This window comes from Hahella sp. NS-SX17, from assembly GCF_057367735.1.
This window is the reverse complement of record NZ_CM170632.1, coordinates 4,208,760-4,266,430: the sequence shown is the minus strand read 5'-3', so window position 1 is coordinate 4,266,430 and position 57,671 is coordinate 4,208,760. Positions and strand designations below refer to the sequence as shown.

Here is a 57,671-nt window from a genome sequence, read left to right as displayed (position 1 = left end):
GTTGCGGGGCGCCTGGAACAGGGCGGAGGAAACCCGTTTGGGCGTGGCCTGGGGCAGACGTTTGCGGTCGATCTTGCCGTTGCTGTTGAGGGGCAGCTCCGACAGGAGCATATAACTGGTGGGCGCCATGTACTCCGGTAGCTTGCTGCGGGCCAGCTTGCGCAGTTCTTCAAACAGGCTGGCGGGATCATCCGGCGTGCGGCGCAGCACCAGAAACGCGGCCAGGTATTCCCCGCCGTCGTCCGCGTACTGCTTGCACACCACCGCCTGATTAACCAGTGTATGCCCGGTGAGCAGGGATTCGATTTCCCCCGGCTCGATGCGGAAACCCCGCAGTTTGATCTGAAAATCGCTGCGCCCCAGATAATCGATAGCGCCGTTTGCGCGGCGCCTCACCAGGTCGCCGGTTCTGTAGACGCGGCCGTTGCACAGCGGGTGCGTCATCTGGACAAAGCGCTCCGCGTTAAGCTCCGGTCGACCCAGATAACCCCGGGTGACGCCGGCGCCGCCGATGCACAGCTCGCCGGCGACCCCCGCCGGCGCTGGCTCGCCAAAGGCGTCGATCACATACAGCTGGTAGTTGGCCAGCGGCGCGCCGATGGGAAGCGTGGCCAGTTCCGCATCCGCGCCGGTGACCCGGTGAATGGAGGACCACACAGTGGCCTCCGTCGGGCCGTAAAAATTCCATACCGGCAGGCCGAATTTTAATATCGGCGAAACCAAGCGGCCAGGAAACGCCTCGCCGCCGCAGCAGAAGGCGCGCAACTGATAGGGAAATGCGCCGTCCTCCCGGGTCGCCGCCAGCAGTTTCTCCATATTGCTGGGGGTCAGGTTCAGCAGGGTGGCGTTTTCCCTGCGCAGCAACCGGGCCAGAGCGTGAGGGTTATGACGTTCTTCTTCAGTGGTCACCAGCAGGGTGCCGCCGTACAGCAGACAGCCCCAGATTTCCCACACGGAAAAGTCGAAAGCGTAGGAGTGGAACAGCGTCCATACGTCGTCCGCTGAAAATTCCACGATGGGCTGCAGCGCAGCCAGCATGTTGAGCACGTTACGGTGCTCGATAGGCGTGGCTTTAGGCGCGCCGGTGGAGCCGGAGGTGAAAATGGCGTAGGCGAGATGCTCGGGCCGCGCCGGGTTGGACGGCGTCGGCATGCCGCAGCGGCAGGGCTGGCGGCTCACATCGTCGTCCTCATGGAGGTGGCGCAGAGGATTGCTGCATTCGGGATCATTACGTAACAGGCGGTCCAGACGCACCAGGGTGCAGCCTTCCGGCAGATCCAGCGCCAGATCCGAGTGGGTGACCACCAGCGCCGCGCCGGCGCTGGCGAGCATATCGGCGATGCGGTCGCGAGGATTGGCCGGATCAATGGGCAGATAGGCGGCGCCCGACTTCAGCACGCCCGCCAGCGCCGCGATCATATCCACGCTGCGCCCCATATAGACCGCCACCAGCGTGTCCGGGGCGACGCCAAGATGCTGCAACTGCAACGCCAGCAGGGTGGCGCGCCGGTCCAGCTCCAGATAGCTGATGCGCTGGTCGCCGCAGACCACGGCGGCTTTATGAGGATGCGCCAGCGTCGCTTCCCGCAACAGGTCGGTCATGCGCCGGTCGCTGGGCAACGCTTTTGTGGTTGCGGCGGCGTCGTTCCATTGCTGGGTTTCCGCCGCGCTTAACATGGGCAGACGCAGCGGCGGCGTAGTCAGGCCTTTCGGCAGCTCCGCCAGCAGCTTGCGATAGTGTCCGATCATGCGCCGGATCGAAGCGGCTTCGAACAGACTGCTGTTGTACACGAACTGTCCTTGCAGCTCGCCGTCCACTTCCCACAGATGCGCTTCCAGGTCTACGCTGACGTTGCGCCGTTTCAGCGCCAGGGGATCGATCAGCAGGCCGCGCAGGCTCAGCTCCGGGTGCGGCGTATGCCGTGGCGAGTTCTGCAGGGCGAAAATCACCTGCACCAGCGGATTATGGGAGAGATCCCGCTCCGGCCGCAGCGCTTCAACCAGTTTTTCGAAGGGAAGCTCCTGACGCTCCATGGCGCCCGCGCAGAAATCCCGCACCTGATCCAGGTATTCAGAAGTGGTGGCGCAGGCTCCGGGACGCAGCCGCAGGGGCAGGGTGTTGGCGAAATAGCCGAGCAGTCCTTCCACTTCGCGGCGGTTGCGGTTGGCCACCGGGGAGCCGATCAGCAGGTCGTCCTGACCGCTGTGGCGCGCCGTCAATACGCCAAAGGCCGCCAGCGTGGCCATGTACAGCGTCAGATTGTGACGGCGGCACAGGTCTTTCAGCGGTTGCAGCAAGGTGGCGGGAATCGTGAAATGCTCCACGTCGCCATGAAAGTTCTGCACCGGCGGACGCGGATAATCCAGAGGCAGCTCCAGACGCAGGGGCGCGCCCAGCAGTCGCGGCAGCCACCAGTCCAGTTCCGGCGGGCTGGCGTCGCGGGCGTAGTGTCGCTGTTGCCACGCCGCGTAATCGCCATATTGAATGGGGAGCGCCGGCAAGGCGGGCGGTCGGTTCTGGGAAATGGCGTTATACAGGGCGGAGATTTCCTCCACCATGACGCCGATGGACCAGCCGTCGGTGACGATATGATGCAGGGTGATGAGCAGCACATGGTCCTGCGCGCTTTTACGCAGCAACTGCATGCGCAGCATCGGCCCCTGCTTCAGGTTAAAGGGTTCGAAGGCCGCCGCCGCCGCCAGTTCCTGGATGCGTCGATCCTGCTCCGCCGCCGGCAGGGCGGACAGGTCCAACTCCGTCAGCTCCACGCAAGGCAGCGGCTCCACAAATACCGCTTCGCTGTCCGGGAAGCGTGTGCGCAGCACTTCGTGTCGCACCATGAGGGCGCGCAGGCTCTTGCGCAGCGCATCGACGTCCAGCGGCCCCTGCAAGCGCATCGCGGTGGGCATGTTATAGCCCTGGCCGCCGCCTTCAAGCTGATCGAGGAACCACAGGCGTTGTTGACCGAATGACAGAGGCGGCGGCTGTTCGCGCCCGGCGGGCGCCACGGTGTCGCTTTCGGCGGCGCTCTGTCGTTGCAAAAAGCGGATGACTTCGTCCTTGCGGGACTTCAGTTCGTCAATCAGTCCGGCGACAGCTGGATCTTGCAGCAGCTCGGCGGGCGCGTTCAGTTTCAACGCGCCCTGATCCAGTCGCAAGCGCACGTCGCTTGCCGCCAGTTGGGCGAGAAAAGTATGAATGCCTGACTCCATAGTCACCCAACACTCCCTTTGTCAGTCGTTGTCTTTATAGTTCTATTTCAACCCTCGCCGGCGCCTCCGCTGATGGCGCCTGACCGCTTTCGGCGCTGTCCCCGTCCGTTTTGTCACGGGTCAGCGCGGCCAGCTCCCGCACCGACGGATACTGGAAAAAATCCGCCAGGGACAGGTCCGCGCCACAACGTTCGCGAATACGGGAAATCGCTTGCGTTGCGATCAGGGAATCGCCGCCGAGGTCAAAAAAATTGTCCTTTACATTAATGATCGGTACAGCCAGAAGTTCGCCCAGAATGTCGCACAGCATAAGCTCCGCGTGATCGCCGGGCGCAGGGTCACCGCTACTGCCGGGAGGTACTGAATGTGGCTGAGAACAGGCCCCGGCGTCATGACCGGGAGCGTTTCTCCGGGGATGGTAAAGTCGGTAGAACCGAGACTTCAGCGATAGTGTGGATATCGCAACCTGGTGCTCGTCTTCCATCTGTAGCAAGGCATCCGATAACTGCAATGCATGCTCAAGCGCCAAAAACCCTTCCTTTGAATCTATAGCATTGGCGGCCAATGTGGATTTGTCAAAAAATTCCTGCGCAATTTTTGCGTTCGCGCCCATGCCCAGGCCGCTGACGCTATGGGGACGCCAAGCATCCCAGTTAAGCGACAGCCATTTTGCGCCTTTGTTTGCGTTACGGTGGGCGGCGCATTGCGCGACCTCCAGATCCATGACCAGATTGGCGGCGGCGTAAGCCCCCATTTGATAGCCCCCCAACAGGGCCGCCAGGGAGGACATGCAGACCACCCGACGCACCGGACGTTGCGTGACCAATCCGGCCAGGGCGCGCACGCCCTCGACTTTGGCCTGGATCATGGTTTCCCAGGTCTGCGCCAGATCGGCGTTGATGGCTTGCTCCTGGGCCTGGGACATGTCGGCGGCGGCGTGAATAAGCGCGTCGATGGCGCCGTAACGGCCGCACAGTTCATCCAGCATGGCATCCATGGCGCCAGTGTCGGTAACGTCCGCCGCGCTGACGCTGACCGACGCGCCGGCTTCCTGTAAGGTGATCAGGGCGGCGATGGCGTGGCGTTGTCTATCCGGCGTTGAAGGGTTTTGCAGACATTGCGGCCACTGCTCCGGTAACGGCAGGGGCGTGCGCGAAACTAATCTGATATGTCGCGCGCCGCGCTGCGCCAGGCCCGTGGCGAGGGCGAGCCCGATCTTGCCGAGTCCGCCGGTGATCAGATAAACGCCGTTGGCGACAGGTTCCCTGGCGGCGGACGTAGCCGCTTTCGATTCACCATCGATCCGACAGGGCCGCCATTCGCAACGCCAGCCATGACGTCCGCGCAGGGCGACAATGGGCGGTCCGGCGTTAAAGTCCGCCTCCTGATCTGGATGGGCCAAAGCCAGTATCGCCGGGACCTGGCGCGCCAGTGTGGCGACCGCGGAGGCGTCTTCCATATCAAGCAACAGCGTGCGCAGCGCAGGAAACTCCTGCCTTGCGCTCAGCAGCGGACCCAATAGCGCCCCCCGGGCGGGACGCAAGGATTCCGAGCCCAGCACCGACTGGGTTCCGGTGGTCGCCACGGCGACAAATACGTCAGATCGCAATGCGCCCAATTGCTGTAATAAGGCGCTCAGCAGAGACAGGTCCTGAGAGGCGGTCTCATACTCCGCGCTGTTTGAAGCCTGTTTATTCAGGTTACGGGCGAACAGCACATGGTTCGGCAACAGGTCATTCTCCGCCAGCAGAGCGAACAACTTGGCGGGATCTTTGGCGGCGTCGGCGGGCAGGGCGATGGTCTGGCGCTGATCGGGATGTTCGGGGTGGGGCGTCAGCGCGGTGACGGCGGTGTCCGTGACGGAGACCAGCGTGTGTGGTTGATGCTCAGACAGCCCCTGAACCAATGCGTCGATACTGGCGCGGGTATCGGTCAGCAACAGCCATTTGCCGCCGCTGGCGTTGCCCTTCTCTGTCCCGCTTAAACGGCTCCAGGAACGGGTGTAGAACCAATCTTCCAGAGCCTGGCGCTCCTCTGAGAAGGCGTCGCCGGTGAGCTTGGGCGGATCGATCCAGTAGCGACGGCGGTCGAAAGGATACGTGGGCGTGGGGATGAATTGCCCGTCCAGGTTTGCATACAGGCCAGGGCGGTTGATGGCGAATCCTTTGCTCCACAGACGGCCGACGCACTCCAGGGCGCTTTTGCGGGAATCCTGGCCGGGGCCGGCGCCGAAGGTGGCGATGGCTTCCCTAGACGTCTCCCCGTGTTGCGGCAGGGCGCCGGCGAATGCGGTCAAGGCGCGGCCCGGGCCCACTTCCAGCAGGGTATCCACATGGGTGTCCGCGCACAGGGTCTGCAACCCCTGATAGAACTGCACCGGGCGTCGCAGATGCTGACGCCAGTAGTCCGCGCTGACGGCCTCTTCGGCGCTGAGACGCGCGCCGCTCAGGTTGGAGTAAACCGGCAGTCGCGGCGGCTGCAGCGTCATGGCGTCGAGCAGTTCGGCGAAGGCGTCCAGCATGGGCTCCATCATCGACGTGTGAAACGCATGGGAAGCCTGCAAGCGGCGATAGCCGATCTGCGCTTCCTCCAGCGCGGCGGCGAAATCCTCCATGGGGCCGGGCGGACCGGCGAATACATTGGCTTGCGGGCCATTGGCCACGGCCAGGGACACGCCCGCGCCGGCGTAGGCTTCCGCCTGCTGGCGGGGAATGCGCACGGCGATCATGGTTCCGGCGGGCATGCTTTGCATCAGGCGGCCTCTTTCCGCCACCAGACGCACACCGTCTTCCGGGCTGAACACGCCCGCCACACAGGCGGCCACGTATTCCCCCAGGCTGTGTCCGATCACCGCCTGCGGGGTCAGGCCCCAGCTTTGCAACAGCATGGCCATGGCGTAATCGACGATAAACAGCGCCGGCTGCGCCAGCGCGGTTTGTTTCAGGTCTTTGTCTCCCTGTTCCGCGTCTGCGCCGCGGGGACGGGTCAGCAACGGCCGCAGCTTCTGCGCAACAAGAGGCGGCGCGGCTTGCAGGCATTGATCCAACGCCTGGCGGTAAACCGGCTCGCACTGATACAGCTCCGCGCCCATGCCCGCATATTGCGCCCCTTGTCCGGGAAACATGAAGGCCGCCGTCGGCGTGTTGTCCTGCACCCGTCGCCAGCTCAGGTCGTTGGGAAAACGCAGTTGCGCGATGGCTTCCGTGGGCGTCGCCACCGTCAGGGCCGCGCGATAGGGCAAGGCTTTTTTGCTCAGGGCCAGGGTGTAGGCGAGGTCGCAGAGCGAAATCTGAGGCCGCTCGTCCAGATGCTGCGCCAGACGCTCCGCCACCTGATCCGCCGATTGTTCGCCAGCGGCGGACAGCAACAGTAATTGGCAGGGGGCCGATTCGTCTACCTGACGCGACGCGCTGCGAGGCGCGCGGGTTGTGAGAGGGGCTTCCTCCAGAATGGCGTGCACGTTGGAGCCGCCCATGCCGAAGGCGCTGACCGCCGCCAGTCGGGGCCTGTCTTCCCGGGGCCAGGATTCGGTTTCGCTGCAGACCCGGAAGGGCGTGCGCAGCCAGTCGATCTGGGGATTGGGTTGCTGGCAATGCAGGCTGGGAGGCAAGGTCTCGTAATGCAGGCACAGCACGGTCTTGATCAGGCCGGCGACGCCGGCGGCGGCGTCCAGGTGCCCGATATTGGTTTTCACCGAGCCGATGGCGCAACGGCGACTGCTTCCCGGCGCAATGTCGAAAGCCCGCGCCAGCGCTTCGATCTCAATGGGATCGCCCAGATGGGTGCCGGTGCCGTGGGCCTCCACGTACTGGATCGAACGAGGGTCGATATTGGCGGTGAGCTGCGCCTCCCGGATGACTTCCGCCTGTCCCTGCACGCTGGGGGCGGTGAAGCCCACCTTGCGGCGACCGTCGTTATTGGCTGCGGTGGCGCGAATCACCGCCAGCACGCGGTCGTCGTTCTCCAGGGCGTCGTCAAGGCGTTTCAGCGCCACCAGTCCCGCGCCGCTGCCGATGGCGGTTCCGTCCGCTTCGGCGTCGAACGCCCGGCATTGGCCCTTCGGCGACAGAATCATACCGCTTTGGCTGCGAAAACCGCCGTGTTGCGGCAGTTGCACTGAGGCGCCGCCGGCCAGGGCCAGATCGCAGTCCCCCGCCAGCAGACTCTGGCAGGCCAGATGCACCGCCATCAGGGAGGTGGAGCAGGCGGTCTGCACCCCCACTGCGGGGCCGGTGAGGCCCAACTTATAGGCGATGCGGGTGCTGAGAAAATCCTTGTCGTTGAGCAGCATGGCCTGATACAGGTCCGACACCCTGCGCGTGTCCGTATTCGGCAGCACATGGCGATAGAAATAGTTGGGCATGCCGCAACCGGCGAATACGCCAATGGGGCCGGCGAACTCATCCGGATTGCAACAGGCGCGCTCCAGGGCTTCCCAGGCGCACTCCAACAACAATCGGTGCTGCGGATCGAGCAATTGCGACTCTCTGGGGTTCATGTCGAACAGGGCGGCGTCGAACCCGCTCACGTCTCCCAGCGCCGCCACCCGGCGCACGTAGTCCGGGCGCTGGTATTCGCTTTTTGGCGCGCCAGCGGCGTCCAGTTCCGCATCCGTCAGTTCAGCGACGCTTTCCACGCCCGTTACCAGGTTGCGCCAGAACGCCTCCGGCGAGTCTGCGCCGGGAAAGCGGCAGGCCATGCCGACGATGGCGATAGCGCTGTCGGTTCCGGCTTCGTGGTTATCTTCAAAGCTGTTCATTGGAACGCAGACTCCTTTGCGCTGCTTTGGCGTTACGACGGCCCGCCAGTCGGTTGTTTTTGCGACGGGGCGTCTGGGACAGCGCATCTTCCTCCGGTGCGGCGCTGAGCAGGCGCGCGGTGGCGGCCACGGTGGGGTTGGCGAACAGGTCCACCATCGCCACCGGTCGCCCGAAGGCGGCGCTCAATTGACGCTGCACCTGGGCCAGCAACAAGGAGTGGCCGCCAAGGTCGAAGAAATTGTCGTCCCGTCCTACGCGAGTCAGGTTGAGGCAGTGTCGCCAGATATCCGCCACCCGACGCTCCACTTCCGACACCGGCGCGCCTCCGTCCATGGCGGCGACGCCTTCCGGTTCCGGCAGGGCGCGGCGATCCAGTTTGCCGCTGGCGTTCATGGGCAGACGCGGCAACGCCAGGATATAGGCGGGGACCATGTATTCAGGGAGCCGGTCTCGTAAATGGGATTGCAAATCCTGGACGCTGGGCGGCGGGTCCGCATCCTGGCGATACACCACATAGGCCGCCAGTTGCTGGCGTTGTGGGAACAGGGCGACGGCGCATTCCGCGATGGCCTCATGGGCGGCCAGCTGACTTTCGATATCGCCTAGCTCCACCCGGTGTCCGCGGATTTTCACCTGTGCGTCCCGACGCCCCAGATAGTGCAACTGGCCGTCGTCGAGCCAGCGGCCCAGGTCGCCGGTGCGATAGGCGCGGGAGGCGTTTAGTTCGGGCAGGTCGACAAATTTTTCCGTCTGCAATTCCGGGCGCTTGAGATAGCCGCGGCTGACGCCGGCGCCGGCGACCACGATTTCTCCCACGGCCCCTGTCGGCAAAGGCTGCCCCCAGGGGTCAAGCACAAACAGACTAGCGCCGCGCAGAGGCTGGCCCAGCGGCGCGATGGCGGTTTCCGGCAGGGCGTTGCGTGGCAGGGCGCAGGCGCTGACGTCGACGCAGCATTCCGTTGGTCCGTACACATTGATGAGTGTGCTGTGTTGGTTGGCGTCATAAAAGGCGCGCACCAGCTCCATTGGCAGGGCTTCTCCGCCCACCAGCAGGCTGTCCAGCGTCAGACGACTGGCCTGATCCGCGCCGGTGAGCATGCCCAGCAAACTGGGGGTGCAATCTGCGCAGCGCACTTGCTCGGCGGACAGTAAGTCGGCGAGGCGGGCGGGATCGCGACGACTGTCGTCCTCCACGATCAGCAGCCGATGTCCCAGCAGCAAGGCGGCGAAAATCTGCTGTACGGAGGCGTCGAACACAGTATTGGCGCACAGGGCGACGGCGATGGGCTGATCGTAGCGATGATAGAGCTGATCCCACAGGGCGTTGACCAGATTGATGACGCTGTGATGCTCCACCAGCGTTCCTTTGGGCGCTCCGGTGGAGCCGGAGGTATAAATCAGGTAGGCGAGGCTGTCCGGCCCGAGGGCGACCTGAGGCTCTTCGCTCGTGGCGGTGACGTCCTCCACGCACAGCCATTGCGCGGCGACCAGCCCTTCCAGGGCGGCCAGGGTCGGCAGGATGGCGCGATCGGTGACCAGGGCGGCGACGCCGGCGTCCTCAAGCTGCGCGCTCAAGCGGGCGGGCGGATGCGCCGGGTCCAGGGGCAGGTAACCGCAGCCGCTTTTGAGAATTCCGAGCAGGCCGACGATGAGATCCACGCTGCGGGACATGCAAAGTCCGACGGCGGCGCCGGTGGGCGTCCCTTGCTCGCGCAGGCACGCGGCGACGCCGTTGGCGCGGCGATTGAGTTCGTCGTAACTGAGTTGGCTGGTTCCGTCCGAGACGGCGATTCGTTCGGGATTCGCCCGCGCCATGTCGAGAAATCCGCTGACCAGATCCGGCGCAGAGAGTCTGGCTTCCGCGAGTGTATGCTGACAGGCGTTTTGCTGCAGCTGACGGCGCTCGTCCTGATCATACCAGGGCAAGTCGGCCAACGGCCGGGAAAGCTGGCCGGCCGCACTGAGCGCGGACAGAATGTGACGGTAGCGCCGGATCAGGCGGGCGACGCTGGCGCTGCTCCAGCGATTGGCGTCGTATTTCAGGAAGCCCTGCAGGCCATTGGCGCTGTCGGCGATTTCCAGGGACAGCTCAAACTGGCCTTCCTGCTGCGGCATGGGATAGGGCGACAGTTGCAGATCGCCCCAGGTGACGCGCAGGGTATCGTCGGCGGCCAGAAACAGGTCCAGGGTGGCGTTGTCGGTTTGCGGCTTCTGCATAATGAAGGTGGTATTCACCAGGGACCGCCCCATGCCGTTACGCTGCAGGCCAAGCCGCTCCACCAGTAATGGCAAGGGATAGTCGCCGTGAGCCAGGGCGTCGAGCAGAGTCTCCTGTTGACTGCGCAGGTAGGCGTCCAGGCTCTGTTCCGGATCGAAGCGGCTGCCGACAGGGGCGAGATTCACAAAGTCGCCCACCAGGGGCTGGAATTCCGGACGACTGCGTCCATGCACCGGCGTCGCCACAATAAGACGCTGCTGACCGCACAGGCGATGCAGCAGCAACTGGTACGCCGCCAGCATCAGGCTGAACAGCGTGGCTCCCCGTTGTTTCGCCAGGGCGCGCAATGCGGCGCCCAGTTCCGGGGCGAGCTGGAAATGGATGGATTCGCCAACCGCTTTCTGCGCTGTTCCACTGCGGGGAATATCTGCTGGAAGATTCAGTTCAAAGTCGGCGTCCGCCAGAGCGTCGCGCCAGTAACGCCAGAGTTGTTCGCCTCGGGCGGTGTCCAGCATGGCGTTTTGCCAGCGCACAAAATCCACCTGGGAGTGAGTCAACGCCGGCAGCGCGGCCTGTTCCGGAGCGACGCCTGCGCGGCGCGCCTCATACAGCGCCTTGAGTTCATCCAGGATCACCCACAGCGACCATCCGTCGCAGACCGCGTGATGGGCGGTCAGCAGCAGTACGTTGTCCTGCGCGGTGACGAACGCCCAGGCCCGCAACAAGGGCGCGCGGGACAGTTCGAACGGCGCTTGATAAGCGCGTCGCACTTCCTGATACAGCGCGTCCGCATCAAGGTCATGGGCGTCCACGACCTGCAGGGGAATGGCGATATCGTCGCGGGCCTGCTGGCGCGGTTTGCTGTCCACCTGAATCGCCGTGCGCAGCGCCGGATGGCGGCGGGCGATCTGGTTCAGGGCGGCCTGCAGGAAGGCGTGATCCTGTTCTCCCGCAAAGCCGGCGCGCAGACGCGCGGCGAAAGAGACGTGATAGGCGGGGCTGGTCGGGTCCAGTTGATGCAGAAACCATTGCGCCTGCTGGTTGTAGGACAGCTCCCAGGGCGCGCCGCAATCCAGGGGCGCGGGCAGGGTTTCCGTCGCAACGGAGGCGTCATGGTCCCCTCCATGCTCGGTAAGCTTGTCCGCGATGCTCTTTGTCAGGTCGCCCAGGCCATTGCTTTTCAGGATATCGACAATGCTGACGCTGGCGCCGAGATTTTTCTCGATGCGGTTGCGCAGCTCCACCGCCATCAGCGAATCCAGCCCGTATTGCGTTAAAGGCGCGGCAGGATCGAGGTTGTCCGGGCTCAGACGCAACACGGCGGCGGCCTGGGCGCTCAACCAGCGCAGCAGCGTCGCCTGGCGTTGTTCCTGAGGCTGATCGAGCCAGTCGAGGGGCGCTGGGCTTTCCTCTGCTGCGCTACCGGCGGGCGCCTCAGTGTGTTCAGGCCTGAGTCCTTGTAAGTACAGGCTGCCGTCGGCGTAAGTCGCCAAACCGGGATCTTCCGGAGTGACGCCGATGACCGCCAGATTCGCCGCCAGCAGTGTCGGCGTCAGCGCCACGCAGGCGTCTGGCGTCAGTCCTGCGCCAGTGTACGGTGTCAGATCTGTGGCGGGAGCGTCCTTGTCCCGCTGCGCCCTCGCCATTAAGCCGATCTCGCGGAATGCGCCCCATTGTACGGACAGCGCCCGTTCTCCCTGCGCGCGCCGTTGCGCGGCCAGTCCATCCAGCCAGGCGTTGGCGGCGGCGTAGACCGCCAGACGAGGAGATGGCAGCACTGCGGAAGTGGAAGAAAACAGCAGCAGAAAATCCAGAGAGCCGACGGGGAAGCAGCGATGTAGCGATTCGCCGCCCCCGACTTTTGCGGCGGTTTCCTGGCGCAGCGTCCCTCGATCCAGCGTCTCGACGGCCATGGCGTGAGCGACGCCGGCGGCGTGTAATACGCCGCGAATGGCGGGTTGCTGTTGTTGATATTGTTGCAGCCAGGAGGCGCAGGCTGCGTTATCACTGATATCTATGGCGGCGATGGTGACTTGCGCCCCCAGAGCTTCGATCTCCCGAAGCGCGGCGACGCGGCGTCCGTCACGGGAGTCTGGAGACAGTTGCGCCCAGTCGCAGCGCGGCGGCAGACCATTGCGTCCCATCAGCACCAGCCGTCGCGCCCCTTGCTCCGCCAGCCAGCGCGCCCAGCGCAGTCCCAAATCTCCCAGTCCGCCGGTGATCAGATAACTGGCGTCGGCGCGCAGGGTAAAAGTCTGATTTTTGGAAGTGGTGAGATCGGTGCGACCTAATGTTGCGCGATAGATGGCGCCTTGGCGAATTGCGAACTGAGCGTCTGCGCCGCTGTCCTGATCCAGTATGGTCTCCAGCAACAGGCGCTGGTCTTTAGCGGACGCCTCCGGGTCCAGGTCCACCATGCCGCCCCAATGATTGGCCTTCTCTACCGCTAATGCGCGGCCGAAGCCCCATAGCGCCGCGGCGTAGGGACAGACAGCGGGGTCCGTTTCCGTCACCGCGTAGGCGCGACGGGTCAGCAGCCAAAGCCGTGGCGCGTCCTCGTCGTCTTCCTGTGCGGCGGCCAGGGCTTCAAGAATGGCCTCAAGCTGCTCCACCAGGTTGTCCAGCAACTCGTCCGGTTCGGCGGCGTCTTCTGGAACCTCCGGCGCGATGCAGAGCAGGGCGGAGCCGTAGCGACGCAGCGCCAATTGTGCGGATTTATTGGCGAAAACTGCATCAGCTTCAGAATCTGTTTGATGATCTTCCGTGAGCGTTTTCTCTGGCGTTGCAGGGATCTCAGTCTGTTCCCAGGTCAGCTTGAAGGCGAATCCCTGGCCGGGTTCGGGGCTGCGGTCTGCTGTAGCGGCGTCGAGGAAACGGAAGCGTAAGCCTTCCACCTCCGCCAGCAGGTCGCCGTGGTTGTCGAAAATGGACAGCGAGCCCCTTAGCAAGTGGTCCGAGAGCGCATTGTGCGGCGTCAGACGGGCGCGCACCCAGTAGCTATATTTGCCGAAATTGCGCAAAAATCGCAAATTTTGTACCGAATGTCCGACAAATGCGCCTTTTTCGTCGCCGCCCAGCGCCGCCAGGGTCTGCGCGCAAGCGTCCAGGACGGCGGGATGTGTGCGGCAGGCGTCGAGCTGCGCGGCGGTTTCTTCTGGCGCCTGAATCAGAGCCCAGGCTTCCTGTTGTGATGACCAGAGGCGTTGAATGCCCTGAAACTGGCCGGACCAGTCGTTGCCCCGCTGACGCCATTGCGCGTAGAACTGCTCTCCGGACAGGCTGTTTTCATAGTGCGCCAAAACGGCTTCGGTGGGGAGCGGGGTTTGCGGTTCCTGATCCGCCGCCGCGTCCTGACGGCTGACTTCGCAACTGGCGTAGAGTCGCCAGGGCGCCGCATTCTCGTCACGATCCTCACGGCGGGCGAAGATTTTCACCTGCGCTGAGCCAGCGCCCGTTTGAATAAACTGAGACTGTAGCCGCCAGTGGTCCAGATCGTCGATGACTAAAGGAACATGGAATTGCATGTTGCGGCAGTGCGCGCCGGCGTTCGGCCAGTGTCGTCCCGCAGCGGACAGGGCCATGTCGATGTAGGCCGCGCCGGGAAACACGACGGCGCCGCTGACTTTGTGGCCCGTCAGATAAGCGTGTATCCCGGCGTCAAGGCGCTGGTCGAACAGAGCGCCTGTCGGGTCCGCCAGAGAGGTGGCGCGGCCCAGCAGGGGATGGCCGTCGGCGACCCGATCTGCGCCTTTGCGTGGTGCGCTGTAATTTTGCGGCCAGTAACGATGGCGCTGGAAGGGATAGCTGGGCGGCGCGGCGTCCCGCAGACGGCGGCGTCCCGGCAGCGTGCGCCAGTCCGGCGCGCCGCCATGGCAATACAGGCGACCCAGTGCGTTGAGCACAGACGCCTGCTCGTCTTCGCCATAACGAATGCTATGTATCCAGGCGGCTTTGCTGTCCGGCAGACAACGTTTGCCCATGCCGCACAGGCTGGCGCCGGGGCCGATTTCCAGAAACAGATCCACATGGCGGTCGGCGGCGGTGAGCATGCTCTTGCGGAATTCCACCGGATTCATGGTGTGCCGCAGCCAGTAATCGTGTTCGAAATCCTCCGCTTCGATAAAGTCGCCGGTGACGTTGGACAGCAGGGGAAATTGCAGATGTCCCAGCGGCGTCGACTCCGTCACCTTGCGCAGGTCGGGCAGAATGGGGGCCATCATTGGCGAATGGAAAGCGTGGGAAACCTGCACCGACTGGCAGCGAATGTCCTGCTGGGACAAGAGCGGGCGTATCTGCGCCATGGCTTCGCCGCGACCGCTGATGACGGTGAGGTCGGGTCCATTGTCCGCCGCTATAGCCAGGGCGACGCCGGAATCCTGCAGCAGGGCTTCAACTTTGTCTCGGGGCGCGAACACAGCCAGCATCTCGCCGGCGGGGAGGGACTGCATCAGTTCGCCGCGCCGCAACACCAGTTTCATGCCCTGTTCCAGGCTGAACAGACCGGCGGCGTGAGCGGCGGCGTATTCGCCCAGGCTATGCCCCAGCGCCAGTTGCGGTTGCACGCCCCAGGACATCCACAGCCGCGTCAGCGCCGCTTCGCAGGCGAACAGGGCGGGCTGGGTGTAGCGGGTCTGGTGGATGCCGGAGTCTGGGTCGGGATTGAACATCAGCGTCAGCAGCGATTGCCCCAGCAACGGCGCGGCCACCGCTTCGCAACGGTCCAGGGTGTCCCGCACTACGGTTTCAGTTTCATAAAGACGCCGCATCATGCCGGGATATTGGGCGCCCTGACCGGAGAACAGGAACACCACCACCGGAGCGTGTCGGGCCACGCCAAGACTCAGATTCTGCGCTTCCTGGCCTTGAAACGCCTTGAGCGTTCCGGCGGCGTCCTGCGCGTTTTGTGCGCTGAGGGCCAGGCGATAGGGCAAGGCCTCCCGGGCGCTGTTCAGAGTATGGCAATAGTCCGCCCAGCCAGCGCCGTTCGCCAGTTGGGCGTTGGCGCGCAAGGTCGTCAGGCGCTCGCCGTGACGGTGCGCCAGCGCCTGTAGCGCCTGGGCGTCGGCGGCGGATAGCGTTAACAGTCGATAAGGCGCGTCATCCCCTTGCGGGATGGTGGCTGTAGCCACGGCGTCGGAAGCGGACTCGGCCGGCGCATCCACGATGCCTTGCAGCACGACGTGGGCGTTGGAGCCGCTGAAACCGAAAGAGCTGACGCCGGCCAACAGTTCGCCTTCCCAGGGCTCGCTGCGCTGGGGTATGCGGAACAGGCGCTCGTCGATATCAATCAGAGGATTACGTTGGCGCAGATGCAGACTGCCGGGAATCACCCGGTGCTTGAGCGCCAGGGCGGTCTTGATCAGTCCGGCCACGCCCGCCGCCGCTTCCAGATGGCCGATGTTGGTTTTGATGGAGCCGATGCTGCAGGGGTGGTCCGCGTCGCGATTTTCTTCCAGCACATCCCGCAGGCTGTTCACCTCGATGGGATCGCCCAGGGCGGTGCCGGTGCCGTGGGCCTCCACATAGCGGATGCGGCAGGGCTGCACTTCCGCCTTGAACAGGGCGGAGCGGATGACGTCCTGCTGCGCCTGTCCATTGGGCGCGGTGAGGCCGTTGCTGTGTCCGTCCTGGTTCACGCTGGAGCCGCGGATCAGCGCGTAGATTTCATCGCCGTCCCGGCGGGCGTCCGCCAGACGTTTCAGAATCACGACCCCGCAGCCTTCGCCGCGCACGTATCCGTCCGCCTCGGCGTCGAAGGTTTTGCAGCGACCGGTCGGCGACATCATGCGTCCCTGGGATAAAGAAATGGAGCCCTCGGGAAGCAGAATCAGATTGACGCCCCCCGCCAGCGCCAGACTGGACTCGTTGCGGCGCAGGGATTCGCAGGCCTGATGAATCGCCACCAGGGAGGATGAGCAGGCGGTGTCGATGGTCATGGCGGGGCCGCGCAAGTCCCACAAATAAGCAATGCGTCCGGACGCCACACTGGCGGCGGCGCCGGTGCCGGTGTGCATACGAATAGCGTTGCGGTCGGCGTAGCTGATGCGTTGAAACTCGGTATTGCAGACCCCCATGAAGACGCTGGCGTCGCTTCCGGCCAGGGAGCTGACGGCAATACCGGCGTCTTCCAGCGCCTCCCAGCAGACCTCCAGCAGCAGGCGCTGCTGCGGGTCCATGGTTTCCGCTTCCCGGGGGGCGATGCCGAAGAATTGCGGGTCGAACTGGTCGATGTCATCCAGAAAGCCGCCCCAGCGGGTGTTCATGCGCCCATCGACGCCGGCTTCCTGATGATAATAGGCGTCGCTGCTCCAGCGCTCCGCAGGCGTCTCGCGAATCGCGTCCACGCCCTCGTTTAATAAACGCCACAGCGCCTGCGGATTGTCGGCGCCGGGGAAGCGGCAGCCCAGACCGACAATGGCGATGGGGTCGTTGCTTTCAAACGGGGTGGCTTCCACATCCACCAGGCGCGCGGTTTTGCGTTTTACTTTCGGGGCGGCGTCACTCGTTTTAGCGCTGGGCGCGCCGCTGGCCAACGGCGCGATGAACGCGGCCAGCCGCGCGATATTGGGGTGCTGGAAGAACAGAGTGGGAGGGGTGGGGACGCCGACATAACGTTCCAGTTCCCCACTCAAAGCGACCACATGGCGGGAGGCCAGCCCGAAGCTGGCGAAATCCGCGTGGAGGTCGATGTCGGCGGCGGGCGGGGCGGTGATCGCCGCCAATTGCCGCGCCAGCCATTCTGAGATGTTTTTGGCGCTGAGTTTCGCGCTCTGTTTCAGGTTATCCGTCGCGACAAAGGACGCGGCGACATGAGTGGGCGCCGGGGAGGAGGATGGCGTGGCCGCCTGCGTGGTTGCATCGTTCTGGACGCCGGCGCGCCATTGATAGATCGGTTGCAGCGAGCCATCCAGCCAGGCTTTGCGATTGGCCTGGCGCTGGATTTTGCCGCTGGTGGTCTTGTAAGCCTGCAACGGCTTTAATAGAGCGATGGCGTGCACCGGCAGTTCATGCTCCTGGAACACCGCCTGGCGTATGGCGCGGCACACAGCGTCGCTGTCTAACTGGCGCAAGGCGGTGCGTTTAATCTCCTGCACAATGACCAGTCGCTCCGCTCCGTCGATGTCCACGGAGAAGGCGGCGCCGTTGTCGGCGGTCAGGTCCGGGTGACAGGCGAAAACGGTCTTCTCTATGTCCTGGGGGTAATAGTTGACGCCATCGATAATAAGCAGGTCTTTGCGGCGGCCGGTGATGAATAGCTGCGCGCCATGAATGAATCCCAGGTCGCCTGTGCGCAGATAGGGGCCGCAATATCTGCCTTGCGGGTCGGTGAGATAAGCGTCGAAGATTTCTGCAGTGGCGTCTGGTCGTCCCCAGTAGCCGCTGGCGACGGAAGGTCCACGCACCCAGATTTCGCCGACCCTGTCCGGCAGACAGGGCGTCAGCGTCGCGGTATCGACAATCAGGCTTTTGGTGTCCATGTCGACTCGGCCTGATCCCACCAGGGGCGCGGAGCCTGGCGCGCCGTCGGCGACCACTCTTACTTCGCCCCGGGACAGCGCGTCCCGTTCCACATGCAGCACCGTGGGCGGCTCCGTTATAGGCGTGATGGAGACTTTGACGGTGGCTTCCGCCAGTCCGTAGCTGGGCGACTGGGCTTGATAATCAAAGCCGCAATCGCTGAAGGCGTCGGCGAAATCCCGCAGGGTTTCATGGCGCACCGGCTCCGCCGCGTTGCAGGCGGCTTGCCAGCAGGATAAGTCCAGATCCTGCTTTTGTTCGGCGCTGATTTTATCGATACAGAGCTGGTACGCAAAATTAGGCGCAGCGCTGTGAGTGGCGCGACAGTCGGAGATCGCCTGCAGCCAGCGCACCGGGTTGCGGATGAACGTCGCCGGCGCCATCAGGTAGCAGATTGAGCCTGCGTACAAGGGTGTCAGAATGGCGTAGATCAACCCCAGGTCATGAAAGTGCGGCAGCCAGCTGACCAGAATGGAATCGTCGTCATGGCCGAAGCAGCGATGCAGTTCGTCCAGATTCAGAATCAGATTGCGATGACTCACCATGACGCCTTTGGGGGCGGAGGTAGAGCCGGAGGTGTATTGCAGAAACGCGATGTCATCCCCGTGCAGAGACACCGGCTCGCTGTCTGCGTCCCTGTTTTTCCCTGAGTCCGATCCGTTCAACAGGCCCGTGTCCACCGTGAGCCAGACGGCGTCCCGCAAACGTGTGTCGCCAGCGTCCGCATCGGCGATGGCGGCGACCACTGTATCATTAGCCAGGATGACGCGGGCGTCGGCGTCATCGAGAGTGCTGTCGAGCCGTTCTGCGCTGCGGCTGTTTTTCGGCGGAGGCATAGGGATCGCCGTGACGCCTGCATACAGACAGCCAAAGAAGGCGGCCAGGAACTCCAGACCGGGGTGAAACAGCAGCAACGCTCTGTCGCCAGGCTGGGCGTGGCGTCCTAGCAACATCGCCACGCGTCGCGCCTGGCGGTCCAATTCGGCGTAGGTGAGGGGGAAACGGGCGTTGCGATCTTCGGTCAGGTAAATGAAGGCGGTCGCGTCTCCCTGAGTGATGGCGTGAGACTGCAACGCACGACTGATGTCAATGTAAAAGGGACGGCGGGTAGCGTCTGTAACGCGGCGAGTAGTGTCTGTAACCATGGTTCGATGTCGTAATTTATTATTTTCAACCGACGCATGGCGCTCGCCTCCCTACCGCATAGAGGTCCACGGCCATTACGCCACGGGACGACTTCAGGCTACTTCCGGTAAAGCCTTCTAATATTTCTTCAGTAACGACGGCGTCATTGCTTGGCGTGTTAACGCCATCTGAATGAAAAAATATTGGAAAACACGACCATGAAGCCCGCTGAGGGAATCACGGCGAGGTCTTGGCGAGATGCTTGTCCGCCTGGGCGAATACAACGATCAGGCCAACGATGGGGGAGAATATAAAGGATATAAAAAAGTTAAAGGTAAAGCCGAACTTTTTATTTTTGCCAAGGAACGCCACAAGTAAGCATACAAGCAGATATAACAGGACGTGAAGCATAATTATTCTGATCCTTTTCCATGCCTTTCTCTCTCCCCGGCGGAGAGACGATTCAATCCTAAGTAACGGCTATAGCATGTAGGGCTAACTCCAGCTGCTGACAAATGGTAGACCCAAATTATGACGATATCAATTAAGCAACTAAAAATAATGCCGGAGGCTTCGCAATGGGCTTGGCGGACTGTTTGCGCCTTTGTTTTCGAGAGGTCGTCGAGAAAAAAATAAGGGCGGCGTGAAAGCCTTGTATGACAAGGGGTTTGCAGAATTGAAATAGAGCTTCAACGGCGCTGAAACAGGGCGCGAATGGACAAAAAAAGTACTTGCGGGCCCCTGGGTATTGAACTAGTCTCATTACGGACACTTCGGAGGTCCAGGACTTCTTTTTGTATATGTTGTTTGTTTTATTGCAAGCGCTTTAAGTGGCGTGAAAATGAAATAGTAACGATATATATAACCGCCCGTGAATTTGTACTTGATGTTTTACGGACGTATATACCCTGCGTAAGTCTAATAATCATCAATATGGGAACATCAGTATGGCTGCAACAGCAACTACAGCAACTAAAGAAGACACAACAGAAACGGAAGTGGATGTAGAAGAGCGTTTGGCGGGCGTGCGCGCGATGACCAGGAAATACGTGCTGGGGTCTATGGGCATAGGGCTGGTGCCGATTCCTGTGGTTGACTTCGCCGGCTTGACGGCGCTGCAGTTGAAAATGCTGCACAAAATGTCAAAGATCTATAACATCAGATTCACTCAAGACCTCGGCAAGTCCCTGATTGGTTCGCTGGTCGGCTCCGCCGCGCCCGTTCCTATCGGTATGAGCCTGGCCAGCCTGACCAAGGTGATTCCTGTCATCGGCACCGTGCTGGGCTCCACCAGCGTGGCGATTATCGCGGGCGCGTCCACCTATGCGCTGGCGCGGGTGTTCATCCAGCACTTTGAGTCCGGCGGCAACTTCCTGAACTTCGACCCTGAGGCCGTACGCGCGTTCTACGCGGAAGAGCTGGAGAAGGGCAAAGCCTACGCGGAAAATCTGGGTAAAGACGACAAGACCGCCAAAACAGCCAGCGCCAAGGCGTAAGCCCGACGCTTATCGTTTAGCCGAACAGACGCGTTCAACCTGATCGTATATCCCGGCGCGTGTTCGCGCGCCGCGGACACGTCTGCGCGCGCCCACGCGCAGGCCCCCTGGCCCCTGGTTAACTCTGGACTGGAGCAAAGAAAAACAATGGCAAGATTCTCCGGCGTCGCCTCTCTGTCTGTCTTTTTTCCTGTTCTCGCCCTGATGTTTACGTCCATCGCCGCCGCTGACGACGAGTCCACGTCCGCGGCGGCTTCGCCTGCAACCGCCTCCGCTCAAGATAAAACGAAGTCGCCTTTGCGGGAATGGCTGAACATGCCGGACGAACTGTCCGTCGGCGCCTCCGCTAGCATCACCTCCAGCAAAGGGCAGACGGATTATGACAGCCGCACCTATGTGGTGGAGGCCAGTTGGACCGCGTCCAAGAACATCATCTCAACCTATAACCAGATCCAACGCAGCGAAACCGGTTCGCAAGTGCTGTCGGATAAAAAAAGCAGCGATAATTTCTGGCAATACAATTTTTCCCAGCGCTATTACCTGCTGGCGGGCTATCGTTATTCCAACGATGAAATACAGCTGGTGGACAGAGAACACGAAGTGTTTCTGGCGCCGGGATTCTATCCCTATCGCACCCAGACCTGCAGGTTGAGCACGGCGGCGGGTGTGGTTTATCTGTCTCAGGATTACTCGGAAACCGCCATTCTGGCGGGTGAGGACGAGCACGAAGAAAGCTGGCGCTACGGCGCTTACGAGGCTTTCGACTGCGCGCTGCTGGGAGGGGCTCTGAATCTGTCCCAGAGCGTGATTTACTCGCAGAACGAGGACGATAGCGATGATTATCGCTATCGTTCCATGATCAGCGCCGCCGTTCCCATGGCGTATGGGCTTTCCGTCAGCGTCAGTTACAACGTGAGCTACGATAACCAGCCCAAATTTGGCGTGGACAAGAAACAGGCGGATGTCACCACGGCATTGTCATACAAGTTCTAAGTCATACAGGTTCTGATGCCAATAGCGGCGCAGCCCGCCAGGGTCGCTGCGGGAACGGGCTTGCGCAGGTGCTGTCGTCGTAACAGATAGGCGCTGCTTAGCCGTCCGTCGAGCGCGTCAGCGGCTCCCAGGCGTCGATGCCTCGCTGTAGCGCCTTTAACTGCTCTCTGACCCGTTCCAGCGCATCACTTCCCAACAGCAAATGAGCCGGCGGCTGCTCAGCGTCTATCAGGCTTAGCATCGCCGTCGCCGCTTTTGCCGGGTTTCCCAGCTGCTTGCCGTTTTTCTCCATGCGGGCTTTTCGAATGGGATCAAAGGAGACGTCGTAGTCCGCGATTGAGCGCGGGGTGCGCGCCATTGAACGGCCGGCCCAATCCGTCCGAAACGATCCCGGCGCCACGGAAGTGACAAAGATATTGAATGGCTGCAGTTCTTTTCCCAGCGCCTCCGAAACGCCGACCATCGCAAACTTGCTGCCACAGTAGTCAGTAATGCCGGGCATCGTAATATAACCCCCCATGGAGGTGATATTCAGTATCCGACCCTGGCGACGTTGACGCATAAAGGGCAGCACCGCCTTGATCATGGCGACGCCGCCAAACAGGTTCACTTCAAACTGGCGACGGATTTCAGCCATGGAGGACTCTTCCAGCAGCCCCTCATGGCCATAGCCGGCGTTATTGACCAGGACGTCAATCGGGCCCACGGTCGATTCAATTTCCGCCACCGTTGCGTCAATAGATTCCCATTCCGTCACGTCAAGCATGCGCCCGAATGCGCGGCTTGCGTGCAGCGCTTCAAACGCCAACAGATCGTCTGACTGACGTACGGTTCCCACTACTGTATGGCCCGCCTTCAGCGCCTGTTGCGCCAGGGCTCGCCCAAATCCGCTGCTGACGCCGGTTATCAATAGGGTTTTTGAGGATGACATGGTTAAGCTCCTTAGACTCTTTGTTAGCGTGGAGTGTCATATTAATGAGTCAGTAAGATCGAAATGAGGCCTTAAACTATGAAATCATTGCCTATTCTTATGAATGGTTACTAAATCATGGCGAAGTGGAAAAGCGCTAAATGAATCAGGACGACGTCTACGAGAACCCTCAGACTTTGCAACAACAGATCGTGGAGCGCCTTCAGGCCCTGGCGCCTGACGGGGGTTACAATCTGACGCGGCTGCCTGATGTGCGTTTGCTGCGCTCCAATCGGCCTTTGTCTCGCACGCCAGTTCTTTATGATCCGGGCGTTGTGGTGGTCTGTCAGGGATGCAAACGGGGCTACTTCGGCGATCAATGCTATCTCTACGACGCGCAGCACTATCTGGCGGTGTCAGTGCCGGTGCCGTTCACCATGGAAACGGACGCTTCTCTGGAGCATCCACTGCTGGCCATCTATATCCATCTTGATTTCAAGGTCGCAGCGGAACTGATGCTGCAAATTGAACATCATGGCCCGGCGGAAGGCGGCGTAAGCGCCCCGGAAAGCATGGTCTCCAGCCCAATGAGCCACGCTTTGAAAGCATCAGTCTTGCGATTTCTGGAGGCGCTCAGTCGCCCCCTTGAGGCCGCGGTTCTGGGACCAGCGCTGCTTAGGGAACTTTACTTTCACTTCCTGACGGGAGAGCAGGGCGGCGTTATTCGTTCAGCGTTGGCGATGCAGGGACAATTTGGAAAAATCAGTCGGGTGCTAAAAAGCATTCATGGCGGCTATGCGCAGCCGCTCAATCTGACGCAGCTTGCCGCCGAAGCAGGTATGAGCGCGCCGACATTTCACAGCCACTTCAAGAACATGACGCGCCAATCCCCCATGCAATACGTTAAATCCGTGCGTCTGCATCAGGCCCGAATGCTGATGGTGCGCCACGGGATGACCGCAGCAGCGGCGAGTTACGCGGTGGGCTACGAAAGCCCCTCGCAATTTAATCGCGAGTTCAAGCGACTGTTCGGCCTGCCGCCGGCAGAAGAAATAAAACGAATGAAAGCCCATTTTGCCATTCCCCCCGCTCATCAGTCAGCGGAATACGTGTCGTCTCATTAGGCATAGGGCTGCGGTTATTACGCCCTTGTCAAACTTCACCGGACAGGTTCCTAAGAGAATCACTCAATAGGAGGCGTTGCTGTTTGACCTTGTTATGGTTTTTCTGGTTCTAGCCACTCGTTGCCGATCTCGATCAGCTTTTGTAAAGCTTCATACGGGATATTCGCCTCTATGAAGTTGCATTCCTTTTTTCGCGTTTCATCATAGTAAAAAATTTCGAATAGCCACTTTTCTTCACCATTGATAAGTTCGTTGAGCTCAACATAAACGCCATCACGTCCGAGCTCACTGCCTTTTATGATGGAGAACTCTCTATTTTCTACTTTGAATAACATACTTTATGAACCATAAAATTATACTTTTCGGTATAAAAGTTGAATCGACTATTAACCTGGCATCGATATAGATATGATACAATGCCCATATGATTATAGAAGACGCTCGCTCATTACCTGCCGCAGCGCAGGAAGAAAAAAGAAAACAGGCCGTGCGACTGCGCAAGCAGGGGTATAGCTATCAGGAAATAGCCGATAAGGTCGGTGTCCATAACCTGACGGTGGGAAAGTGGATCAGAGCTTATGAAGCGCAAGGGGTTAGCGGGATTAAATCCAAGCCCCGGGGACGAGAGCCCGGTTCGGGACAGCGATTAACGCCAGGGCAGGAGAACCGAATCAGATGTTTGATTGTCGATAAAAGCCCGGACCAGCTCAAGCTGGAGTATGCGCTCTGGACCCGTAAGGCGGTGCAACAGCTTATTGCGCAGGAGACGGGAGAGCACTTGGCGATCCGAACGGTTGGCGGTTATCTGGCCGCCTGGGGTTTCACGCCGCAGAAGCCGGTGAAGAAAGCGTATGAGCAAAACCCGTCTCAAGTCGAGAAGTGGCTGAAGGAGGAATACCCGGTCATCAGCGGACGAGCGAAGGCGGAAGGGGCGGAGATCTATTGGGGGGATGAGACAGGGCTTCGAAGCGACGCTCAACATGGGCGGGGCTATGCGCCGAAAGGGAAAACGCCGGTGATTCGCCTGAACGCCAAGCGTGAGTCGGTCAATATGATCTCAGCGATCAGCAACCAGGGCAAAGTGCGGTTTCAAATCTATGACGGCTCAATGGACGCAGACCGGTTGATAGGGTTCATGAAGCGGCTGATCCAAGACGCCCAACGGAAGGTCTTCCTGATACTGGACAATTTGAGAGTCCATCACGCCAAGGTTGTGAAGGCCTGGCTTGAGGAGAATGAGGATCGTATAGAAGTGTTCTATTTACCCGCCTATTCCCCGGAATTGAACCCGGACGAATACTTGAATTGTGACTTAAAAGCGGGAGTTCACAGTGGTAAGCCGGCGCGAAAGAAAGGGGATCTCAAAAAGAAAGTTCGATCACATATGTGTATGTTGCAAAAGAAGCCTTCGAGGGTGAAAAAATACTTTAACCACCCAAGCATCAAATATGCGGCATAGAATGCCTATATCGATGCCGGATTAATAACTAATTAATTTTGCTGCTTGGCGGCGCGTTTTATTCCAAGTAGCTTCAATGCTCTTTTCTTCAATTCAGGGTTCTCAGTTTTCACTAGTCTCAGGCGAGGGGCCTTGAACCAAGGCTCGCCTGCTTGATGTACAAATTTAAGCAAATCATCTAAGCATCGCTCATAGGTGCTGCCTGACTTGGCGTTAAATCTATGATGATATCTATTGCTCCAATATTCTGCGTCTGTGGAACATGGTCCATTCAGGGCGAGCGCCTCAAACTCGTCATCATAGGCTCTATACCCGCAATGTACGCGAAAAGACACGGAGTAGTTTATTGGTGCGCCATAGGAGATGCCGTCTAAATGGATATGAACAAAACAGGCGCCATTCTCGGCGGCTCTTACCCACAGCCATTTTTTTGTCCTCACAAATCCAAGTTCTTCCATTCTATCGGTAAACTCAGCCATCGCTTTATTGATGCCTTCCTTGACGATGCTTCTGTCGATCTGTTTCATTGATCCGCTACACTTGGTTGTTGTTTTTGAATCTAGAGACACTAAGTCCTGCAATTTACAGGAAAAGCTGCTTAGAGTTTAACTAAACTACGCTCTCGTAAGCCTCTTTGATTGGTTGATTTATTTGTCAGCAACAACAGGTGCGCATATCAGGCCCTGTCTCCCGCGGCGAGCCGTCGCGCAGGCGCATCCATGCGCCAGATTATTAACATGCCAATATCAATGCCATGTTAATAAATATCACTCCCAGAACTCACGACGTTTATTCTTCGCCTGTCATCTTGCATTCCGGGGCGCAAACCCGCTTGTGATACGATGGGAGCTTGCTCGCTGCCCGCCATACTCCCCGGGATTGACCTCAGAAGCCAATCTCGAACCCACTTTTAACCGCCGCCGCTCTTCTTGAATATGCTGCGGCCTTAAGTTGATGACATTGCCCTCCACGCATGCCATTAGTCTGTAATTGCGAATATGGGGAGGATACAAAGGATGATCCATATGTAAGGCCACATGAACTGTTCAATATTAGGCTGTGTTTTATAACCAAACATCGGCGCTTTCTTTAAGGGCGCTTTGGACGTTTTTAGGGCATTTTCTCTTAAGTTTTTGCTATTAATTGAAACGCGGAACCTTCTCCTGTTCGCGCTTTTCCAGATTGTAATTAAACCGTAATCTGGTTTGAGTTTACCCCTGCTATAGCGGCTTCTTCCTTCTCTGCGGGGGATCTGGCGAGGATGGGGCAGGTGCATTTTCTCTCAATCGGTTTATTGATAAAGGCGGCTTGAATTTTGCTGCTTTAATGCCCAATGCATGTATTGATACCCTGTTGATAAAGTAATAGCTGGCATATCGGCTTGAATTGAAACCTGAAAGGATGAGGAGAGATGGATATCCGTTTTGTTGATAAAAACTGGACTCGAATTGTAGGAAATACAAACGAAGATCAAAAAGCAGTGATGGATGTGATAGAGCGAAACCGGCGGCGTTTACATGATGTTATGGCGACAGACGCTTTGCCGCGTGACCTGATGGAGCTCGCGGCGGTTTGTGTGGACTGGTTGCGGAATTTAAGGCTGGTGGTGGGGTGCAAAAATTTCGCCGCCTATTACGGCCACGCCACTGCCAGGCTGTCTCAGTTGGAGCACAGGCTTCAGACTGAACAGGGAATGAGTTACTAGCGTTTGCTATTCTCAAGCGGCGCGCATGTGAATTTTTTGTGACTCTTGCCGCCGGCGTTGCTCGCAGTATTGCGAAACCATTGAAATGACGTTCTTATCGTGAAAGACTGGCGAAGAGTTATCGCTATCCGGATTTGGAGAAGGCTATGAAGTCGGAACAATCCTCAATAATCGACGATATCTACCGCTTGACTCTCGCCCTGGATTCGCAGCCGCCCACCACTTGCAAGGATAGAAGGTTACGGGAAGAGCAATTGGAATTGCTTCAGGAGCTTTGGCGCGAACTTGATATGGTTATCAAGCATGAATGGCCGAACGGCCCAGGTAAAGCGTGACCATCCTGTCACTCAAGGCTCATGCAGCCCCTTCCATAAAAAGTCCCATACCTGCGACGGCCTGCTTTCTTCAGCCGGTATTGGAGTAGCGTCTTACCGGGATAAATCTTAGTCATATGAAGCGAATTTCCTCAGATTCGGTCGCGTTGCCGGTGGAAATTCGCTGATCTGCGTTAATACTTTAGTTGGGAGTCGTCTCTTGTCTTCAGGCATAAGAGAAGCTGCGCCCTGCCTTGGTCCTGGAGGAGTGCTAAAAGCGGCGCCTGACGCGTCCCGGTTTAACGTTCTGAAAAAGATATGTTGAGGGCGGCAATGAGTATAAGGTTAAAACTAATATTGGCGTTATTGAGCACACTGGTTATTCCTGTAACCATCATTGCTTTTGTTACGGTTAACCATCAGCGAGAGACCGCTAAACAACACTTCTTTAACTCCAGCGCCAGAGAAATTAGTCAAATAGAGCAAGGAATCACAAATTTATTCAGCGGCATTTCCGAAAATTTAAAGTTCCTGTCGATTACCAATGAAGTCAGTGAGGTTGATGGCGGCGTAGCCACTTACATGGGCAATTATTCAGGGGATATGAATCCGCTGGGTAATGGCGAAGTCGAGCAAGCGGTTTTTCGCCTATTTGATAAATTTGGCGGTTCGCATCCGGCCTTGGCCTATCTTTACCTGGGGACAGATCAAGGGGGCTATATTCAATGGCCGAAAGGTAAAGCCACCGCGAATTATGATCCCCGGGTTCGGCCCTGGTATCAGGCGGGAAAAAGCGCTTCAACGCCAGTTAGAACGTCCGCCTACTATTGGGCGGCGGATGATACGGCCATTGTAAGTACGGCAGTCTCATTTCAAGGGGCTGGCGTGAAGGGCGTTGTTGGAATGGATGTATCTTTAGGACAGCTTACAAAAATTATAAAGGAACTGCGGTTTGGAAAATCAGGCTTCTTAATCCTGACCGAAAAAGATGGAACAATTCTGGTAGACCCCAATGACGCCAAGAATAATTTCAAGAAGCTGTCGGACGTCAAGGTGGAAGGTTATAGCGAAATTGAAAGGTTACAGCAGGGAGGGGGCGAATTAACGCTGAATGGCGAGCGCTATTTTGTGAATACATTAATTTCACCGGAAATGGGCTGGAAGTTTGTTGGTTTCGCTCCGACAGGAGAAGTCTATGCAGATTCCGATAAACAAAGAAATATTCTGATTGGAATCAGTTTTATTCTTTTAATCGTGTTCGGCGTGCTGGCGTACAGTCTCTCTGGACTCATCGCAAGCCCCATACAGAAAGTCACGCGCAGGCTCGGTGAAATAGCCAGCGGCGACGCAGACCTTACTCAGAGGCTGGAAGTAAAGGGCGGCGACGAAACCGCCCAGTTATCCGATAGTTTCAATCGCTTTCTTCAGACGATCCAGGGCATGGTTAAACAGATCGACGCCACCAGTCAGTCGCTTCTGTCGTCGTCTCAGACAGTCAAAGACTCCAATGACAAACTGTCGACGGAAACGCAGTCGCAGCAACAGCAATTGGAGCTGGTCGCCACGGCTTACAATCAAATGGTTGCGACAGCGAATGAAGTGGCTTCCAGCTGCTCTAACACGGCGGAGTCCGCGAGAGACGCCCTCGATAAGGCGCGTTCGGGCGAGTTGACAATCAGTAGAGCTGTTGCCGTAGTGAAAGGGCTGGGAGAGGCCATTACTAACGCCACAAACCAGATTAATATTCTAGGTAAAGAGAGCGCCAACATAACTTCGATTTTGGGCGCCATAAGAAGCATCGCCGAGCAAACTAATTTATTAGCCTTGAATGCGGCCATAGAGGCGGCGAGAGCAGGGGAACTGGGGAGAGGGTTCGCCGTCGTCGCCGATGAAGTAAGAACGCTTGCGCAGCGTACCCAAAGCTCAACTCAGGAAATCGAAGAACAACTAGGTAAGCTCAGAAGCTATGTTGAAAGCACGGTAAAGCTGATGGAAGAAAGCCTGGACCGGTCTCAGCAAGCGATTACTGAGTCGGGCACTGTCAGTGAGGCGTTCGCTCAGGTAATGTCTCAAATAGACAGGATCAGTGATATGACCACTCAGATAGCGGCGGCGGCGGAAGAGCAACATCAGGTATCGGAAGATATAAATCGTAATATTGAAAGTATTAACTCTAGCTCGAATGAGGTATCTAAAGTCGCTCAGGACAGTCGCTCCGCATCTCTGGCTCTTGAAAAGCAGGCGGGGGATTTGAATCAGCTTGTAGTGAGATTCAAAGTATAAATTCCCGGTTATCCGGCGCCGCAGCCCACTGTAGGACCCGGCCAGGGCTATTAACACGGCGAGGACAGAGCCTGATTAAGAGCGGCGCGGCTTGCCCTCCATCAGTTTGGTTTCCCCATCAAATAGCTTGTAGGTATTCCGGCCGGCCTCTTTAGCTGAATACAAAGCCGTGTCCGCCATTTTCACCAAGTCGTCCGCAGTCACGGCGCGAGCGGGCAGAAACGCCACGCCGATGCTTGTTCCTACCTGAATGTTTAATCCGTCGAGCTGAAACTCTTTTTTCATGGCCCAAAGTATTTTTTGAGCGATTTGTTTGGCGTCGCCCTGGGCGCTGAGCTTTTCCGCAATGATAATAAATTCGTCGCCGCCGAGACGGGCGAGCGTGTCAGATTCTCTGATGATCTGCTGAATACGCCTGCTGAACGCCACCAACAGCTCGTCTCCGATCCCGTGGCCGTATGTATCGTTGATCGACTTGAAGCGGTCGATGTCCAGATACATGATCGCAAACAACTCTTTGTTGCGATGAGCGCGAGCCAGGGCTTGATTCAGTCGGTCATAGAATAGCGCACGGTTTGGCAGATTCGTAAGGCTGTCAAACTGAGCCAGATGACGTAGCTTTTGCTCCGTATTCTTCCGTTCTGAAATATCGTGGAGAAAGGCGCAGAACTGCCATGTCTCCTGCACGTGGATCGCGGAAATGGTGATTTCCACAGGTATGCTCTCTCCCCCTTTAGTGAGGGCAGGCAAATCAAGTCGCTGTCCTAAGACAACCCCTTGGCCGGTCTCCAAAAATCGGCGCATGCCGTATTCATGTTTCTCCCGCAGAGGCTCTGGAATGATCAGGCTGGATAATTTGTTTCCGACGGCTTCTTCGGAGGTCCAGCCGAGGGTTTCTTCCGCTTTCGGATTCCAGTCGGTGATGACGCCGTTGGCGTCCATGGCGATAAAGGCTTCATGGGAGCTTTCGAGAATACGTCTTGTGCGGGTTTCACTTTCCTTGAGTTGTCGCTCTATATGTTTTCTCTGTTCCGCCTCTTGCTCCTGACGCTGCAGAGCCAGGGACGTCGCTTCCAATAAGTCCTCTTTTTCCTGCAGCCTGATTTTGCGGCCTATGGCTGAACCTATCAGTCCCGCCATCATTTCGAGCGTTTTCAGGTCATCGACATCAAAAGCATTGGCTGTGTCGGAGAGTATTTTCAGGACGCCAACCACGCTGCCCGCCTCATAGAGAGGAGTCACCACCATTGAGGCGGCGCCGACTTTCCTGCACGCCTCGTAATCGACCCTTGGGTCAGTGGCTGTGTTCTCAGAGATAAGGGCTTTGCGGTCAGTCACGCAAAGCCCGGACAAGCTGTTAAACAGGTTTATCCGCAGGCCCTCAAATTGATGCGCTGAGCCGCTGGTAGCCTGATAAACCATCTCATCGCCTTCCATTAGTTCGATAACTGATCCTGTGGCGGGAGTGAGGGTCAGCATTTTATCCACGACAAGTTTCATAAAGGCCGACATGTCGATTTCCGCCTGGGACAAATGGGCCTGCGTTTCAACGATTTGGTTGAGTTTCTCTGTCGCTTTTTCAAGGCGGATTTCTGTTTCGCGATACTCTCGCAGGACTTCGATCAGATAATCATTGGAGGTCGCCAGGACTTCTCTTTCACTGTGTAACTTTGACAGTGAAGCGTCCTCCCGCTCTTGCTGGACGTTGCAGTCATGAATATCCGTAAAAGAAACGAGCCAGCTCCGGATATCGCCCCGCTCACTGCTCAGGGGAACGACATGACACGCATGCCACCGGTAAGTTAAGTCTGACGAGCGCTGAAGCCGCATCGTCAGCTCGAACGGGGATTGCGCTTCGATGCCGATTCGCCATCCTCTTTGAACGGTAGCGATGTCGTCCTGGTGAATGACTTCGATCCATCTCATGCCAGTAGAGCTGGCTGCAGATAACCCGGAATACTTGCGCCATAATGCATTGCATTTAATCCAGGCGCCGTTCTGATCCGCCTCGGCGAGTAGATGGGGAAGCGGCAGCTTCCATAGATTGGCTAGTCGCATTGGGTTATCAGGTCTGGAAATAAAGAAAGGGACTCACATGAAGTCCGTATTTTTGTAGGTCCATATAGCAGAAGTATAGATGACTTAAATAGATAGTCTGAGCGCCATGCTCAACTATCAATCAGACAGACAAATAGCGCCCTTTAATCTGTCTGCAACGACAATTTGTCTGCAACGACAGGTTGTCTGCAGCGACGGGGCTTGCCCATGTCAGGCCCTGTCGCCCACGGCGTCCTCTTAGCCCATTGGTGCGCTCCGTTATGCCATAACAATATAAACCGAGGCTCGCCGAACCATTAGGATCAACTAAATTTATTAATGTTGGCTTAATTCCGCCTGAAGAATACTGATAATGACAAAGCCTTATGTCGACTTTAACTGGGCCATAGCAGGAAGCGCCGACACCCCCCAAGACCAAGTGGTCAATACGATTGTCAGTAAGTTGATCCAGTTATGCGAGCTCTCCGTTGCGGCCGAGGAAATGCCCGACATTATGTGTCAGATTCTGAACTGCCAGAGCTGCTTGCACAATCTCAAGAACCATATTGGAGAGTCCGATTTTACCCACTATTTCTTTCTGGCTGATATTGAGCTCGAAAAGCTGGATGGGCTGCTTGAAACGGGGGAGTCTGAACCAGGAGACGAGTTAGAAAGTTAACCTTTCCGGCAGGCTGTCCAGCAGGGTGTCAAGCGACGCGGAGGGACGTTTGTGGCTGAGAGACTGGTTGAATCCGACTGGAGCGTCAAGTTAGGCGGCGAAGGGATTTCCATGGCATCGAAAGTGAGCCTGATTGAAGCCAAACAGCAGCAGTTGTCGCAGTTGAAAAAGAAGCTAAAGTTATCAAGTAAGGTGACGTATTTGGTAGACATAACTATTAGTGAGTTGATGAAGCTCAAGTCTAATCTCGAATCGAAAGAGCATGATTTACTTTATGGGCGTGTCACCTATCTGTTGCGCCAGATAGAGAATGAGTTGCAATAGAGTGACGTTGAAGCCTGAATCAAAAGAAATAGGGATGCATAGTATGTAGAGGTCGAAGGGAACTTGATGAGTCGAAATTTTGAAGTCTTGCCGCAGCGATACATTGATGACCAATGGAACGACATAGGAAACGCTGATGCGCCCTATGAACTGATCCTGGACTGTGTCGCTACCAAGCTTCGAAAGTTGAAAATGCTGCAGGAAGCGGCTTGCCACCAGGCGAATCTGGTCTTTCAGGCCAAAAAGTGTGAGTGGGCGATCGGTTTGCTGCCTTCTCTGGCAGGCCGTGACGACTATGTAAACTTTCATCGGTATGTGGAAATAGAGCTGGAAAGACTGGATGAATTGCTTGCCGGCCATGAGTCAAAAGCGGGATAGGTTTCAGACGAGTTCTAGTCAGCCGGCGGGGCTCTGAGCGACTGGCCTGCGCCCGCAGGCAATATTAATCAGGCGGACAAATAGCTTCTTTTTATCTATGTGTCTGCAAAGACAAGATACGACAAAGGCAAGTGACGACAAAGCCAGAAGCAATCAGGATTACAACGCATGGAAGGCCCTGTTCAACGATCTCCCTATACCCACTTATATAGCTGGATACGTTTTCTCCGAGCGGAAGGCGCCAGCCGGCAAGATATCCTCAAAGCCTTTGAGATATGTAACTCCGTACGCCTGGAGCCCTTTGACAAAGGTCAAATGGTGTTGGCGAAGACTATTATCCGTCACGCCCTGGGAGAGTCGCCCATGCTTGAGCTGGAACGATATTGCCCTCCTACGCGGGTGATTGACTTCATAGCGGTGGTTGATTGCGCGGAAGGCTATATATGCAGAGCCATTACCCCTAAGGAAGAAGAAGACTTTCTGTTCTGGGTTGTGCAGTCCGCGGTGGGCGGTAGTTTGAGGTTATGTGACTTACCCGCCAGATTGCTCGGTCTGAATAAAGATATCTGCGAGCTACTGTTGTTCCGGGCGCATGCTGGAATGCGTTATCGCCTGGAGGGCTTGCCGTATCGTCCGCTGGTTGCGGTTTTAACCGCCAGGGACTTCGGTTTACCCAGGCCCTTCTCGTATAACCCTGATTCCTACCCAGATCAGTGGGGAAGAGGCGGACTCCGGCGGTAAAGTCATGACAGATTCCGCCGTTCACTCGTCCTGTTGGTGTAAATCTCTCCTAAACCTCCCCTAATCCAGGGGCCTGGCCGCTACTGCTCTTACACCTGCTTCACTGCTCCTGGACCTGCTCCCACTTTTCCTTTTTGCGATAGATCGTGGAGGCGCTGACGTCGAGCATTGCTGCGGCTTTGGGGATGTTGCCGTCGCAATAGGCGATGGCTTGTTCGATGGCTTCCTTTTCGATCAGCCATAGCGGTTTGATGGGGGCGTCTTCCTGTCCTGTCTCGGTGGGCTGCGGCTGTTCGAGTCGTGGGGCCGGGGGGCGATGGGGGGAAGGGGGCGCTGCAGAGTGGGAGTGAAAGGGGATCATCTCCGGCGTTACCGCGTCATCGTTATTGAGCACCACGATATTGCGGATGACGTTTTGCAGTTCTCTGACATTGCCTGGCCAGCTGTGCGCCATCATGATGCTGGTCGCCTCTGGCGTGAAACGGGTGAAACCTTTGTTTTCCTGTTTGGCGTACTCCCGCAGAAAGCTCTCCATCAGCAGTTTGATGTCGGTTTCCCGTTCTCTGAGCGGCGGCAGGTAGATGGGGATGACGTGGAGTCGATAATACAGGTCCTCCCGGAAACGTCCCGCCTGCACCTCCTGCAAGGGATCGCGGTTGGTGGCGCAAACGAATCTGACGTCCACGGTTTCCTGTTGCGAGCCGCCGACCCGCTGAAACGTACCGGTCTGAATAAAGCGCAGCAGCTTGGTTTGCAGCTCCAGGTCCATTTCACAGATCTCGTCCAGGAACAGGGTGCCGCGATGGGCCAGGGTGGCGGCGCCGTCGCGGTTGTTCAGCGCGCCGGTGTAAGCGCCTTTGACGTGGCCGAATATCTCGCTCTCCATCAGGTCTTTGGGAATGGCGCCGCAATTCAGGGGGATAAAAGGCCCTTGTTTACGCGGACTGCGATGGTGGATCGCCTCGGCGCACACTTCTTTGCCGACGCCGCTTTCGCCGGTGATAAATACGGTGGCGTTGCTGGGGGCGGCGCAATCAATGATGCGATAGACCCCTTGCATGGGCAGGGACTCGCCGATGAAACCCTCATAGTGACGGCGTGCGAACTGCTCCCGATAGCCTTGCACTTCCTTCACCAGATTATTGTTGGCCAGCGCGTTCTTCACAGTGACCTGCAGACGGCGGGCGTCAAAAGGCTTCACCAGGAAATCGAAAGACCCGTAATGCATGGCGTTGACGGCGATATCGATAGAGCCGTGAGCGGTCATGACGATCACCGTGGAGGGCAGGTCGTCCTGCTTAATGCGCTTGAGAATATCCATGCCATCCATGTCCGGCAGCTTGAGATCCAGCAGCACCACGTCCGGCGGCTCCCGCAGAATTTGCACAATGGCGTCGCGGCCGGTCTCCACCGTGACGATGATATAGCCGCCGGCCTCCAGATAGCTCTGATACAGGGACGCCAGGGACTGGCTGTCTTCGATCAACAATATCCGTTTCTTCACATCAGCTTCCATTGGGTCATGGGTGAGTCCCTCTCATCGCCACGGGGGAACATTCAAGGGCTGGCTCTGAGCAGCAACAGCGTCGCATCGTCTTCCAGCGTGGAGCCCGCGGCGCGCAGGGTTTCTTCCAGTTGGGTCTGGGCCGGGACCTGCGGGAACTGTTTGAGGTTGGCGGCGAGCAATCTGCGAACCGCGTCCTCACGATCTTCCAGCGCGCCTTCTCCGTGCTCTGTTAAGCCATCAGTGTAGCCAATGAATACGGAATCTTCCGGTAGATCGACGTCACATTCTTCATAAGAGTAATTATGCGCCAGTCCCAGCATCATGCCGCCGCAGGCGATCGGGCGCAGCTCTCCCTCCGTCAGCAACCAGGGTTCCGGGTGGCCTGCGGACGCGATGGTGAGACGATGGCTCCCGGGACGCAGCTGAATGACAAGACAAGTGAGCCCGGTGCGCGCGAGCAGCGGCGATGAGGCGACGAAATGAGAGAGCTGATCGAGCAATTCTCCCGGCGCGGCGGACTGAGGCGCGGCGTGACAGAGTCCATGCAGATAGCCCGCCGCCGCATGGGCGAAGAATTTGGCTTGTTCGCCGTGTCCCATGATGTCGCCGAGTATCAGCGTGAAAGCGTCGGCGCTTTCGCGATGGAAGATGAAGTCGCCGCCGCCTCTGGCGGCGACCCGATAGCCCGAGGAAATCCGGATCTGGCTGAATTGCTCTGGAATAGGCGACCACAGCAGGGAGGACACGCGATTATCCAGTTCGGCGTTGAGGGTGCTTCTCACATCCTGGGAGCGCTTGAGCACTTGCGCGACGGTTTGTTGCAGCCGCTGTTTGCTCATGGGCTTTTCGATAAACCCGTCAATGGACAGGTGCGCGGCGCTGCTTTGCACCTGTTGCGGGGCGCATCCGCTCATGAAAATAAACGGAATCATGCGGGTGGCGGCGCGTTCCGCCAGTCGTTTGCGCAGCTCCAGGCCGTTGAGATGGGGCATATTGACGTCGCAGAGAATCAAGTGGGGCGGCTGCTCGACAATCGCCTTTTCCGCATCGCGGGGGTCTTCCAGAGCGGTGACTTCATATTCATCGGCCAGATACGCCTGCAGCAGATGAAGTTGCGTCAGATCGTCGTCGATCACAGCGATGCGCGGCTGCGCGCCGCTTAGCTTTATGCGCACGCAGTAGCTGTTGAAGTCTCCTTCCGTGGCGACAACCCGTTGATAACGGGCGCTGGGGGCGAGACTGCGAATCAGCGTCAGGCCCATGCCGTTCTCATGTAAGGGACTCTCTGATAATAAATCTTCAATATTGCGCTCGGCGTCGAACAGAGAGGACTGATCCGCGCCGTTGTCCAGCAGCAACAGATCGACAAAGCCGCCTCCGCTGCGTTTGTCCAGGGCGATAAAGTCCGCCTGGGGGTCGTGCTTCACCACGTTAGTGAAGTACTCGGCGACCAGAAGCTGCATGTCCTCGCAAGTCTGGTTGTCGACGCCTTTGCCCAGCAGAAAGCGGGCCGCGCATTCCCGCGCCGCGCCGACGGCGGCGAGGTCCGGGCGGGATTGGTAGAACAGTCGGTCGTAACCGGCATGGCTAGTTAAAAGGGTGGAGTTCATTCAACGCCTCTAATGTCGAGTCGGTCAGTTGGCGCATGCAACGGTATTCGTTCTCCGCCTCCGTATAGTCATGCGCCCTGCAGGCTTCTTCAATGGCTTTGGCGTGCAGGTGAATACGCTGCGCGCCGAAAGTCTGGGAACTGCTTTTCAGCGCATGGGCGCAGATTTCGAATTGTTCGTAGTCCTGCTCGCCAAGATGGTCTTGCATGGCGTCCACGCGTTTGGTCAGCTCCGAAGAGAAAATCGCCAGCATGCGTTTCAGGGTGTCCGCTGAGGTATCGTTGAGCAGTTGCTGCAAGGCCCTGGGGTTAATCAGCGCAATGTCGGCGCTGGCCTCCGCGGCGGGCTGCGCGCTCACGGAGGCGGGCTCGGGCGGCGTCGAGGGCGGTGAAGATTTCTTACTGTTTTTCTTTATCCAGTGGCTGGCCATTTCAACCAGACGAGCGCGATCCACCGGCTTGGTGAGAAAGTCCTGCATGCCGCCGGCGAGGCAGCTCTCGCGCTCTGACGTCATGGCGTGGGCTGTGAGCGCCACAATGGGCGTTGTCAGCCCGCGCCGGCGCATGAGCTCCACGGTTTCGCGACCGCTCAGGCCGGGCATGCGCATGTCCATGAAGATGAGGTCGTAAATGCAGTGTCCGGTTTTATCTATGGCTTCTTCGCCGCTGAGCGCAGTGTCAATATTGAAGCCTGCGGATTCCAGGAAAGAGCGGGCGATGAGCAAATTGGCGTCGCTGTCATCCACCACCAGAATATCTCCCTGTTCCGGCTCCAGGGACGGGGAGGACGTTGGCGCGTAATGACTGTTGCGACGCAACTCCGACTCCTGCGTTTTGTCGGGGACCTCAATTGGGCGGCCCAGGGCGCAGGCGAGCAGGGCCTGGAGCGTTTGTCTGCGGGTGGCGGGAGTATAGAGCGCGCCATAGCAGTTTTCCGTTTCCGGCTGGCGCTGGCTGGCCTGACGATAGACGGCGATACGCGTCAGGCTGGCGTCCTTAAACAGAGCGTCTTTGCAGGCTGGCGGGTTTTCCATATCCACCAGTGCGATGAGTTTGAGGCCGCTGTCGACCTGCTTGTGAAGATCGTCCTCCTGCAGGCAGCAGACGCCGTCCAGGCTCCATAGATGCAGCTGCCATTGAAAAGCGCGTCGCCACTCCCGGCTGTCGCTGGCGATGATGATGCGGTAGTCCTGCAGCGGCGCGGTCAGTGCGTTCAGGTTGGCGCGATCAACCCTGGGCGCCGCCTCGGCGAGGGGGAGCTGCAGGGTGAATGTCGACCCGGCGCCGACCTGGCTGGACAGGGTAATGTCGCCATGGATGATGTTCGCCATATGGCGGGAAATCATCAGTCCTAATCCTGTGCCGTCCTTGTGGCGGCGTTCCTGGAAGAACTCGGAAAATATCCGTGACTTCGCCTCCGCGCTGACGCCAGGACCGGTGTCGCTGACATCGATGCATAGGTGTTGGGTTCCGTGCAGATGGGTGACGTAAACCATGATGTTGACGCCGCCGCGCTGCGTGAACTTGATGGCGTTGCCGATCAGGTTAACCAGAATCTGGCGCAGAAAGCTTCTATCCGTCACCATGCTGGCGGGAGTATTGGCGTCGATCACGCTTTGGATGAACAAGCCTTTCTGATGGGCCCTTTGCGACAGCAGTTGGGTGACGTACTCGACTTTCGCCGGCAGGTTGCAGGGCTCCAGGTGAGGCTCCAGCTTGCCGGCTTCGATTTTGGCCAGATCAAGCACGTCGTTGATGATTTCCAGCAGGTTTTTTCCTGCGCTTTCCGCGGATTGCAGGTAGTGACGCTGATGACGGGTGAGAGGGCTGTCCTTCAACAGCTCGACGTTGCCCAGCACCACATTGAGCGGCGTGCGTATTTCGTGGCTCATGGAGGCGAGGAAGTCCGACTTGGCGCGATTGGCGCGGTCCGCCTCCTCAATGGCCTGGCGCAGGGATTCCTGTTCCTGCCGGCGCTCGGAGATGTCCTCCAGCATGGCGGTGAAGATGTAGCTGCCGGCGAGTCGGGAGGCGGTGACGGAAATTTCGATGGGAAAGCCTGCGCCGTCCTTACGCTCGGCCTGACCCTGCAGGCGTTTATTCAGAAAGGGCGAGCGGCCTGTCGTCTTGAACTGCGTCAGTTGTTCCCAAAAGGCGTCTCGCAGGACCGTGGGAACCAGGTAATTGGCGACGGGCTGGAACATGACGTCGTCTCTGGAGTAACCGAACATGTCCTCCGCCGCTGGGTTGAATTCCAGGATTTTGCCCGCGTCGTTGACGGAGACGATGGCGTTAAGGGAGCATTCCAGCATGGCTTCTTTCACGGCCAGGTTGATGTCCGCCATCTCCTTCAGCTCCTTGATTTTGGACAGGTCCCGGAACGTCAGAATGGCGACCTGAACGCCTTCGACTTCGGCGGCGTTGATGATCAGGTCGATAGGGAAGCGGCTGCCGTCACGGCGGTAGCCCCATTCGTCAGTCTGGCGGGTAATATGGGCCGGGGCATGATGATCAGACAGTTTGAGGATAAAGTTCTCGATGCGGTCACGCTGTAATTGATCGACGATAATCAGGTCGTAGCGGTGTCCCTCCAGCTCTTTTTTTCCGTAGCCGAACATGGTTTCTGAGGCCTGGTTCATGTAGCTGATCTTGCCTTCAACGTCCAGGGTGATCAGACCGTCCAGCATATTGTCGGTGATGGCGCGTAATTGCGCTTCGCTGAAATGCAGTTTGTCCGCCAGCGCTCTGGCTTGCTCCAGACTGTCCCGCATGTCTTGGTGCACGCTTTCCAGCTCCCGGCTCATCAGGTTGAACGCACTGATGGTCTCGCCAAGCTCGTCCCGACCCGGTTTGGCTTCAATCAGGCTGAAATCGCCCTCTTGCACGCGGCGCAGGGCGCTGCGCATCAATTGTAGCTGCCGCGTCAGATAAGAGCCGAACATCATGGACGCCAGCGCCACCAGCACTACGCCGATGATGGCGATGCGGATGCTTTGGTCGCGGGCCTGTCGCCAGGCGTCATGCAGGGCGCTGGCGTCCAGGCCCAGTTCGACATTGCCGAACACGGCGTCGCCCACCTTGATGGGAATTTCTTGCAGCGCCGCGCCGAATGCGTCGTCGGGGGAGGGACGCACGCCACCGCTGCTGAGCACGCCCCGGCTGTCGTGGATGGACACGTAGGTGACATGAGGGCTGGTCAGCAGTTCGTCCACCATGCTGTTCAGAGTGGCGATATCCGAGGACAGCAATGCATCGGTGGCGGCGGCGCTGAACAAAACGCCGAAGCGGGCGGCCTCCTCTTGCGCCTGCTTCAAATGTGACTGGTTCATGATCTGCAGAAAATTGTAAATCAGCACCGACATGAATATTGCTTCGATCAGCGCGACGCCCAGTATGGTTTTTAAACGAAAGGACATATTTTCAGCACTCCTTTCTTACACTGACGGGTGTTACAGCAAATCAATCTGCAAGGCCCGAACGTCATCCCAGTCCGAATTGGCGGCGGGAATAAAGCCGCGCATGTTCAACGGCTCCAACAGGGCGCGCCCCTGCTCGCTTTCGCCCATCTGAACCAGCGTCTCCGTCACCGCCTTCGTCACTTCCGGCGGCGTTCCGGGAGCGGCTGCGATGGCGTGAGGGGTATAGGCTGGCGTTGTCCATAAAATGCGCAGATTGCGAGTCACGTCATCCGGCATGGCGTTGAACGTGCGCAGGACGCCGCCGCCGGCGACAAAGCGTTTCTGCATCACATTGAGATACACGGAATCGTGGTTTCGCACATACTGCGGCTGGATGCGAATGCCCTGGCGCGCCAGGATCGCTTGAGGCAGAACGCTGGCGGCGAAGGCGGCGGGAGCGGGAAACGCGAGATCGGCGCCTTGCAGGCTTTGCAGGTCCTGAATAGGGCTGTCCGCGGCGACTACGATAATGCCTTTGATCATTTTGTCTTTCTCCCTGGCCACCGCTTGGTAGCCTGGATATTTGTTGTAGACGACAAAGTGGTAGGGATTCATGTAGGCGAAGTGAAATTGGCCGTGTCCCAATCGCGACTCGAACTCGGGAATATTGGGCGCGGTCTTGAACACCAGGGGCACGCCGCTGTTCTTTTCAATGTATTTGAGAACCGGGCCCCAGGCCCGCGCCAGTTTTTCGGCGCTTTGTTGCGGTACGATGCCGAACTCGTAGCCTCGCTTCTCCGCGGCGTGAAGGCCGGCGCTGCCGAGAACGGCGTAGATCAGGCAGAGGAATGTGATGAGCGTCCGCATGCATGCCCCCCTATAACGGCAAATTCAGAAAACGGCTGGACTGAACCCAGTCGCTCAGTCTGGCGGCGAATCTGGGGAACCGTCGCGCCATACGGTTGATTTCGCGTTTTAGTTCAGCGGCGAGTCCGGGGTTTTCAATGTCGTTCATCACAGCGCCCAGAATCCGGGCGTCATGGGATTTCAATTTGTGGCAAGCGTGCTCTAAATCCGCTTCTGTGGTGGCGCCGGATTTCACAATCAGGATGCAGGCCTGACTGGCGGCGCAAATCAGCTCCGCAGGAATGTTCTGATGGTTTACCGCCTTCAATGGCGAGGTATCGAAAACAATGGCGTCCACTTGGCTTTCCCAGTCCTGAATGACTTTCTTGATGAGTCCTGCGTCCCTGAAGCCGATTGATGAATTCAGTGTAGCAGTTAAAACCTGCATGTTTTGGCCAGCGTGAGCGATGGCGCTGTGGCTGGAGTCGTTTTCCAGCGACCAGGCGGCCCGCGGTAACTGAAAGCGGATATCGGCGGAAGGGCGGAACAGGTTCATGTCCACCAGCAGGGTTTGCCGACCGGAGGCGCTATGGCGTCGGGCCAGCGCGTAGGCGAGGGTGGAGCAGCCGTCTCCGGAGTTAACGGCGGCGACCGCCAGGGTGCGCAGTCCCTTGCCCAGGGTCTGCGCGTACACATGTTCGATCTCGACAAAGTTTTCGATGGATGGCATCACAGCGCTCCTATGATTCCGACTACGGAGATGATTTTGAACACGCCTTCCAGACCGCTTGTGAGAGTGGCCCAGTGGCTGTCGGACTTATCCGGGACATACAGCGTGTCGCCGGGGCGCAGAACGGGCAGTTTGCTCATGTCCGGATCTTTCACAAAGCTCTCCAGATCAAAGCTGCTGGCGCTGTCCGCGCAACAGGACGTGTTCACCACCACGATGCGCTCGATGTAGGCGCTGGCGGTGGCGCCGCCGGCCTGGGCGAGCAGGTCCAGCACGGTCATGTCGTCGCTGAAGCGATAGCGCCCGGGTTTGTTGACGGAGCCCAGCACTCTGACGGTGTTTTCTTTGGTTTCCTCCAGCCAGTTACGGTCTTTTTCCGGCACGAAGATGGAGTCGCCGGGCTTGACCACGGGCAGCAGGGTTTGATCGCCGGTTTCAAAATACAGCGCCAGATTGAGCTTGGAGATGCGCGCCTGGGCGCCGTCCCGGTGTACGACGCGAATGTTATGGATGTCCGCGGAACCATTGGGGCCGTCCGCGGCGGCGAGGATGTCGAGAAAGGTCATTTCCTCGTTGAACATGTAGCGTCCCGGCGCGCCCACCTGGCCCATGATGTAGATGGAGTTCTCTTTCGCCTGACGCACCCATTGCGCCTTGTTGTCGGAAGGATCTTGCGGCAGTTCCGGAATGATCACGGAGGTTCCTGAATCGAGTTGCGGTATTTCGCTCAGGTCGCCGCCGTACTTGATGAAGCGGTCCAGGTTGAAGGTGCTGGACAGGACTTTACCGCCGCTGCGACGCATGATTTTGATGTTGGCGATGTCGGCGCGGGCGGTGGGCCCCTGGGCGTGTCCCAGCAGATCCATCAGGGTCATTTCGTCGGACCACTCAAAGCGGCCTGGGTTGTAGACCTGGCCAATGATTTCCACCGCGCGATCCGGCGGCGTTTTCAGCCAGGAGGCTTCGTTGACGTCGGTCTTTTCCGGTACGAAAACCGCGTCTCCCGGCGCCACTTCCGGCAAGGCGACGCGACTGACGCCTTCCGTATAGGCTTGCAGATCGAAGGGAATCACTGCGCCGTCGGCTTTGAGGATGCGAATCTGACGGGATTCGGCGAAACGGGTGGGGCCGCCCGCATTGGCCATAATGTCCAACAGCGTAGCGCCGGGCTTGCCCTCAAAGGCGCCGGGTTTGAACACCTCGCCCATCACATAGACCACGTTAGCGCCGGCTTTGATTTCGTCCTGCTGGATGGGCACGAAAATAGTGGAGTTGGGTTTCAGTTGCGGCAGCAGTGAGGCGTCGCCGCTTTCCAGATAACGCTTGAGATTAAAATTGTAGGGAGCGCTGTCCGAGATGATTTTGATCTGCTCGACGGCGGCGTAGCGTGTCACGCCGCCTGCGCGCATGATGGCGTCGATGACGCTGTAATCCGGTTCATAATTAAAACGGCCTGGACTTTTCACCTCACCGAAGATGCGCACCGCCTGACGGTCGTCGCTGGCGTCGCCGCTGGCGGCCAGGGTTTGCGCATCAAAGTCGATCTGCACATTGCCGATCAGCGGCGAAGCGGGAATAAACAGGCGATCCAGAGAGCGTAGCGGCGGCAGGCTGGAGCGGTCGCCGGAGTCCAGGTACGCCTTGTAGCTGAAGTAGATGATGTCGTCGCCCCGTTGAATCTGCATGCGGTCCAGTTGCGCGCCGGGCAGCAGTCCGCCCGCCAGGGTGATGGCGGTTTGCACGTCGCCGGCGATGGGGGTCAATACGCTGCCGGGATTCTCCACGTAGCCGGAAACGTCAATGATCAGATTGCGCTCCGCCAGAGTGACCTGCAGGCGCTCCACATCTCGGTAAACCTGTCCCAGCGCCAACTGGATCATCTGCGTCGCGGCGCTCAGAGGTTGTCCGTTGATTTTCACTGGGCCGGCTTCCGGCAGCAGGATGCGGCCGTCCCGATCCACGGAAAAATTGCGATTGAACGCCTGCTCTCCCGTCAGTCCCAGGTAGAGCTGATCGCCAGGCTGAATGAGGGGCGGCGCTTCTGCGGCCTGGAGATTGCGGCAGGTCAGAAATACTCCGGCCAGGGCAATCAGCCACGCCATCAGCAGCATCAGGCGGGCGTCTCGCGCAGGCGTCGTGGTCGAGAGGGGGATGAAGGGGAGAGTCTGACTTGCCATAGTGTTTCTGTTCCTGATTTAGAGGTAGCGTCCCTGTAAATGGGATTCCCAGTCGCGTTGGGGGATGGGGGTTGACGAAGCGCCGCGGACTTGCTGGCGATTAAAATAGATCTCCACCCGACGGTTGAAGCCGTGAGAGTGGCTGTCCGCGTCCTGCAGCAGCGCCTGATCTTCGCCTTTGGCCCGGATCAGAATGCGTGACGGCTCTACGCCCTGTTGCGCCAGGTGTTCGGCGACTGCGTCAGCGCGCGCTTGCGCCAGATGCTGGTTGGCGTCGCTCTCGCCACGCTGATCCGTATGCCCGATCAGCTCGATAGTCATCGAGGCGTCCGCCAGCATGTAGACGGATAAACGGGTGAGGTAACTCTGGTAGCCTGCAGACAGCGCTGACTGGTTCACATCAAAGTGCACCGCCAGGGGAAAGCCGCTGAAGACCGAGTCGATGTCACTACGGGCGCTGGCGACCGCGCAGGTGGTGTGCTCGTTGAGGTAAGCCAGTTGCGCATTGGCGCCTTTCAGCTCTTTGTGCAGAATCGCCAGACTGTTGTAGGCGTCTGGAAACAGCCCGGCGTCCAACTCTCTGAAGGCGCGATGCAAACGCTGTCTCAGCGTTTTGAGTTGGGCCGGAATACAGTAGTCGCCTCCCAGCAAGGACAGTGCATCCAGCTCCAGCTTCTCCAGCTGCGCCTGCTTGGCGAGGCTGTCCTGATCTGGTGTGAAGCTGATCTGGTGATAGCGCTGCACCTCGCCGCTGCGGATTTCCGCCGCGCCGCCTTTGCCTGCGTCAGGCCAGCTCTGGCAGCCCGCCAGGGCGCACAACCCCACTCCAACTATCAGCAGACGGGCGCGTCTCATGCTCGTTGCTCCTGAGCTGGTTGCTGAAGGGCGATGAAGCTTTTCATGGTGTCGAAGGACAGGATAGTGCGGTCGATGCGCAACAGCGTCGCCAAACGCTGCGGCTGCCCCTGCAACCCCACCAGCGCCATCTGCCGACGGTTGGCGTGCAACTGCTTATAGATAAAAACCAAGGCGCCGATGCCGGAAGAATCCATGAAAGACACATCGCTTAAATCAAAAGCGACCCCGCCAACATGATTCAACGCCGACTCCTCCAACTGCTCGCGGCAATGCTGCACCGCATTCGCGTCAAAAGTCCCATCCAGCGCGATGACCAGATAGTCGTTGCAAGAATATTCAGTAATGTTCATAAGGCCCTCAGATCGTAGTGATAAAACTCACAAGACCTGGAGCAACCCGTGTGCCAGATTTTTTTTATTGTAAAAACATATGGTTAGTGAGTGGTGTCAGAACCGGAAACGGGCTAATTCGCTTTTTGCAGTTGCGGATTGCGAAGATTTTGGGGGGCTTGATGTGGCGTTCGTTGTGATTTGAAACCAGAAAAAGTACGCCTGATTGGCTATGGTGCGCGGAACTTCGTTTCATGAGAAGTAGCTCGAAACTCACCCTGCGATTAAGATGAAACGTCCGAATGTGCTGAAAAAAGGCGGAACAAATGACCGACGAACTGGAGAAAAAGATACGCAGACTTTCTCCTCCTAAGCAGAAGGAGTTTATAGAACTCAGCCAGTTTCTAGACTATTTCAGCACGGTCTATGAAGATATTCCCCCCGAAGACCCCGTTCACCCGTCCCACGCGCTGGACAGCACCCTGGACGAGTTTGGCGCAGCTGCCGCACTAACGGGATTACGGGAAGCGATCAAGGACATCATAGAGGACACTTTGGACGTAGACGCAGAAACCTTGCAGCAGGTCGACGCCGACTTGAGTGCGAATGGCCTGATCACACTCTCTGCATTGCGTTACAGATACTGGACGGAAATTGCAGGCATACGTAAACGAGGCCGTATCCGCAACGAACTGGAATACCACATGATCTCTGGATTGCTTGCAGATACCGAAAACGAACTCAGTGAAGAAGATACAGAACTGTTTAATCAAATGCTGATGGATTACGAAAGCCGGTAGTTTTTGCTGCGGGCGAGGCGGTTTAACTGGTCACAAAATCATAGTGTGAAGCTGATGAATAATGCACGGCTTAAAAGTAGGGTTGATGCCGTAAATAACGCCACGGCTAATTCCGTCTGGTTCGACTTCGAAGTTTTCAGCTTTAATTCTAACGAGTTGATAATTCTGGGTAGCAAGGACTTCTCTTATTATCATCAACTCGAGATTAAATTTTTAGATGTCGCATACTTTTCCGGGACGCCTTCCTGGGGCAGCGATCCTCACATTACCGCTGTTTTCTCCTTGGTCGAAGAAAGTAAGGCGCTGAAAGTACTGCAGGAGAAAAAGGTAAATGGATATTTTGAGGTATTTGAGTTTTCAACGGATGATGGCGCCTCCATCATCATCGCAGCGCTGGATATCGTGGTAAACATGGATACGGTTTACTACTTCTTGAGAGAGAACCTGAAGGAAAATGAGCGCATTGCGGACTGGGTCAAAAGTTGATGGTTAATGAATAGGCGGGTAAATAAAAGTAGGCTCTTGGGATCGTTGTAAGGTGGCTGAGTAGATGCAGTGGTCATGTAGGTATTGAGATTTTAATGGAAGTGGTTTGTGCGTAAAAAGCTTGAAGATAATCCTGCTGTTGAAGCTGCAATAGAAAAATTCATTGGTGAATTCCTCCAGAAGCATCCCAAGAGCGATATTCCAGCCTGGTTTTTTGAAAAAACATGCCCTGGAACTATAGATGACGGTGATTACTGGCGGATTGCGATAGTTGCTAAAAAAAATCCCAGAAGGCCCTTAGAGTCAAATGTCTTCATTGATGAGGAAAGCGGAGAAAAGAGGTACGTGATAGCAGACTCGTATGAAGAGGTAATCTTGTTTGAAATGAGTTTTAAAAAATCCGACTTATCTGGGACTATTTTAACTGACGTTGATCTACATGATATTAATGATGATGAATTGGCTGTCGTGCGTTAAGGAAAAAGTATTCCTGCCGTACTGCCTGCACAAGTCGGCAATGCTCTGTGCATGTGAAATTTATGGGAACGTATACCCTGCCTTATATTAATCATTCAGCTCGTTCGCCAACAGAAGTTATGTCTGGGCCTGTTACAACTGGTGTGACCATTCAGCTCTGCATGTCGGAAGGCACTTCCTTTTCCGACCTAACCACTTCTGATCGGAGGGTGGGGGAGGAGGCGTAGGAGTTCTGTCAAAACGCCTGGCGTTTTCTTCGGTCTGCATATGGGCGCAGAGTGAAACGTAGGTTGGATAAGCGAAGCGCCATCCAACACATACGCTCCAGATTTATCCTGAGAAAAAGCCCAGATTGTAGATATCGCTTTGGCGTTGATAGAGCCAATCAGGTTGATGCCCAAAGCAAAAACGGTTTCGCAGAAGTTGTTGAAATTCGTCCGTAAAGACCCTGTAAATATTCTGGATAGTCGAGCCTCATCATCACAATGAGGCTCCATAAATAACGAACAAACTCACACGAAGCTATGTCGCCAGCTTAGACAATCTTTGTCGTGATGGACCATCCTTTCATGGTCAGTTGTGTCTGTATGCTGTTTCCGCCTAGGTGCGAGAGTCCGACGGGCAGCACGGTTATGCTGGGTCCTTTGACGCTTGCGGCTGCGTTGATCAAGTGAGCGGCGATCCCCGGATTGCGTTCGTCTGATTTGGCCGCCAGTCCCTGGTCGACGACTTCGACGGTATTTTCACCTTCGGCGAACAACACGTCTTTCAAAAGCGTCGCCCTGTAATAAAACAAAGAATGATTGATTGATCCGAGGTTTTTATCGGCGGGATCGGCAATGGTGAGCTTCTCCATCTTGGTCAGTCCGGCGCCTGATCCAACGATACTTCCGTTCTTGATAGGAAGTTCGACCGCCGCAATGGTCGTATGCTTGCTCCCTAATTTGCCGATGGCGGCGACCACGGCTTTGGCGCCTGCAATCATCAACGTCTGATCGCCAGGTAAAAGCGGCGATAACGTCTCTGTACTATGCTGTTCGCCAAGCAGGACGATGAAGCTGCTGTCTTTCTTTAGAATAACCCCTAGCGGCATGCCAGGGTCAGGCAACATAAGCCCGATACCGTCAATCGTTAACCCTTTTTTGTTTAAAGGCAGATAACTTAACTTGTAGGCGTTGAGTACTGCATCCGCGTGATTTTTCGCCTCTAATTCTCCAGACATAAGAACTCCTTCCTTTTGTCGATTTAATGAAGTCTTTCACCGATTTTTTTCTGAGAACAGCGCCAGTGGGATCTCCCATTATCTTCCTGAGCGCCTTTCATAACTGGCTGAATTTATTGCCAACTTCATCATACTAAATAAACCTGAAATGTCCCTCAGTAAATTTGACCGTTATTTTGAGGGGAGGGGCTTTAATCTGATCCCAGATGAGCGCCGCCCCTCTGTTCTGACTGGTTTTCAAGAAGACACTTTTACCGCTTTTGCGAGATAACGCTGATACTCCTCATCAGGAACAAAAGAGCCTCCCGTCAGCCAGGGGATATGCACGCTATTCGCCATGCGGTGGGTGAGGCGATGTGAGTCTAAATACTTCTGTCCAGCCTCGGACATCAGCATTTCAGGACCGAGGCAACCGATGGCGGCAGAGGGCTCAACTTCGATATTTTCCAGTTCTTTTAGCAGATATAGCTGCTGGTAAAGCTGTTCATCCGTCGCCGTATACACGCCTGACAGGAGGTTGCGTGTGGCGTCGCATACCCACTGCGATGCGGCGCCGACAGCCAGGCCATCAGCATCTGTGCGATTCTTGAGACCAAGTTCGTAGATGGAGGTCGGAGCGGCGCCCAGTGCGCCGGCCATACCAAGTAGCATGCAGGGCGCCTGTACCGGCTCGGCAAAAAAGCAGTGAACATGGTCATTGAAAATATGTTTCAGGCCATAGGTGATGCCGCCTGGGGCTCCACCTACGCCGGCAGGCAGATACACAAACAGAGGATGCTCCGCGTCCACCTTAATATTCAGGGCCTCCAGCTGCGCCTGAAGGCGTCTGGCTGCGACAGCGTAGCCTATGAAAAGGTTGGTGGATCGTTCATCATCGACAAAATAGCCGTACGGATCGGCAATCGTCTCAAGGCGTCCGGCCTCAAGCGCCGCGCCATAATCGGCGTCATGCTCAACCACCCGCACGCCACGTTTTCTAAGGCGCTCCATTTTCCATTCTTTAGCATCTGACGACATATGGACTACTGTTTTGAAGCCCAGCGCAGACCCTATGACGCCGATACTCAGCCCCAGATTACCGGTGCTGCCGACGGTGATGGTGTGCTGTGAAAACAGGTCGCGAGCGGCCTGGGATGCGAGCGTACAGTAGTCGCTGTCTACGCCCTTGATTACTCCGTGTTTCAAAGCCAGGGATTCAGCAAAACAAAGCACTTCATGAATGCCGCCGCGGGCCTTGACTGAGCCTGCAACCGGCAAGTCATGATCCGCTTTCAGGTACAGCGAACCGCCCACTGGATTGATCCTGCTGTTAAGCCGATCGGCTTTTATCAGAGAAGACTCAATCAGTCCGTGGCTGGGTTCGAGTTCGGGAAACAGTCTCTGTAGTAACGGCGCAAATCGTTTGAGGCGGGCTTCCGCTGCGTAGAGTTCATCGGCGTTTGGGGTGGAGGGAGCTGAAGCCGGAATTTGATAATTGTTGTTTAGCCATACTATAGGTTGGCTATTCTGGATGGCTTTAAGCTCACCTTGGGCGATACTGAGAGGATTCATTGTTTGTCCATGCTGACTGGCTATGTATTAATATGTTTTGGAAATTCTGGGTTTTAGTTATTCAGAAAGCAAACGATAGAAATTTAACACCTGTTTAGTATGTCTAAACATTAACTGAAAGGTTAACGATGTCAGGACTGAGTGCGCGCACCTTTTCCACGCTGATATATTTTGAAGCCTGTGGCAGGTTATTAAGCTTTTCGGAGGCCGCCCGGGAACTCTATGTCACGACGGGCGCGGTGAGCCAGCAAATTCGCAAACTGGAAGAACAGTTGGGATTCAAGCTGTTTGAGCGTCGTCCGTCAGGTATCCGATTAACGGCTAAAGGTAGTGAGTTATTCACCGTGACGCGGCAATCGATTGACGCCATCAGGCTGAGTGTTGATCGTCTGCAGACGAGCCCCAATGATTCCGTCGTCAGACTTACCTCTACGCCGTCGTTTGTTTTTAAATGGCTGATTCCAATGCTTAAAGAGTTCAATCTCAGCCATCCCGATATCAAGATTGAAACCTATGCGGAAGCGGCGCTGCTTAATCTGAGTACTGCTAGTTTTGATTTGGCCATTGATTACAGCGACGGCGAATATCAGAACTTTGATGCGGCGCTGCTGGTGGAGGAAATCCTGCTGCCGGTCATCAGCCCTGAGTATATGAAGGGCGCAAACTGGCGAGACCCCAAAATCTGGGATAGCGTCTCGTTGTTACATGATGCGATGCCCTGGCCAGATTCCCCCCGGGACGCAGAATGGCGCTACTGGCTGGACCAGTCAGGGCTGCCCGATGCGCCCAGCCAGCAGGGCCATTATTTCAACCGCTCGGATATGGCCATCGCTGCTGCTGACGCAGGCCTTGGAGTAGCGCTTGCGCGCGGCTCCCTGGTAAAAGAAGAACTGGCCAGCGGTCGCCTCACCGCACCGCTTCCCGCAACGCCCTCCTGCTGCAACTACTACCTCATCACACCCAAAGGCAAAGCGATCAGCCATAACGCCAGCGTGCTGAAAGACTGGCTGCTGAGCAAAGCGTAAACGCCGCTCCCATGCCAAACTGAACCATAGACATAGGGAAAACCGTAGGTTGGATAAGCGAAGCGCCATCCGACAGGTACATTTAAACAAAATGCGTATGATCCCGCAGTGAATAACTTCTGCTTAAATATATGAATAAACTAAAAATATTTCTTGATCCAGATGGAACAAATGTTGGGTATCTCGGAGTGATAGTTGAACATCCAACAGGCGTTATTTATCAACAACAGTGCGGCGGCACAGACTGCTGTCTGATGGAAATGGAAGGTTACTACATCCCTGTTGGAGGTGCGGGGAATGAGGGTTTGTCAGTAGATGTGGACGAGCTTACACGCGTTTTTCACCGCGGCAATAGCTGCTGGGCAGGAGGAGAGCCCTATGGGCGCTGGCCAACTCTGCTTGATTCAGAAAGATTGAAGAAGCTGGAGTCTATCGTTGGCTCAATACCCATCTGGAGTAATGAGAAGGGTAGTAGAGAGTCCACGAGAAATTTATTAAAAATACACTATGCCGACGAGTATAGAAGGGAGCGCCAGATAATGGAGGCGTGGGTTCCTGTTGAGACCCCAAATGGCGTTGGCGTGCTTGTCTGGTCTAATTGCGATTGATTTGCCATAAGACGATGTGAACGCCTAACTTTACTTTTAGATTCAATGAATAGCTACGCAATCGCAGAAATGCCGCCAGGTAAAACATGAGCGAAATTATTGGGGACAAAAGCACAGTTGCTATCGAGTATGAGTTACGGCGGGAATTTGTGGTTCCTTGTGGAAGTTGTGTTTTATAGATGAATGGCATGCAGTACGGGGTCTGAGAGGAGCGTATTGTATTAGCCCAGGTAGGTTTGTCTTTGCGCTTATCGGTTTTTATATGGGGCCTGAGAGATGAATTTATTTGATAGTGTGTACTTGGTTTTTAACCAGTTTTCCCTATTGGATGATGAGTCAGTGGAATACATTGAAGATAAGTTTAAAGGAAGGTTTCCAAAGGGCTACAAAGAGTATATTAAAAGGTTTGGAGAGGGCGAGCTATGTGATTCAATCAGAATTCACTCGCCAAACTATATTTTAAATAAGCACGAGGTTGGAAACTGTAGATTTTACGGTGGCGCTCTGCCAGAGGGAAATGTTGGGAGGGAGTTGATAGAAGGCATGGTGGAAATTGGAAGAACATGGCTTGGAGATGTTATTGCATTTAACCCTGCTTTTAAGAACGGCGTTTACTTGTTTTATAGACAAATGTTTAAAGTGGAACTTATAGGGCGAGACCTATACGAGGCCGTAGAACACCTTTGCAAAGAAGAGCCTGGCGATAGATGCCCCGGTTTTAAGTATTTTAAATCTCATGGAGTGTCTTCTATATATCAGTTTGTTCAGAAAGAAGAATGCGCTGAGACTGGCAGGATGTTATATGAAACTGCAAGCTCTTTCTTTTATCCAGATCATTTCTTTCTGCGTGAGAATGGATTTGATTTGTTTAACAAAAGATATGGCTTTCATATGTCATTTGAAACGCTTTGGGACGGACCTCCTTTGTTAACTGTATGGGTTGAGAGAGACAATGAGCAATGTGTAATAAGGTTTGTGAATGAGAGCATGGTTCCATTGGGATTGGAGAGATATGAGTGAGTCCCAATACAGCGCAATAGCGCCAGGGGCTATTGCCCCCGGCCGCGTATCATTACCCAGAAGGTTCGCAGGATTATTTCGATGTCGGTTTTCAGCCATGAGTTGAAGTTGGTCAGGCAGAGTGAGTAGGCGTGGTCGTAGCCGATTTTGTTTTTCACGTCTTCCAGGCAGGCGTCGTAGCCTTGTCTAACCTGGGCCATGCCGGTGATTCCTGGCGTCACGAAGTAGGTGCGTTCGATGTAGTAGGGGATGGCCCGGTCCAGGTTGTTGCTGATGCCGGGACGTTCCGGACGTGGACCGACGATGGACATTTCTCCGCGCAGGACATTCAGCAACTGAGGCAGTTCGTCCAGTCGCGTTTTGCGCAGGAAACGACCGATTTTCGTCACTCTTGGATCGTTGCGGGTGGCCCAGACGGCGCCGGTTTCTTTTTCTGCATCGACTCGCATGGTGCGGAACTTGATCATGTAGAACAGCTCCGTGTAAGTTGGCGTCGCGCGGCCGACGCGCAGTTGTCGGAACAGCGCGGGCCCCCTGGAATCCAGGCGGATGGCGAGAATCAGCAAGGGCCAAAGCGGGGCGCTCAACGCCAGCCCCAGCAGGCTGATTGCAATATCGAAACAGCGCTTGGCCGCCAGGGTGGTGGAAGGGATGTAGTTCGCCATTGCGACAGTGGCGGTTTGCGAATGGGCATGCGTCATAGCTGACTCCGAGGCGTTGTTGGTTGATTGGGTTATAGCTAAATCAATCATGATGGGTCTCCAGTTTCACACGCTCCCAGCGCCCGTTTTCGTGTCCCGACAAATAACGCAGCGCGCCCAGCGCATTGGCGAAGTGTCCGCTAACCAGGTAGTGCGCCAGGTTAACTGGTTTGGGCCAGGATATTCCGGGCGTCAGGGCGCGAATGCCGGCGACCCCGTAGACCAGCGCCTGCCCCGCCACCAGCGCCAGCGCCAGTAAGGAATGCAGCGCCAGCAACAGCGTGCATAACAGAAAAGCCATTAAGATCAGCGGCATACACACCCGCAGAAACTTACCGGAAATGTAATTGAACGCGGTCGCGCCATGCTTCGGGCTCAGCAGCGGGGTCAGCATCAGCGCCTGTTGCACGTTTCCGGCGGCGATGCGTTTGCGACGCTGGTGATCCATCGTCAGGCTGGCCTGTTCCAGCTCCACGGCGACGATATCTCTGTCATAGATGCAGCGACGGCCTTGCGCGACGATGCGCATAGGGAGGATGAAATCATCATTGATGGCGTTTTCAGGCAACTCTTCAAACAGACTGCGACGAAAGCAGTACAGGGCGCCATGGGCCCCGATCGTGGAGCCGACGACGCTTTCCATTTCCTTGATGTTGGTCTGATAGCGCCAGTAAGTTTCCTCGCCTTCTGAGCCGGGAGTGAGTATCTGGTAAGACGCCGCGACCACGCCGACGCTGGCGTCGCGCATATGGCCGGCGATGATTTTCAGGGCGTCGATGGAAATCAGCGCCGAGGCGTCGGACAACAACACCAGCTCCGTCGTCGTCTCCCGCATTGCCTGATTGATAACGGCGACTTTGCCCTGATTGACTTCGTTGGCGATGACCTTGACCCGTAGCTTTTTCACATCCGCTTCCTGCAGCGTGCGATGAATAATTGACAAGGTGTCGTCCTGAGAGCCGTCGTCATAAATGCGGACTTCGAAACGATGCGCGGGATAGTCCAGAAACGCCAGATTGCGCAGCTTCTCCGCAATCACCTCCGCTTCGTTGTAAGCCGGAATGATGATGCTGAGTTCAGGAAAATCGGCGTATGGCCGTTCCTGTCTGCGGGACAGGGGTTGCTGGCGCTTGCGATTGGCCAGATAGCGCAGCAAAACAGGGTAGCCAATGTGGTGATAAACGATGATCAGCCCCAAAAATACAGCGCAGGTCCAGATAAGGGTGTCGGTCATGATGCATTACCTCGTTGGTGACGGTTAATAGACGATTATCATCGCTCGCTGTCAGCAGGCGACGCCGTGCAACTGGTCATAGGCGGCGACCATGCCGCGGATATCCCTGTGTTGCATGACGAAATCCCTGGGGTTGGCCTTCAGGTTTGTGCGCAGGCTATGGCGCAGCGCCTTCGCCAGGGCGACGGAACTCCCTGCTGGAACCAGAATGCCGGTGATCGGGCAGAGCGCCTCCCGGCTGCCGCCCACGTCGGTGATCACGGCGCGCGCGCCGCAGGCCTGGGCTTCCAGCGGAGACAAGGGCATGCCTTCCGCCTTGGAGGCCAGACAGAAAACATCCAATGCCTGATAGAAGCGCGGCATGTCATCAACCAGCCCCAGGAAATGCACTCTGTCGCTGAGGTTCAGGTCCCGCACCTGCTGCTGCAATTTCGCTTCCTGCGGCCCCCGACCGGCGAGCGCCAGATGAACGTTCGGCGGCAGGCGGAACATGGCGTCGAGCAACACATCGTGCCCCTTCACTTCATGCATGCGCGCCGCGCAGCCGATGATCGCCGCAACTTCCGGCAGGCCGAAGGCGCGGCGCGCGGCGATTTTGCTTCCAGGCTGAAAAATGCAGGTGTCGATGCCGTTAGGGATCACTTGCGGCTCGGCGCTGGGGATGCGGCTTCTGATGTGAGCGGCGACGATTTCGGCGTCGGCCACCAGTTGCGGGCGAATATACTTTAAGCATTTGGAAACCAGGCTCTGATGGTTGTCCAGTCCCAGATGCCAGGCATCGTGTTCGGTATGGATCAGAACGGGAACGCGCGCGAAACGCGCCGCCGCGCCGCCGTAAAGTAACGGACCGATATGATGGGTGTGCACCACATCGGCTTTGAGGGTTTTAAACAAGGTCGACAGTTGCAATAACAGGCGCGGCTGCAACCCGGGTTGTTTGTCGAGAAAATGCATGGCGCCTGCGTACTGACGCAAGCGCGGCCAGTGGGAGATCATTTGCTGCTTCTGGCCTTCCAGGCTGACCAGATGCACGTCGGCGTTCTCGCCAGCGAAGCGCTGCAGCTCCAGACAAATGCTTTCGATGCCGCCCGGCGACAAGTGCTGCACCACTTGGACGACGACTTTAAGGGGTGAAGGTGTCGATGTCATGGCTATACCTCGTTATATACCTTGTTAGGTGACTTGCGATCAGGGTTCGACCGGCGTCAGGTCGCGAGCGGATTGAAATCCGATGGCGACTTGTCTGAAGTCCGGCAGGCGCGAGATGACCGGCGCGCCGATAATTTTTTCCGCCACGTCGCGACGAATGACGCTGGTGTCGATAATCTCCAGGATCACGGCGATGGCCGCGCCAAGAAACAGACCGCCCAGCGCGCCGCTGATGAAATAGACCACCAGGGGCAGATTGATAGGCGCGTGAGGCGTGAACGGGCGATCAATGATCTTGACCCGGTCGTGTTCTTCGAAACGCCCCAGCGCGCCGGTGACTTTGGCCATTTCGTAGCGCTTGAGCAGGTCGTCGTAAATGTGTTGCTTGGTGGCGATGTCGCGCTCCAGCTCCCGCAGGCGCTGCTCGACCTGGGCGAAGCTGTCGAGTTTGGTCTTCAGGCGCGTCAGAGTCTGCTGCAGGCTGGCGGTCTCCTGCGTCAACTGCTGTTGGCGGGACTGCGCCTGCTGAATGGATTCAAGCTGCGACACCAGTAAAGGGCTGACCCGGTTGCCTGCGGCGCCGTACTCGTCTCCGACGTCAGCGAACTCCGCCGCCAGGCGCCAAAGCTCATCGATATTCTGCGGAGTCATACGACGGGTTTGCGCCACCAGCGTATCCCGCTCCTGACGCAGTCGCTGCAGGCTGTGTCTGGCGGCCACCACCAGGCTGTGTTTATCCGTGTAGCGGGCCTGTAATTGATTCAGCTCGGCGCTGGCGCGGATGATGTCCGCTTCAATGGAGGCAAGCAGTGGATTGGCCTTGAGCAACTGGGTGTTCAGCGCTTCAATGGCGGCGTCAGCGCCCGCCAGCTCCACTTGCTTGATCTGCAGTTGCTTCTCTGTTTCCCGCAGCTGTTCGATATCGAAGTGCATCTGGCCGGGCAGGCTGCCGCTGTACTGGGATTTAAACGCGGCCAGAGTGTTTTCCGCCGTCAGTAGCGCCTCTTGTTGCGTCAGCAGTTGCTCCTCCAGGAAATTCTCGGAGGCATCAATGGACGACCGCTCGGGAGCGAGCAATACATTCAAAAAATGCCTGGATGTCACCTCCAGGGTACGCGCCATGTCGCGAGGGGAAGAGTCAGTAAGGCTGATCTTGATGATGTCGGAACCGATCAGCTCGACTTTCAGGGAGTGGGAAAGACGATTCAGCACTGGATCGCTGATGCGGCCGCTGTCCTGGTCGGCCAGCCCCATCTCCTGGGCGACCTCGCCCAGCATGTGGCGCGAGTGCAGCAACGCCTGCAGGGCGGCCATACGCTCTTTGAGTTGAGTGGACACGGAAAAGTCCGCCAGAAATGGATTGAGTTTGGAGGTCTCCTGAATCAGCAGCGTGGTGTAGCTTTGATATTTTTTCGGCGTCACCGCGCCAATGAGCAACGCCAGAAAAGGCGCCGCCAGCAACGGCGCCACAATGGCGTAGCGGCGACGCCATGCGGCTGCGGCCATGTAGTGAAGATTCAGAAAGACGCCGACGCGCATGGCCTTATCCCTTGACGCTCAGGCGAGCGCTGGAAGCGGGGAGGTTGGGGTTGAAGCGGATATCCACCGGGAACCCGCGCATCGCCAGCAATGTACGCACCTTGCCGCCCCAATGCAGGCTCTCATTGAGCGCCTGGAATGGCGGCGTGGCGTTGGTGGCGGCCACTTGCAGCAGCAATCCCTTATCCATACAGTCTGCGCAGCGGCTCACGAACGCCAGGGCCTGCGCTTCCAGCTGGCGCCAGCCTGGGCTCTCCAGGGGCGCGTCGATGGCGTCGATGTCCAGGGTCAGGTATGACGGCGCGCTCTCCTGAGCCGGCGTTTGCGCGAAAGCTAACAGAGCCTGATTCACGCGCTCTATATCGGACCGCTCACCTTGCATGGCGCAGCCGGCCAGTACCTGAGCGGCGATGATCGGAAGCGTCTTAACCCATTTATTCATAGCGACATCCATCTGTGTTGGTTAGGGGGTTCGTTTAAAACATCTCTTGCCTGTTAAGTAACCAAAAAGCGTTCCAATTATTTTTGCTAACTAAATCAATGGACTATGGATTGCCTTGGTCCGGTGTTCGCATTTTGCGTCGAACTGTGCGGCGCTATGTGCAAATTGCTGCAGACGCTGTTTGACGGTTTGCGCCCGCCGCGACCAGGACTCCTGCGCAGCGGCTTCTCTGAGCTGGTTGGCGCTGGCGTGGAAAGGGCAGGCCTCGATTTGTCGCAACGCGTCGACAAACTCTTCCGCACCATCGGCGATGCGAACCAGGCGGCCGTAACTTTCCACCGCCGGGAAACGGGTGGAGACGATGCTGGCGCCCGCCGCCATATACTCACGCAGCTTGAGCGGGTTGCAGGCCATGATCTGGCCGTTGCGCCGAAACGGCAGCAGGGAGGCGCGCCAGTGTTGCGCGTAGGCGGGCAGCTCGTGATGTAGACGTGGTCCCAGCAGGCGGACATTGTCGAGGCGGCGCAGCGGCGCCACGTCAGTCTGAACGGCGCCGATTACAACAAATGTCCAATGGGGCAGGGCGCGTGCGCAATGAGCCATCAGCTCTACGTCAAACCATTCCGACACAGAGCCGTAGAAGCCCGCCACCGGGCCTTCCACCGGCAGATCATGGGGGCGGGACC

The 57,671-nt window shown here is 57.4% G+C and carries 40 protein-coding genes (2 of these 40 cut by a window edge); 17 read left to right on the top strand and 23 right to left on the bottom strand.

The window, feature by feature from the left end:
• The 3 genes in view from AC2IBB_RS18865 to AC2IBB_RS18855 are tightly spaced (at most 34 nt apart) and all read right to left on the bottom strand, a layout consistent with a single transcriptional unit that may run on beyond the window.
• On the bottom strand, positions 1 to 3,213 hold the 5' portion of the coding sequence (locus AC2IBB_RS18865) for a non-ribosomal peptide synthetase (RefSeq protein ID WP_486333980.1). Its footprint begins 363 nt before the window's first position; 3,213 of the gene's 3,576 nt are visible here — the first part of the coding sequence; the start codon lies at positions 3,211 to 3,213; the stop codon falls past the left edge of the window.
• A gap of 34 nt (positions 3,214 to 3,247) precedes the next feature.
• On the bottom strand, positions 3,248 to 7,972 hold the full coding sequence (locus tag AC2IBB_RS18860) for an SDR family NAD(P)-dependent oxidoreductase (protein ID WP_486328304.1): 4,725 nt from the start codon (positions 7,970 to 7,972) through the stop codon (positions 3,248 to 3,250).
• The gene (locus AC2IBB_RS18855; RefSeq protein WP_486328303.1) at positions 7,959 to 18,854 is read right to left on the bottom strand and encodes an amino acid adenylation domain-containing protein; all 10,896 of its coding nucleotides are present in this window, start codon (positions 18,852 to 18,854) and stop codon (positions 7,959 to 7,961) included. The genes AC2IBB_RS18860 and AC2IBB_RS18855 overlap by 14 nt, the downstream gene beginning before the upstream one ends.
• Before the next feature lie 927 nt (positions 18,855 to 19,781).
• On the opposite strand from AC2IBB_RS18855, the gene AC2IBB_RS18850 reads away from it, so the two are divergent.
• Entirely contained in the window at positions 19,782 to 20,330 is a 549-nt protein-coding gene (locus AC2IBB_RS18850; protein ID WP_486328302.1) for a YcjF family protein, read from the top strand.
• 147 nt (positions 20,331 to 20,477) lie between these two features.
• Positions 20,478 to 21,323, top strand: a complete 846-nt coding sequence (locus tag AC2IBB_RS18845; RefSeq protein ID WP_486328301.1) for a DUF481 domain-containing protein — start codon at positions 20,478 to 20,480, stop codon at positions 21,321 to 21,323.
• Between the two features lie 97 nt (positions 21,324 to 21,420).
• Here the strand turns inward: AC2IBB_RS18845 and AC2IBB_RS18840 are convergent, their stop codons facing one another.
• Positions 21,421 to 22,254: an oxidoreductase gene (locus tag AC2IBB_RS18840; protein WP_486328300.1), complete on the bottom strand. Its 834-nt coding sequence runs from the start codon at positions 22,252 to 22,254 to the stop codon at positions 21,421 to 21,423.
• Positions 22,255 to 22,394: 140 nt separating this feature from the next.
• Between AC2IBB_RS18840 and AC2IBB_RS18835 the strand changes: the two genes are divergently transcribed.
• Complete coding sequence (locus AC2IBB_RS18835; RefSeq protein ID WP_486328299.1) at positions 22,395 to 23,357, top strand: AraC family transcriptional regulator; 963 nt, start codon at positions 22,395 to 22,397, stop codon at positions 23,355 to 23,357.
• A gap of 92 nt (positions 23,358 to 23,449) precedes the next feature.
• On the opposite strand, the gene AC2IBB_RS18830 is transcribed toward AC2IBB_RS18835, so the two are convergent.
• Complete coding sequence (locus tag AC2IBB_RS18830; protein ID WP_486328298.1) at positions 23,450 to 23,692, bottom strand: hypothetical protein; 243 nt, start codon at positions 23,690 to 23,692, stop codon at positions 23,450 to 23,452.
• A gap of 89 nt (positions 23,693 to 23,781) precedes the next feature.
• Here AC2IBB_RS18830 and AC2IBB_RS18825 point away from each other — a divergent pair, with 89 nt between their 5' ends.
• Positions 23,782 to 24,816, top strand: a complete 1,035-nt coding sequence (locus AC2IBB_RS18825) for an IS630 family transposase (protein ID WP_486328297.1) — start codon at positions 23,782 to 23,784, stop codon at positions 24,814 to 24,816.
• A 32-nt stretch (positions 24,817 to 24,848) separates the two neighbouring features.
• Here AC2IBB_RS18825 and AC2IBB_RS18820 read toward each other — a convergent pair whose 3' ends face one another.
• Positions 24,849 to 25,343: a hypothetical protein gene (locus AC2IBB_RS18820; RefSeq protein ID WP_486328296.1), complete on the bottom strand. Its 495-nt coding sequence runs from the start codon at positions 25,341 to 25,343 to the stop codon at positions 24,849 to 24,851.
• An 884-nt stretch (positions 25,344 to 26,227) separates the two neighbouring features.
• Here AC2IBB_RS18820 and AC2IBB_RS18815 point away from each other — a divergent pair.
• From AC2IBB_RS18815 to AC2IBB_RS18805, 3 genes are all read left to right on the top strand, one after another.
• Entirely contained in the window at positions 26,228 to 26,521 is a 294-nt protein-coding gene (locus AC2IBB_RS18815; protein WP_486328295.1) for a hypothetical protein, read from the top strand.
• A gap of 146 nt (positions 26,522 to 26,667) precedes the next feature.
• Positions 26,668 to 26,856 carry a hypothetical protein gene (locus tag AC2IBB_RS18810; protein WP_486328294.1) on the top strand — a complete coding sequence of 63 codons (189 nt, stop codon included), beginning with the start codon at positions 26,668 to 26,670 and terminating at the stop codon, positions 26,854 to 26,856.
• 312 nt (positions 26,857 to 27,168) lie between these two features.
• Positions 27,169 to 29,118 (top strand): methyl-accepting chemotaxis protein, encoded by a 1,950-nt coding sequence (locus tag AC2IBB_RS18805; protein ID WP_486328293.1) that lies wholly within the window; start codon positions 27,169 to 27,171, stop codon positions 29,116 to 29,118.
• 75 nt (positions 29,119 to 29,193) lie between these two features.
• Here the strand turns inward: AC2IBB_RS18805 and AC2IBB_RS18800 are convergent, their stop codons facing one another.
• A complete protein-coding gene (locus tag AC2IBB_RS18800) occupies positions 29,194 to 31,176 on the bottom strand; it encodes a diguanylate cyclase domain-containing protein (protein ID WP_486328292.1) in 1,983 nt (660 codons plus the stop codon).
• A 352-nt stretch (positions 31,177 to 31,528) separates the two neighbouring features.
• Here AC2IBB_RS18800 and AC2IBB_RS18795 point away from each other — a divergent pair, with 352 nt between their 5' ends.
• The 4 genes from AC2IBB_RS18795 (at position 31,529) to AC2IBB_RS18780 (ending at position 33,277) form a co-directional block, all read left to right on the top strand.
• Positions 31,529 to 31,834 carry a hypothetical protein gene (locus tag AC2IBB_RS18795; RefSeq protein WP_486328291.1) on the top strand — a complete coding sequence of 102 codons (306 nt, stop codon included), beginning with the start codon at positions 31,529 to 31,531 and terminating at the stop codon, positions 31,832 to 31,834.
• 51 nt (positions 31,835 to 31,885) lie between these two features.
• Positions 31,886 to 32,158 (top strand): hypothetical protein, encoded by a 273-nt coding sequence (locus tag AC2IBB_RS18790; protein ID WP_486328290.1) that lies wholly within the window; start codon positions 31,886 to 31,888, stop codon positions 32,156 to 32,158.
• A gap of 66 nt (positions 32,159 to 32,224) precedes the next feature.
• Complete coding sequence (locus tag AC2IBB_RS18785) at positions 32,225 to 32,536, top strand: hypothetical protein (RefSeq protein ID WP_486328289.1); 312 nt, start codon at positions 32,225 to 32,227, stop codon at positions 32,534 to 32,536.
• Between the two features lie 168 nt (positions 32,537 to 32,704).
• Complete coding sequence (locus AC2IBB_RS18780; RefSeq protein WP_486328288.1) at positions 32,705 to 33,277, top strand: hypothetical protein; 573 nt, start codon at positions 32,705 to 32,707, stop codon at positions 33,275 to 33,277.
• A gap of 100 nt (positions 33,278 to 33,377) precedes the next feature.
• Here the strand turns inward: AC2IBB_RS18780 and AC2IBB_RS18775 are convergent, their stop codons facing one another.
• The 8 genes from AC2IBB_RS18775 to AC2IBB_RS18740 are packed head-to-tail and all read right to left on the bottom strand — an operon-like array spanning position 33,378 to position 44,752.
• Positions 33,378 to 34,781: a sigma-54-dependent transcriptional regulator gene (locus AC2IBB_RS18775; protein ID WP_486328287.1), complete on the bottom strand. Its 1,404-nt coding sequence runs from the start codon at positions 34,779 to 34,781 to the stop codon at positions 33,378 to 33,380.
• Positions 34,782 to 34,834: 53 nt separating this feature from the next.
• Positions 34,835 to 36,394 carry a SpoIIE family protein phosphatase gene (locus tag AC2IBB_RS18770; RefSeq protein WP_486328286.1) on the bottom strand — a complete coding sequence of 520 codons (1,560 nt, stop codon included), beginning with the start codon at positions 36,392 to 36,394 and terminating at the stop codon, positions 34,835 to 34,837.
• Entirely contained in the window at positions 36,372 to 39,809 is a 3,438-nt protein-coding gene (locus tag AC2IBB_RS18765; RefSeq protein WP_486328285.1) for a PAS domain S-box protein, read from the bottom strand. Before AC2IBB_RS18765 ends, AC2IBB_RS18770 begins: the two co-directional genes overlap by 23 nt.
• Before the next feature lie 33 nt (positions 39,810 to 39,842).
• Complete coding sequence (locus AC2IBB_RS18760; RefSeq protein ID WP_486328284.1) at positions 39,843 to 40,658, bottom strand: phosphate/phosphite/phosphonate ABC transporter substrate-binding protein; 816 nt, start codon at positions 40,656 to 40,658, stop codon at positions 39,843 to 39,845.
• Positions 40,659 to 40,668: 10 nt separating this feature from the next.
• A complete protein-coding gene (locus tag AC2IBB_RS18755; protein ID WP_486328283.1) occupies positions 40,669 to 41,367 on the bottom strand; it encodes a tyrosine-protein kinase family protein in 699 nt (232 codons plus the stop codon).
• The gene (locus AC2IBB_RS18750) at positions 41,367 to 43,544 is read right to left on the bottom strand and encodes a polysaccharide biosynthesis/export family protein (protein ID WP_486328282.1); all 2,178 of its coding nucleotides are present in this window, start codon (positions 43,542 to 43,544) and stop codon (positions 41,367 to 41,369) included. Before AC2IBB_RS18750 ends, AC2IBB_RS18755 begins: the two co-directional genes overlap by 1 nt.
• An 18-nt stretch (positions 43,545 to 43,562) precedes the next feature.
• On the bottom strand, positions 43,563 to 44,399 hold the full coding sequence (locus tag AC2IBB_RS18745) for an OmpA family protein (protein WP_486328281.1): 837 nt from the start codon (positions 44,397 to 44,399) through the stop codon (positions 43,563 to 43,565).
• A complete protein-coding gene (locus AC2IBB_RS18740) occupies positions 44,396 to 44,752 on the bottom strand; it encodes an STAS domain-containing protein (RefSeq protein ID WP_216738704.1) in 357 nt (118 codons plus the stop codon). The genes AC2IBB_RS18745 and AC2IBB_RS18740 overlap by 4 nt, the downstream gene beginning before the upstream one ends.
• A gap of 305 nt (positions 44,753 to 45,057) precedes the next feature.
• Here AC2IBB_RS18740 and AC2IBB_RS18735 point away from each other — a divergent pair, with 305 nt between their 5' ends.
• The 3 genes from AC2IBB_RS18735 to AC2IBB_RS18725 all read left to right on the top strand — a co-directional run bounded on the left by AC2IBB_RS18735 (position 45,058) and on the right by AC2IBB_RS18725 (position 46,494).
• Positions 45,058 to 45,531, top strand: coding sequence for a hypothetical protein (locus AC2IBB_RS18735; protein WP_486328280.1), 474 nt, complete (start codon positions 45,058 to 45,060; stop codon positions 45,529 to 45,531).
• Between the two features lie 45 nt (positions 45,532 to 45,576).
• A complete protein-coding gene (locus AC2IBB_RS18730; RefSeq protein ID WP_486328279.1) occupies positions 45,577 to 46,017 on the top strand; it encodes a hypothetical protein in 441 nt (146 codons plus the stop codon).
• A 108-nt stretch (positions 46,018 to 46,125) separates the two neighbouring features.
• Positions 46,126 to 46,494, top strand: a complete 369-nt coding sequence (locus AC2IBB_RS18725) for a hypothetical protein (protein ID WP_486328278.1) — start codon at positions 46,126 to 46,128, stop codon at positions 46,492 to 46,494.
• Between the two features lie 535 nt (positions 46,495 to 47,029).
• On the opposite strand, the gene AC2IBB_RS18720 is transcribed toward AC2IBB_RS18725, so the two are convergent.
• Together AC2IBB_RS18720 and dsdA are read right to left on the bottom strand one after the other, a co-directional pair.
• Positions 47,030 to 47,716 (bottom strand): hypothetical protein, encoded by a 687-nt coding sequence (locus AC2IBB_RS18720; RefSeq protein ID WP_486328277.1) that lies wholly within the window; start codon positions 47,714 to 47,716, stop codon positions 47,030 to 47,032.
• Positions 47,717 to 47,953: 237 nt separating this feature from the next.
• Positions 47,954 to 49,267 carry a D-serine ammonia-lyase gene (dsdA, locus tag AC2IBB_RS18715; protein WP_486328276.1) on the bottom strand — a complete coding sequence of 438 codons (1,314 nt, stop codon included), beginning with the start codon at positions 49,265 to 49,267 and terminating at the stop codon, positions 47,954 to 47,956.
• 128 nt (positions 49,268 to 49,395) lie between these two features.
• On the opposite strand from dsdA, the gene AC2IBB_RS18710 reads away from it, so the two are divergent.
• The 3 genes from AC2IBB_RS18710 (at position 49,396) to AC2IBB_RS18700 (ending at position 51,920) form a co-directional block, all read left to right on the top strand.
• Complete coding sequence (locus AC2IBB_RS18710) at positions 49,396 to 50,292, top strand: LysR substrate-binding domain-containing protein (protein ID WP_486328275.1); 897 nt, start codon at positions 49,396 to 49,398, stop codon at positions 50,290 to 50,292.
• Positions 50,293 to 50,423: 131 nt separating this feature from the next.
• Entirely contained in the window at positions 50,424 to 50,900 is a 477-nt protein-coding gene (locus AC2IBB_RS18705; RefSeq protein WP_486328274.1) for a DUF6210 family protein, read from the top strand.
• A 276-nt stretch (positions 50,901 to 51,176) separates the two neighbouring features.
• Positions 51,177 to 51,920, top strand: coding sequence for a hypothetical protein (locus AC2IBB_RS18700; protein ID WP_486328273.1), 744 nt, complete (start codon positions 51,177 to 51,179; stop codon positions 51,918 to 51,920).
• Positions 51,921 to 51,949: 29 nt separating this feature from the next.
• Here AC2IBB_RS18700 and AC2IBB_RS18695 read toward each other — a convergent pair whose 3' ends face one another.
• The 6 genes from AC2IBB_RS18695 to AC2IBB_RS18670 form a co-directional block, all read right to left on the bottom strand.
• On the bottom strand, positions 51,950 to 52,621 hold the full coding sequence (locus tag AC2IBB_RS18695; protein ID WP_486328272.1) for a sugar transferase: 672 nt from the start codon (positions 52,619 to 52,621) through the stop codon (positions 51,950 to 51,952).
• Positions 52,622 to 52,664: 43 nt separating this feature from the next.
• Entirely contained in the window at positions 52,665 to 53,855 is a 1,191-nt protein-coding gene (locus tag AC2IBB_RS18690; RefSeq protein WP_486328271.1) for a glycosyltransferase family 2 protein, read from the bottom strand.
• A 51-nt stretch (positions 53,856 to 53,906) separates the two neighbouring features.
• Positions 53,907 to 55,004 (bottom strand): glycosyltransferase, encoded by a 1,098-nt coding sequence (locus AC2IBB_RS18685; RefSeq protein WP_486328270.1) that lies wholly within the window; start codon positions 55,002 to 55,004, stop codon positions 53,907 to 53,909.
• A 39-nt stretch (positions 55,005 to 55,043) separates the two neighbouring features.
• The gene (locus AC2IBB_RS18680; protein ID WP_486328269.1) at positions 55,044 to 56,543 is read right to left on the bottom strand and encodes a GumC family protein; all 1,500 of its coding nucleotides are present in this window, start codon (positions 56,541 to 56,543) and stop codon (positions 55,044 to 55,046) included.
• Positions 56,544 to 56,547: 4 nt separating this feature from the next.
• Complete coding sequence (locus AC2IBB_RS18675; protein WP_486328268.1) at positions 56,548 to 56,985, bottom strand: hypothetical protein; 438 nt, start codon at positions 56,983 to 56,985, stop codon at positions 56,548 to 56,550.
• A gap of 90 nt (positions 56,986 to 57,075) precedes the next feature.
• Positions 57,076 to 57,671, bottom strand: the final stretch of a protein-coding gene (locus AC2IBB_RS18670; protein ID WP_486328267.1) for a glycosyltransferase. The gene runs 637 nt beyond the window's last position; the window shows 596 of its 1,233 coding nt (coding positions 638-1,233); the start codon falls outside the window, past its right edge; the stop codon is at positions 57,076 to 57,078.

Bases quoted from the DNA above. Each gene is read 5' to 3' on its own strand.
- AC2IBB_RS18845 (WP_486328301.1), top strand. From the start codon at position 20,478: ATGGCAAGATTCTCCGGCGTCGCCTCTCTGTCTGTCTTTTTTCCTGTT.
- AC2IBB_RS18785 (WP_486328289.1), top strand. From the start codon at position 32,225: ATGAGTCGAAATTTTGAAGTCTTGCCGCAGCGATACATTGATGACCAA.
- AC2IBB_RS18800 (WP_486328292.1), bottom strand. From the start codon at position 31,176: ATGCGACTAGCCAATCTATGGAAGCTGCCGCTTCCCCATCTACTCGCC.
- AC2IBB_RS18710 (WP_486328275.1), top strand. From the start codon at position 49,396: ATGTCAGGACTGAGTGCGCGCACCTTTTCCACGCTGATATATTTTGAA.
- AC2IBB_RS18810 (WP_486328294.1), top strand. From the start codon at position 26,668: ATGAAGTCGGAACAATCCTCAATAATCGACGATATCTACCGCTTGACT.
- AC2IBB_RS18830 (WP_486328298.1), bottom strand. From the start codon at position 23,692: ATGTTATTCAAAGTAGAAAATAGAGAGTTCTCCATCATAAAAGGCAGT.
- AC2IBB_RS18700 (WP_486328273.1), top strand. From the start codon at position 51,177: ATGAATTTATTTGATAGTGTGTACTTGGTTTTTAACCAGTTTTCCCTA.
- AC2IBB_RS18745 (WP_486328281.1), bottom strand. From the start codon at position 44,399: ATGAGACGCGCCCGTCTGCTGATAGTTGGAGTGGGGTTGTGCGCCCTG.
- AC2IBB_RS18680 (WP_486328269.1), bottom strand. From the start codon at position 56,543: ATGCGCGTCGGCGTCTTTCTGAATCTTCACTACATGGCCGCAGCCGCA.
- AC2IBB_RS18805 (WP_486328293.1), top strand. From the start codon at position 27,169: ATGAGTATAAGGTTAAAACTAATATTGGCGTTATTGAGCACACTGGTT.
- AC2IBB_RS18720 (WP_486328277.1), bottom strand. From the start codon at position 47,716: ATGTCTGGAGAATTAGAGGCGAAAAATCACGCGGATGCAGTACTCAAC.
- AC2IBB_RS18855 (WP_486328303.1), bottom strand. From the start codon at position 18,854: ATGGTTACAGACACTACTCGCCGCGTTACAGACGCTACCCGCCGTCCC.
- AC2IBB_RS18765 (WP_486328285.1), bottom strand. From the start codon at position 39,809: ATGTCCTTTCGTTTAAAAACCATACTGGGCGTCGCGCTGATCGAAGCA.
- AC2IBB_RS18770 (WP_486328286.1), bottom strand. From the start codon at position 36,394: ATGAACTCCACCCTTTTAACTAGCCATGCCGGTTACGACCGACTGTTC.
- AC2IBB_RS18735 (WP_486328280.1), top strand. From the start codon at position 45,058: ATGACCGACGAACTGGAGAAAAAGATACGCAGACTTTCTCCTCCTAAG.
- AC2IBB_RS18815 (WP_486328295.1), top strand. From the start codon at position 26,228: ATGGATATCCGTTTTGTTGATAAAAACTGGACTCGAATTGTAGGAAAT.
- AC2IBB_RS18675 (WP_486328268.1), bottom strand. From the start codon at position 56,985: ATGAATAAATGGGTTAAGACGCTTCCGATCATCGCCGCTCAGGTACTG.
- AC2IBB_RS18860 (WP_486328304.1), bottom strand. From the start codon at position 7,972: ATGAACAGCTTTGAAGATAACCACGAAGCCGGAACCGACAGCGCTATC.
- AC2IBB_RS18825 (WP_486328297.1), top strand. From the start codon at position 23,782: ATGATTATAGAAGACGCTCGCTCATTACCTGCCGCAGCGCAGGAAGAA.
- AC2IBB_RS18695 (WP_486328272.1), bottom strand. From the start codon at position 52,621: ATGACGCATGCCCATTCGCAAACCGCCACTGTCGCAATGGCGAACTAC.
- dsdA (WP_486328276.1), bottom strand. From the start codon at position 49,267: ATGAATCCTCTCAGTATCGCCCAAGGTGAGCTTAAAGCCATCCAGAAT.
- AC2IBB_RS18820 (WP_486328296.1), bottom strand. From the start codon at position 25,343: ATGAAACAGATCGACAGAAGCATCGTCAAGGAAGGCATCAATAAAGCG.
- AC2IBB_RS18705 (WP_486328274.1), top strand. From the start codon at position 50,424: ATGAATAAACTAAAAATATTTCTTGATCCAGATGGAACAAATGTTGGG.
- AC2IBB_RS18740 (WP_216738704.1), bottom strand. From the start codon at position 44,752: ATGAACATTACTGAATATTCTTGCAACGACTATCTGGTCATCGCGCTG.
- AC2IBB_RS18760 (WP_486328284.1), bottom strand. From the start codon at position 40,658: ATGCGGACGCTCATCACATTCCTCTGCCTGATCTACGCCGTTCTCGGC.
- AC2IBB_RS18755 (WP_486328283.1), bottom strand. From the start codon at position 41,367: ATGCCATCCATCGAAAACTTTGTCGAGATCGAACATGTGTACGCGCAG.
- AC2IBB_RS18780 (WP_486328288.1), top strand. From the start codon at position 32,705: ATGGAAGGCCCTGTTCAACGATCTCCCTATACCCACTTATATAGCTGG.
- AC2IBB_RS18690 (WP_486328271.1), bottom strand. From the start codon at position 53,855: ATGACCGACACCCTTATCTGGACCTGCGCTGTATTTTTGGGGCTGATC.
- AC2IBB_RS18750 (WP_486328282.1), bottom strand. From the start codon at position 43,544: ATGGCAAGTCAGACTCTCCCCTTCATCCCCCTCTCGACCACGACGCCT.
- AC2IBB_RS18835 (WP_486328299.1), top strand. From the start codon at position 22,395: ATGAATCAGGACGACGTCTACGAGAACCCTCAGACTTTGCAACAACAG.
- AC2IBB_RS18685 (WP_486328270.1), bottom strand. From the start codon at position 55,004: ATGACATCGACACCTTCACCCCTTAAAGTCGTCGTCCAAGTGGTGCAG.
- AC2IBB_RS18840 (WP_486328300.1), bottom strand. From the start codon at position 22,254: ATGTCATCCTCAAAAACCCTATTGATAACCGGCGTCAGCAGCGGATTT.
- AC2IBB_RS18850 (WP_486328302.1), top strand. From the start codon at position 19,782: ATGGCTGCAACAGCAACTACAGCAACTAAAGAAGACACAACAGAAACG.
- AC2IBB_RS18795 (WP_486328291.1), top strand. From the start codon at position 31,529: ATGACAAAGCCTTATGTCGACTTTAACTGGGCCATAGCAGGAAGCGCC.